Raw genomic sequence first — 55827 nt, forward strand, 5'->3', positions numbered from 1 at the left:
CCGACACCGGTGCCGTCGGAGAAGACGTGCTCGCCGTTGACGTACCAGTCGACGCAGCGCGCGCCGTAGCTGGTGCCGACGGTCACCCAACGGTCCGGGCCGATCGCGTCGGGGTCGGTGTGGCAGGCCGCGGCGTGCTGGACGTGGTTGGACAGCTCCAGCAGATGCGGGTTGTCCGGGTGGTACTCGAAGGAGTCGACCTCGTTCCCGCCGTCCTTCCAGGTCCACAGCGCCGGCCAGGCTCCGCTCCCGGAGGGCAGCCGGACGCCGGTCTCGACGTGGTCCCCGGTCCGCACCTGGAAGCCCTCGGCGGAGTACTCGGTGGTGAGCAGGCCGGTGCGCCAGGCCGGTCGGCCGTTCTCGAGGGTGCGGCAGGCCGGTACGGCGGTGAAGGTGGCCGTCCCGTCGGAGACGGTGACACAGCCGGGGTCGAGCCAGTCCAGCTTGTTGTCGTCCGGGTTGTGGTCGCAGTAGCGGTAGGCGCTCGATCTGTCGCCGACCCATCGGGCGCCCCAGTCGACCGGGGTGTCGAACTCCTCCGACCAGATGAGCGACCTGCCAGGGGGCGCGCTCCGGGGGGACGTGTCGCTGTAGGCGGTCATGGCGGCGAGGGTAAGCCGCGGGACGTCTCCGGCCGGCCCGGCTCGGCGACGGGGTGGGCCGACAATTCCGAAATTCATCTTTCAGGTCGCGCAGGCGGCCCAACCGGGCCGGGTGCACCATACGATCAATTGATTCGCCGACCAGATGTCAAATCCCGCGAAATCCCTCTGCGGATTCCATTCTTCACTCCACTGACTTTCATGCGTATGGAGTAACGCGTCGCTTTTGCAGCGCCCTTGGACTGCTATGTTCTCCAACCGTCGGATCAGAGGTACTTTCAAGCGAGGTGAATCATGAAGAAGGCAGTTTTCACCACTGCGGCGTTGGCCATCGGTGCGGGTCTTGTGGGTGGCTCCGCCGCCGCGGCTGTCGCCGCCGGGGGTTCTGGCGCTTCCACCAGCCCGATCGGCGGGCTCATGTCCCCGACCAAGGTGGCGCCTGCGGTCGTGCCTGCGGCCGACGTGGTGACGCGGCTGGCCCGGGACGGCGGTGTCACCAAGGGCAGCGCGTTCGACAAGACCAAGTCGGGAGGCATGTCCGGTGTCTACCTGGACGGCATGGACCCGAACGCCGCCAAGCGGCCCACCATTCCGGTGAAGAACCCGGCCGGAAGCGGCGAGGTCCAGATCCACCCGCTGCACGCGCCGACGGCCACCGGCCTCGGCACCCTGCTTCCCAACAAGTGACGACCCGGCAACCCTTTGAGTCGGCCGTACCGGCGTATGCCGGCCCCGGAATTCTGAGACTCTGATCCGGTTCTCGACAGCCGGAGACCGCGGACGGCCCGGATACCGAATCCGGACCCGCGACACGGTCTCCGTATACGGCGGGCCCGCACCCACTGGCCCCCGTGCTTCATCCGTCCGGCCCACCGGCCCGCATCCGCCGGCGGGCCGGACGCATGTCGGCGGGGTTCCGGCCGCTCAATTCGGACCGCCGCACCGCAGATTTCGCACGTTGCGCCATCCGAAGGAATCTGGCCGTGTTTGATTGTTCCCGCCGTGACTTATGCATGCATATACGGGTTTCCTTTTCGTAAGCGTGCGCAACCGTGAATTCAGGAAGGAACCGAGTTGAGCAAGAAGTTCGCGGTCATCACGGCCCTCGCCCTCAGCACCGTCGTCGGCACTGCCGGCCTTGCCTCCGCCGGCGAATACGACGGCAACGGCAAGACCACCACCGTCAAGGGCGGCAGCGGCTTCTCGTCGGCACCCGTCGTCGTGAACGCGCCCCAGCAGGGGGTTCTCGTCGTCAACGGCACCCTCGTCGACGGTCGCTGCCTCGCCCCGTGGTCCAACGGAGCCGTTCTCGCCGGCACCGTCGCACCGAACTCGCGCTACGCCGCCTGCAACACGGCCAAGATCGACCAGGCGCAGAACGCCGCGACGTCGGCCGGCCTGCTGATGTGACCTCTGCTGCGAACTCTTCGCAGCAGCACGTGAATTACCCCAACGCAGCCCCGAAAGGCGCAACTCATGCGTAAGAAGGTTACGGCCATCTCCGCGCTCGCGGCAGGCATCGCCCTCGCGACCGGCGGCACCGCCGCGGCCGACAGTGACACCACCACGGTCAAGGGCGGTAGCGACTTCTCGACGGCCCCGGTCGTCGTCAACGAGCCCCAGCAGGGCGTCGCCATCGTCAACGGCACGGTCGTCGACCTCCGCTGTGCCGTGCCGTGGTCCAACGGAGCCGTGCTCGCCGGCACCGTCGCACCGAACTCGCGCTACGCCGCCTGCAACACGGCCAAGGTCGACCAGGCGCAGAACGCCGCGTCGGCGAGTGGCCTGCTGATGTGACTCCTGCTCCGAGGAACTCGGAGCAGGTAAACCCCGAACGCAGTCCGGAAAGGCTCAACTCATGCGTAAGAAGGTTACGGCCATCTCCGCCATCGCCGCGGGCATCGTCATCGCGACCGGTGGCACCGCCACGGCCGACGGTGACACCACCACGGTCAAGGGCGGTAGCGACTTCTCGACGGCCCCGGTCGTCGTCAATGAACCCCAGCAGGGCATCGCCATCGTCAACGGCGCCCTCCTCGACGCTCGTTGCCTCGCCCCGTGGTCCAACGGAGCCGTCCTCGGCGGCGTCGCCGCACCGCGCTCGCGCTACGCCGCCTGCAACACGGAGAAGATCGACCAGGCGCAGAACGCCCCGTCGGCGGCTGGCCTGCTGATGTGACCAGTGCTTCACCCGATGGCGGTCCGCCGGATTTCCGGCGGACCGCCATCGGTGTTTGTGCGCCCCCCCACGAAAGGTGCGGCGCACACAAAGACCGGCGCACACAAAGACCGTGGGCCCTGTCCGCATCAGCGTGCGGACAGGGCCCACGGTCAAGGAGCGCCGGCAAGGAGGAAAGAGCGCCCATTCAGTGGGTTCAACGGAGTTCTTGTCCGCGTGGTCACCCCGATTCCTCCATTCGGCCCAACCTGAATACCAAAGGGCAATCGCACTCCCCCGTACATGCCGAAGGGCCGGCTCCGAGTGACACGGAGCCGGCCCTGGTCATCGAGCCGAAGGCCAACGACGCGGCAGAAAGGAACGAAGGGTCCCGCCGGACCGGCTACTTGATCGGAAGCCCGCCGAGCAGTCGCCCGTCGACGGGGTTCGGCAGGGTGCCGCCGAAGACGGGGGTCTTCACCATGCCCTGCGACTGCACGCCCTTCTTCACCTTGTCCGCGGTGCGCTTCACGTTGTTCCCCACGTAGCCCGTCGGCACCTTGGCGGCCGAGGGGAGGCTGCGGGCGACCGTCTTCCCGTTCTCGACGAGGCCCGACGACGGCATGTCCACCGCGGCGGCGCCGGGCACGGTGGCACCGGCGATGGCGAGGGAGCCGACGACGACGGCAGCAGCCTTGAGGTTCTTCATGATGTTCCTTTCCAGGAATACACGGTCTCGGTTCTCCTGGGCTAACGAGAGGGGATCCCCCGGGAAACCCCCGTGGCTCCGAATGGGTGGTCCCGTGAATGAAACAACTCCGAAAACACCACCGTTCCGACACACTTGACCGCTTCTCAGATAAGTATGGATAAGTGTCTTTCTTCGAAAGGGCGGCCTCGGTCATGCGCATTGCGCCGCATATCCTGCATGTCGCCCAGCCCGTCGAGGGCGGCGTCGCGCGGGTCGTGACGGACCTGGCGGCGGCTCAACTCGCCGCGGGGCTGAGGGTGTCCGTGGCCTGTCCGAAGGGCGGCACGCTGACGGACGACCTGCGGGCACTGGACTGCACGGTGGTCCGCTGGGACGCGACCCGCGCACCGGGGCACCGACTCCCGGTCGAGGTACGGCAGTTGGCGGGCTTGCTGCGCGGTGTGCGGCCGGACCTGGTGCACGCGCACAGCGCGAAGGCGGGGCTCGCGGCCCGGCTCGCGGTGCGCGGCAGTCTGCCGACCGTATTCCAGCCGCACGCCTGGTCGTTCGAGGCCGCGGACGGGATCGTGGCGCGGCTGGCGCTGGGCTGGGAGCGGTTCGGGGCCCGGTGGGCGACGCGGGTGCTGTGCGTGAGCGAGGCCGAGCGGCGCACCGGAGTGCGGTCCGGCATCGACGCCCCGTGGCGGGTGGTCCCCAACGGGGTCGACACCTTCCGGTTCCAGCCGGAGGGCGACCGCGCGCGCTGCGGGGCGGGCCCGCTCGTCGTGTGCGTGGGCCGGCTGTGCCGTCAGAAGGGGCAGGACGTGCTGCTGGCGGCCTGGCCCGGGGTGGTGCGGCAAGTGCCGGGCGCGAGGCTGGTGCTGGTCGGTGAAGGCCCGGACGCGGACGCCCTGCGCTCGGGTGCGCCCGGGTCGGTGGAGTTCGCCGGCGCGACGGCCGACACCGCGCGCTGGTACCGGGCCGCGGACGTCGTGGTGCTGCCGTCCCGCTGGGAGGGCATGGCGCTCGCCCCGCTGGAGGCCATGGCGTGCGGACGGCCGGTGGTCGTCACGGACGTGGGCGGGGCGGGCGAGAGCCTTCCGCCCGGCCATCCGCCGACCTGTCTGGTGCCGCCGGAGGACCCCGAGGCGCTGGCCCGGGCGCTGACGGCACTGCTGCTCGACGGGCCGCTGCGTGCGGCGCTGGGTGCTCAGGCCCGGGCACATGTGCTCGCCGGCCACGAGCTGCGGCACGCCACGGACGCGGTGACCGACGTCTACCGCGAGTTGCTCGGCCTCGCCACCACGCGGGTCGTCGAATCGAACGGGGGCAGGGAGTGCATCACCACATGACCGCGGAGAGCACCGTCGCCTCGCCCGGGCAGCAGCGGACAGCGCAGGACGCCGTCACCGTTGTCGACCCGCGCGGCCGGTCCGCCGGGCGCCGGGCGGCCTCCGGACGCCGGTCGCGTCACCCGCGGACGGTCTCCCGGGCGCCGCTGTGGCTGGTCGACGGCGCCGCCGCGCTGGCGGCCGCGGTGCTGGTCCTGCCCGCACCGCACCACTTCTCGCCGGTCATCGTGGTGCTCGTCCTCGTTGTGATCGGGATGAACCGCCGGGCCACGCTGTACGACACCCTCGTCGTCCCCGGCGTACTCGACGAACTCCCTGCCGTCTGCGGCCGGATCGCCGTCGGCTGGGCGGCGGTCGTGACGCTCTCCCCGCTGCGCTCGCTCCCGCCGGCCGTGCTGGTCGGCGCGGTCACCGTGCACTGTCTCGCGGCCTGTGCGGGCCGTGAAGCGGTGCACGGGCGGCGGCGCCGGGCGCTGCGGCGGCGGCCCTGTCCGGCCCTGGTGGTCGGTCCGGTCGCGATGGCCCGGCTGGTCGCGGCCGCGCTGCTGCGCCAACCGGGCTGCGGCGTACGGCCGGTGGGGCTGCTCTCCGACGACCCGGACGTCCTCGCCGACACCGACGACGAGGCCGGGCCGCCGGTGCTCACCACGGCGCAGGACGCGCGGCGGGCGGTGATCCAGAACGGGGTGGAGACGGTGCTCGTCGTGGGGGCCGCCACCCGGACGGAGAAGGCCGCCGTGCTGCGGGGGCTGGCCGCGCACGGCTGTGTGCTGTGGGAGCTGGACGCGGACCCGCCGTCGTACGGCCTCGGTGGGCGACGTCAGGGGGCGGGGCATCTGGCCGGGTTCTCGCGCAGGTTGCTGGGGCCGGGGGGCGGACGGCGGCGCGGGAGCGTGGGCAAGCGGGTGCTGGACGTGGTGATCTCGGGGCTGCTGCTGGTGCTGGCCGGGCCGGTGCTGCTGGTGTGCGCGGCCGTGTTGCGGGTCATGGACGGGCCGGGCGTGGTGTTCCGGCAGGAGCGGATCGGCAAGGACGGACGGCCGTTCACGATGCTGAAGCTGCGCACCCACCGGCCGGCCAGCGCGCATGAGGCGGCGACCCGCTGGAGTGTGGCGGGCGAGCAGGACATGAGCCCGTTCTGCCACTTTCTGCGGCGCACCTCGCTGGACGAGCTGCTCCAGCTGTGGAACGTCTTCCGCGGCGACATGAGCCTGGTCGGTCCACGGCCCGAACGGCCGTATTTCGTCGCGAAGTTCAGCCAGGCCCATCCGGGCTATCCGGCCCGCCACCGGATGCGGACCGGGATCACCGGGCTCGCGCAGATCCACGGGCTGCGCGGTGACACCTCGATCGAGGACCGGTGCCGTTACGACAACGCCTACATCGACAACTGGTCGCTGTGGCAGGACGTCTGCATCCTGCTGCGCACGGCGGCCCAGTTCGTCCGGCCGACAGGGAGCTGAGCACCGATGAGCACGTCCCCCAAGGCCCCTCCCCCGCTCGCGCCGCCCCGGCCGGAGCCGCGGCCCCCGCTGCGCCGGCCCGGCTCCATGCCGGCCGCCCTGTCCGCCCTGTCCGCCCTCTCCGTCCCGTCCCTGCTGTCCGTACTGCCCGTCCTCGCGGTCGTCGTCCTGCTGGGGCTGCCGGTCACACCGGGCAGCTCCGTCACACCCGCCGACGCCGCCTCCGGACTGGTCGTGCTGTGTGCGCTCGTCCAGGCCGTACGCGGGGCGCGGCGTCCGCTGAACCGGACGGCGGCGGTCCTGTTCGGGCTGCCCGTGGTGGGTATCACGGTCGCCGCTGCCGGAGCGCTGACCACCAGTGACGCGCTCTCGGGACTGGCCCGCCATCTCCAGGTGTTCGTGCTCGTCCCGGTCGCGGTGCTGCTGCTGGTGCGCGACCGGCGGGGCGCCCGGCTGGTGCTGTGGTCCCTGGTGGGCCTCGCGCTGTGGCAGGGGGCCATCGGGGTGCACCAGAACCTCACCCGGACCGGGGCCCTGTATCAGGGGGCCGACATCCGGGCGGTGGGCACGTTCGGGCCGTCCGACGTGATGGGGATGGCGACCGTCGTGGCGTTCGGAGTGGTGGCCGCGACCGGTCTCGCCCTCGGCACGCGGGCGCGGCGGCAGCAGGTCGTGGCGGCCGTGTGCGCGGTGGCCCTGCTCGTGCCGCTCGCGCTGTCGTTCAGCCGGGGCGCCTGGATCGCCACGGCGTTCGCCTGCGGGGCGCAGCTGCTGCTGGTCGGGGTGCGGCGGGCGGCGAAGGTGTTCGCGGCGGCGGCCGCTGTCGCGGTGGTGCTGGTCGGCGGGCTCGGCATGGGCGCGGCGACCTTGCAGGAGCGGTTGACCAGCATCACTCAGGTCACCGACGCGCCGGACCAGTCGGTCGTCGACCGGTACACGATGTGGGCCGCGGCGGGCGACATGTGGCGCGGGCATCCGATCACGGGCGTCGGGCTGAAGGCCTTCCCCGCGCACCGGGACGGCCATGCCTCGCTCGCGCTGTCGTCGGGCAGCGACACGGCCGGAGCCGGCCAGGCCTTCCGCCGTCAGCCGCTGCTCTCCCCGCACAACATGTACCTGCTGCTGCTCAGCGAGCAGGGCATGCTGGGCCTGCTCACGGTCGCGGGCAGCTGGCTCGCCCTGCTGGTGATCGCGCTGCGCCGGCTGCGGCGGAGCGGACGCGCCCTCCGGGACTGCGCGCTCCCCGCGTGCGGGCTGCTGCTGTGGCAGCTCGTCAACTTCCTGTACGCCGACATCGGCGGGCCCTCCACCATCCTCGCGGGGATCTGCCTGGGCCTCACCGCCTGGTGGGCCCTGGGCCGTGAGGCGAAAGTCCCCGCCCGGACGACGGCCCCGGCCGCGGAATCGGACCCGCGATGAGGCCCCGTCCGGCGACGACCGCGCGCGCCCCCGAGCAGGCGCCCGGCGGGGACGCCCCGCGCGTCGCCGAGGGCATCCGCCCTGCCCCGCCGACCGTCCGGCGGACCGGGGCGCCCTCGCGGCGCTTCCTCGCCAGGGCGACGCTGCTCTCCGCCGCGTTGTCGATGGCCGGGGCGGTCCTCGGACTCGGGCGGGACCAGACGCTCGCGCATCTGTTCGGGGCGGGGGTGGACAGCGACGCGTTCCTCGTCGCGTGGACGCTGCCCGAGATGGCGTCGACGCTGCTGATCGAGGACGGGATGGCGTTCGTGCTCGTGCCCGCGTTCAGCGTGGCGCTGGCACGACGGGCGCACGGCGTCGGCGCCCCCGACCCCGTACGCGCGCTGGTCACCTCCTCGCTGCCGCGCCTGTGCCTGGTCCTCGCCGGCTCGGCCGCCCTGCTCGCGGCCCTGGCGCCGCAGGTGGTCGCCGTGCTCGCGCCCGGCCTGCCCGACCCGGCCCTGGCCGTGTCCTGCACCCGGCTGACCGCGACCTGCGTCCTGAGCTTCGGGCTCGCCGGGTACTTCAGCGCGGCGCTACGGGCCCACCGTGACTATCTCGCGCCGGGTGCCATCTACATCGCCTACAACCTCGCGATCATCGCGACGATGTTCGTGCTCGCCGACCGCTGGGGCGTACGGGCCGCCGCCCTCGGTGTCGCGCTCGGCGGGTGCGTCATGGCCGCCGTACAGGCGCCGTTCCTGTGGCGGCGGATCGCCGGAGGCCGGGAGCCCGAACGCTTCTCGCCGGACTCCGGGTACGACGGGGACGGTGGCCGTACGCTCGCGCCGGCCCTGGTCTGCGCGGTCCTGCTGTTCACGCTGTGCCGGCAGTCGCAGGTCCTCATCGAACGCTACTTCGCCTCCGGGCTGCCCGCCGGTGCCATCTCGCACCTCAACTACGCCCAGAAGGTCGCCCAGTTTCCGATGTCGCTGGCGATGATGGTGTGTGTCGTCACCTTCCCGGTGGTGGCGCGGGCCATCGCCGAGGGCGACCTGCGGCGGGCCCGGGACCGGGTCGAGCGGGACCTGACGCTGATGGGCTGCCTCGTCCTGCTGGGTGCCGCCATGGTCGTGGCCTGCGCACCGCAGATCATTCAACTCCTGTTCCAGCGCGGCGCGTTCACCGCACAGGACACCGCCGCGACCGCCGCCGTCATGCGGGTGTACGCGGTGGGGCTGCTCGGACACACGCTGGTCGGGGCGCTGGTGCGGTCGTACTTCTCGACCGGCCGCACCACCTGGTTCCCGCTGCTCGCCATGGGTGCCGGCGCGCTCGCCACCGTCGTCATCGGCGCCTGGGCCGTGGACCCGTGGGGTACACGCGGCCTCGCCGCGGCCAACGCGGCCGGCATCACCCTCACGGCACTGCTCCTGCTGCACGGGCTGGGTCCGCGCAGCGTGCCCGTGCGCGTCCGCTCGGTCGTCGCCGAACTGTCCCGCCCCGTACGCGCGGCGCTGTGCGCCACCGGGGCCGGGCTGTTCTGCGCGAGGCCGTTCGAGTCTCCCGCGGCCGCCGTCGCCGTCGGCTGTACCTGCGTGACCGGCGTCTTCCTGCTGCTGGCCTGGATCCTCGACGCGGCGGGCGTCCGGGCCCTTCTGCTTCCCGTCACGCACTCCGTCCGTAGCTCCCTCACCCGAAAGCTTCGCCATGGTCGCTGACATCTCCGCCGCCCCACGCGCGGCCGAACCCGATCCCGACCCGGTCGCGGGGGGACGCCCGAGACAGGGTCCCGCCGCCTGGGTGGCCATGTACCACTCCGTCTCCGACTGCCGGGACGACCCGTACAACGTCACCGTCACGCCCGACCGCCTGGACCGGCAACTCGGCTGGCTCGCGGCCCGCGGACTGCGCGGGGTGAGCGTGCGGGAGCTGCTCGCGGCGCGGGCCCGGGGCGCCGAGCGCGGCCTGGTCGGGCTCACCTTCGACGACGGGTACACCGACTTCCTCACCCACGCGGTGCCCGTGCTGCACCGCTGGGGCTTCTCGGCCACGGTGTTCGTCCTGCCCGGGCGGCTCGGCGGCGAGAACTCCTGGGAGCAGGCCGGCCCGCGCAAACCGCTGTTCGACGTGGCCGACGTCCACCGGGCCGCGGCCGCGGGCATGGAGGTCGCCTCGCACGGTCTGACCCACCTCGACCTGACCAGGGCAACCGACGAGGTGCTGCACTGCGAGGTCGGCGAGAGCCGGCAGCGGCTCGCCGCCCTCACCGGAGGCGACGTCGACGGCTTCTGCTACCCGTACGGCTGTCTCGACGAGCGCGTCGTCGCCGCCGTGCGCCGGGCCGGGTACCGCTACGCCTGCTCGATCTCCCCCGGCCCGGCCGGCTCCGGCGACCTCGCGCTGCCCCGCATCCACCTCGGGCAGGCGGACATCTCGCTGCGGCTTGAGCTGAAGCGCCGCCTGGCCCGGTACTACGGCCGTGCCCTGGAGGCCGTGTGAAGGCCCTGCACGTCATCACCGGCCTCGGCGTCGGCGGCGCGGAACAGCAGCTGCGGCTGCTGTTGCGGCACCTGCCCGCGCAGTGCGACGTGGTGACACTGACCAACCCCGGCTCCGTCGCGGCCGGCCTGGCCGCCGACGGCGTCCGCGTCGCCCACCTCGGGATGAGCGGCAACCGCGACGTCGACGCGCTGCCCCGCCTCACCCGGCTGATCCGCGCCGGCCGCTACGACCTGGTCCACACCCACCTGTACCGGGCCTGTCTGTACGGCCGGATCGCGGCGCGGCTCGCGGGAGTCGGGGCCGTCGTCGCCACTGAGCACTCGATCGGCGCGAGCCGGCTGGAGGGCCGTCCCATGACCGCGGGTGTCCGCGCCCTCTACCTGGCCGGCGAGCGCCTCGGCCGCGCCACGGTCGCCGTGTCACCGACGGTGGCGCAGCGGCTGCGGCACTGGGGTGTGCCCGGGCCGCGCATCCGGGTCATCCCGAACGGCATCGACGCGCCCCGGTTCCGTTTCGACGAGGTGCGCCGCAAGGAGGCCCGGGCGTTCCACGGGCTGCCGCCGGACGCGTACGTGGTCGGCGGGGTGGGGCGCCTCACCCCGGGCAAGCGGTTCGACCTGCTCGTGCGGGCACTGCACCAACTGCCCGGCGACGTATGGCTGCTGCTGGTGGGTGCCGGCCCCGAGGAGGCGGCGCTGCGGCGCACCGCGCAGCGGCTCGGGGTCGCGGAGCGGATGGTGCTGACGGGCGAGCGCCCGTATCTGTCCCTCCCCGGCGACGACGCGCCGGGCCTTGCCGCCCTGCTGTCCGCGATGGACGTACTCGCCTCGCCGTCGCCGGAGGAGGCCTTCGGCCTGGCCGTGGTCGAGGCGCTGGCGGCCGGGCTCCCCGTGCTGTACGCGAGTTGCCCCGCCGTCGACGACATGCCGCCGGACGCGGCCCCGGGAGCCCGGCGGGTCCGGGGCGGGGCCGAGGCGTACGCGCGGGAACTGCTGCGGCTGCGGGTGCTGGGACGGGACGAGCGGACCGTCCCCGATGTCGTACGCCGCTATGACATCGCGCGTACCGCGCGGCAGTTGATGGATCTGTACACGGCCGCTCTGTCCGGCTCGAACCTGGAAGTGAGTTCCTCATGACCGACAACCCCACTGAGGGTGCCCGGGTGGCCGACCGTTCGCGCTTCCGCGTGACACGGCTGGCCTCATGGTGGTGGCTGCCGGCCGCCGCGCTGGTCGGTGCCGCGGCCGGTGGCGCCTACGGCCAGCTGAGACCCCCGCAGTACACGGCGACCAGCTCCGTCGTCGCCGTGCCGAACGGCACGACCGAGGCCGACTGCACCGACGCGCTCGGTTTCGCGCAGGCGTACGGCCGGGTGGCCACGCAGCTCGCGGTGCTCGGCGACGCCCAGGTGTGGGCGGGCGTACCGGTCTCCACGCTGCGCGAGAGCGTGGACGTGGCGACCTCGCCGGACGCGCCGATGGTGGCGGTGTCGGCGACCGCGTCGAAGCCCTCGCAGGCCGTCGACATCGCCAACGCCGTGTCCCGCGCGCTGATCACGGAGGCGGACCACACCCGCTCGCGCACCGGCATCCGGCTCGAACGCCTCTCCCGGGCCCTGAAACCCACCGAGCCGTCGTCCGCGTCCCCGGCGCTGGCCTCGCTCGTGGGCGCGAGCGCGGGCGGCCTGCTGGGCGGCCTCGCGCTGCTGGCACGGCCGCGGCGTACCCCGGAGGACGACGACGACCAGGGCCACGCCTCGGTCCCCGGCCCGGCAGGCGCCGCCGATGCCCGCGGGACGCTTGGGTGAGCGGGCACGGGCGCGCGCTGTCGGTGGAGGTGTGCACCGACGAGCGCGCCTTCGCGGAGCTGGCCGGCGACTGGGAACGCCTGCACGGTGCGTGCCCGTCCGCGACGGCGTTCCAGAGCCATGCCTGGCTGCACTCGTGGTGGCAGTCGTACGGCAGTCCGGGCGGGCTGCGGCTCGTGCTGGTGCGCAGGGGCGGTGCGCTGGTGGCGGCGGCGCCGCTGATGCGGGTGCGTCGGCCGCTGCCGGCGCTGGTGCCGATGGGCGGCGCCATCACCGACCTCTGCGATGTGCTCATCGACGACGAGGTGGCCGCGCCGGCCGCCGGGGCGCTGGCGGATGGCCTGGCCGAGCTGGCGCGCACCGCCCTGGTCGACTTCCGCGAGGTGCGGCCGGGCGGCGCGATGGAACGCGTCTACCTGTGCTGGCGCGGGCCGCGGCACCGGCTGCCCGACTCGGTGTGCCTGGAGTTGCCCGCCGTACCCATGGACGAGCTGGTCGGGCGGCTGTCCTCGCGACACGCCCAGCGGGTCCGCAACAAGGTGAACCGGCTCGCGCGGCTCGGCATCGAGTGGCGCCTCGTGCGCGACGACGAGACCGACGCCGCGCTGCGCCGGCTGCTCGCGCTGCACCGGCTGCAATGGCAGGGCCGAGGGATGTCGTCGGAGCACGCCCGGCCGCGGTTCCTGGAACACCTGGTCCGCTCGGCGGCGCCGATGACCCGGTCCGGGCAGGCGGCGGTGATGGAGTTCCTGCTCGACGGGACGGTGGTGGCGGTCAATCTGAACCTGCTGTCGGGACGGGCAGGAGGGCTGGCCGGCACCTATCTCTACGGCTTCCATCCGCAGCTGCGGGAGCAGAAGGTGGACGTGGCGGCGATGCTGCTGCACGCGTCCACCGAGCACCTCTCGTCGGTCGACGGACACCGGGTGCTGAGCCTGCTGCGCGGTGACGAGCCGTACAAGTACCGCTGGCATCCCAAGAGGGTCGTCAACCAGCGCCTGCTGCTGGCCCGCCGCCGCACCGCCCCGCTGCTGGCGGCCGCCGTCGCGGAGGCGGGTGCGCGACAGCGGGTCAAACGGGTGTTGCGCCGCGAGCCGGTTGAGACAGAGCAGACGGATCAGGCACAGCAGACGGATCAGCGGTAGCGCTCCTCCCCTCCCCCTTCAGCCGAGGGGGAGGAGTCGCCGCAATCCCGCCATACGCCGTCCTCTTTGACCAGGACCATCTCAAGGCTGTTCCCCGGGATCTCCTTGAGATGGGTGATGGCCACCGCTCTCGTGTCGCTCACCTGCGTGATCTCGTCGAGGACGAAGTGAAGGGCCCCTGGGAAATCCACGTCGGCGTCCGGCCCGGCATGCTCGCGGCGTTGGTCGGCACACGCATTCGCGTAGATGTCCGCGTAGGTGGAGTCCGGATCATTCATGACGTCGACGAACCGCCGGGCCGCTCCCTCCGGGGTGTTGTCGTACCCGTCGGGCCGGGTTACGAGCACAGCGACGGCGATCACGAGGCCGGTGGCTACGACCGCCCCCGAGATCACGGCCGGCCTCCGTCGCCTCCAGACCGACCGAAGCCGTTGCGCCGCCGGCGTGTCGTCGCTCCACTGCTCGGGCGTGCCCTCGCCGGCTGTCGGGTCATCGCTCATCGTCGCGGCCCTCCTCGGCTTGGTGAGCGAGGAGAGTTGTCTAGCAGGCCGGTCTCGGGAGGGGTCCCGGAGTAGCGCGTGCTTCTGCCGATTCTTGCGGGGAGCCCCAGGGCTTCAGCCCTGGGAGGCATCGCATCCTCGTGGCGGCGGCGCGGAGCGCCGCGGTATCTCTCGAGCGCCGTGTCCGGCGGAGCCGGTGCTGCTGCCATACCGAGGCGGCTTCACTCGGTCGGGTGAAGCATGGAGAACGTACGGTGGGCCGTCGTACGCGTGTACAGGTTGGTTGATCGTGAAGCTGGTGGTGCAGGTCAGGCTGCTGCCGACGCCCGTGCAGGCCGCCGGCGCTTGAGGCGACCCTGCGCGCCTGCAACGAAGCGGCGACCTGGGCAAGCGGCGTTGCGTTCGAGAAGGACGTGAGGAGTAATTTCACGCTGCGCGAGCACACCTACCGTCAGGTCAAGGCCCGCTGGGGGTTGGGGGCGCAGGCCGCCCAGCACGTCATCAAGAAGACCTGCGACGCATATGCCGTGCTGAAGGCCAACCTGGGGGGGGGCCGGGAAACTGGGCAGGCCGGGCTCGAAACGCTGCCGCAGGGCGATGGAGAAACCGGTCGCCTTCCGCCCGGACGGGGCGCAGCCCTTTGACGACCGGATGCTGTCCTGGCAGATCGACCGGCGCCGCATCTCCATCTGGACGACCGCCGGGCGGGTCAGGGATGTGGCGTTCACCGCCTCGCCGGAGCAGATGGCCACTCTGGCCCTGTACCGCAGGGGCGAGTCCGATCTGTTGTGGCGGGACGGCATGCGGTTCCTGAACGCCACCTGCGACCTGCCCGAGGCGCCGCCGAACACCGATCCGGTGGACTTCCTCGGGATCGACCTGAGCATCGTGAACATCGCCACCACGTCCGACGGCGAGATCATGGCGGGGCGCGAGCTCAACCGGACCCGGCTGCGGGAGCGCGCGCTACCCCGTCCGCCAAGCGCCGGCTGAGGAAACGGCGGCGCAAGGAGGCGCGGCGGGCGAAGGACATCGACCACAAGATCGCGAAGCATGTGGTGGCCGAGGCGGAACGCACCGGTCGCGGGATCGCCCTGGAGGACCTGACGGGCATCCGTGAACGGGTACGGCTTCGTAGGCCCCAACGGGCCACCCACTCCACGTGGAGCTTCGCCCAGCTCGGAGTTCATCGCGTACAAGGCCCGCCGGGCGGGGGTGCCGGCGGTGTACGTCGATCCGGCACACACCTCCCGCACCGCGCCGGGTGCGGCCACATCGACAGAGCGAACCGGGTCTCCCAGGCCTGGTTCGCGTGCCGGAACTGCGGCGTCGTTGCCCACGCAGACCGGAACGGCTCCCGCAACATCCGTGCCCGTGCGCGGGAGTTGTGGCGACGCGGGGCGCAGTCAACCGCCCCAGACCCACCACCGAACCGGAACGTGGGACAGGACGCAAACGCAGCATCACAGCCAGTGGCGCCCGTTGTGCGAGCCCGGGACTTCAGTCCCGGGTCGTTGACTCTCGGCCCTTACCATCCCGGTTATGACCGATGACCTGCTCGACCTCGACTACGCGCGGCCCGGCCCCTTCACGCGCCTGCGCTCGACACAAGTCCACCTGCTTGAGGGGCTGCCGGATGACCCCGTGGGCATCTGTGCCGCCGTGCAGAGCCTGGTCATCCAGCCTGCGGACGCCGCGGTGTTAGGGGTTTGCGAGGACCGTACGGCCGAGAAGAACATCAGGCCGGTCGACAAGCTGATCACCGCGCTGACCGCCCTTGATCCCGCGCCACTGCACCAGCCCCGGACACCCGAGACACGGGTGATCGGCACCTGCCGTCACTTCGCCACGATCGCCTGCGCGATCCTGCGGGCGCGGGGTATCGCCTCCCGAGCCCGGTGCGGTTTCGGCACCTACTTCCTCGAGGACCGCGGCGTCGATCACTGGATCACCGAGTACTGGGACCAGGACCACCACCGCTGGGTGCGTGTCGACACCGAGCACCTCGGCAAGGACTACGTCGACCGCCCGGACGATCTCGCTCCCGGCGAGTTCCTCACCGGCGGCGAAGCATGGGTCCGGTACCGCGACGGGTTGCTCGACCCGGACATGTTCGGGGTGGCCGGCACCGATCACGCCTGGGGTCCGGCCGAGATCAGCGGCAACGCCGTCCGCGACCTCGCCGCCCTCTGTAAGCGGGAGACACTCAACTGGGACGAGTGGGGCCGCATGACCGCGGCCTACGAGGGCAGGACCGGCCCCGATTACGACCAGTTGATCGACGTGGTCGCCGACGCCTGCGCCAAGGGCGATCCGGCAACCTTGACACGCTGGTTCGCCCACGAGGATCTGGCAGTTCCCCAGCACATGGTCGCTTGAGCAGGACCAATGTTTCTCTCTTCACCCAGGCGGGGACGGGCAAGCCCCAGCTTTGCGGCCGGGTGCTTGAGGCCCGGAGCGCGCGATGGAACCTCGGTCTGACCTGGCCGTGGACATTGCGCAGGCAGGCGAAACCAGCTTGCGCAGCGACCAGCGAGGGACCCGCAGCGGGCTCCAGGAATCCGTCCCGATCCCGTTCCCGCTGGGCATCGTCGCGGCCTTTGCAGTCTGCCGCACGACCGCGAGGGGCGACCGCGAACCACTGGGGGTGAAGGCGCTGGTGCTGTTGGCCGCGCCGCCGCCCTCGGCGCCATGATGACGGGCTGGTGGTCAAGCCCCGCAACTCGCCCGGGCTGCTCACACCCTGACGCTGTTCGGTTGATTCGGGGCCTCACGTGACGTCTGCGACCCGTGCTGTCAGTGGCGATGCGTTATGCGCGGTCAGGAATCGAAGCTGATGTCCAGCTCAGACGAATAGCCCGGACCGTCGTTCCCGTTTGCCGGATGGCGTACGTCGGCCTCGGGCCAGACACGTACGGCACGCCAGCGGTATTCATCCTGCTCAGCCTCCTCGGCCGAGAAGGAGACAAGCTGACCCGCCGTCAACTCTCGGAAGCCTTCCGTCTGGATGGCTGAGAAGTGTGCCCATGCCTGGTCCGGAAGGGCCTCGGAAAAGAGGACGCCCCATCCCTCTTCGCTGTGCCAACTGAGCACATGGCCGGCAAGCACCTCTTCGGGCCTGGTGTCAGACATGCTCCCCCTTCCTCCTCGCACCATCGTGGCATGGCCCTTCGGCACGCGCTCAGCTCCCGCACAACGCCTCGATCTCGCCCGTGTATGCCCCCGGTTCACGCAAAGTCCGGGCGGGTGCATCGGACGGCGCGTCTGCGTCGTCCGCCTCTGTACGTTGATGTACGACCGCCCCCCCACGGAAGGAACCCCCGTGCACTCCCCACGCCTCCGGTCCGCCCTGGCCGCCGTCTGCGCCACCGCAGCCATGTCCCTCACCGGCGCCGCGCCCGCCACCGCGGCAGCACACTCCGCGCCGCCGCCGGCGATACACGCCTCGGCCACCTCCGTTCGGGCGGCCTCCGTCTCCCCCGGACTCACCCCGCTGACCGACCTGTTCGCCGAGCGGCTGCTGCTCGCCGACAAGGTCGCCGCCGCCAAGTACGGCACCGACAAGCCGATCGACGACCCGGTGCGCGAACAGCAGATCCTGGACGACGTCGCCGCACGGGCGTCGGGGCTCGGTCTCGATCCTGACGGGGTGAAGGCCGTCTTCCGGGACCAGATCGAGGCCAACAAGCTGGTGCAGCGCGGGCTGTACGCACGCTGGGACACGCACCCCGAGGAGCGGCCCACCGAGCGTCCTGACCTGGTCAAGGAGGTCCGCCCGCAACTCGACCGCATCACCACGGAGTTGCTGGACGCGCTGAAGGACACCCGGCGGCTGCGGACGTCACCGTCGTGCACACCCCGGCTGGGGCTGGCCGCCGTCCGGTCGGCGTACGGCCATGAGCTGGACGCGCTGCATGTCGAGGGCCTCGTACGGGCGCTGCCCTCCGTCTGCGCGGACTCCTGAGGCGCCGACCGGTCGCACCGCCGCCTCAGTCCGTCAGCCGCTCCGCCCGGCCGATGGTCTCCGCCAGCTGCCGTACCTCCTCGTCCTCCGTCTCCTTCGCCAGGTCCTCGGCGTGGTCCGCGAGGTCCCGCAGGGACGGGGCGGCGGGCAGGGAGCTCCAGCGGGAGTCGCCGTCGCGCAGGGCGTCGGCGAAGTAGGCGGCGGTGGCCGTGACCTGGAACCTCGCGGACGTGTCGTCCAGGGAGTCGTGCAGGGAGCCGGTCTCCAGCTGGCCCGACTTCTCGTGCGGGGCGCGGGTCTTCGGGTCGAGCCAGCGGACGCTCGCGGTGGCGAGGTGGCCTTCGGTGCCGGGCCTGGTGCGGACGGCGTAGAGGGCGGTGACGGTGTGGCCGGGGCCGATCTCGCCGCCGTCGACGCTGTCGTCGCGGAAGTCGTCGTCGGCGACCTGGCGGTTGTCGTAGCCGATGAGCCGGAACTCCTTGACCGTCTCGGGGTCGAAGGCGACCTGGGCCTTGGCGTCGCGGGCGGTCAGGTCGATGTTCTGCGGGAGTTGGCGGCTGAAGAGCTTGTGGGCTTCCCTCTCGGTGGAGACGTACGACGTGTGGCCGTCTCCCTTGTCGGCCAGGCGTTCCATCAGGGCGTCGCCGTAGTCGCTGCCGACGCCGACGCCGAAGAGGGTGATGCCGTGTTCGCGGCGTTCGGAGGCGATGCGTTCGAGGATGGTGTCGGCGTCGGTGTCGCCCGTGTTGGCCAGGGCGTCGGAGACGAGGACGACCCGGTTGGTGGCGCCCTTGCGCAGGCCCTCGACCGCTGTCTCGTAGCCGGTCTCCATGCCCGCGCCGAGGTTGGTGGAGTCGGTGGGCTCCAGGCTGTCGATGGCGTCGTGGATCTCGTCGCGGTTGCCGTCGAGGCGGGTCATCGGCAGGACCGTCTCGGCCTCGTCGCTGAAGGTGACCAGGGCGACCGAGTCGTCGTCGCGCAGTTGGTCCGTCATGTGTCCGAGGGAGTCCTGCGCGAGGTCCAGGCGGCCCGGTTCGGCCATGGAGCCGGAGATGTCGATGACGAAGGTGAGGGCGGCCGGCGGTCGCTCGCCGGGGTCGGAGGCGGGGCGGGTGGCCAGGCCCACGCGGACCAGGGACCAGTCCTCGCGGTCGGTGCGGGCGCCGTCGACGGTGACCGTGAAGCCGTTGCCGTCGGGACGGTCGTAGTCCTGGCGGAAGCTGTTGACGAACTCCTCGGGGCGGACCGTCGACGGGTCGGGCAGCCGGCCCTCGGCGAGGGTGCGGCGGGCGTAACCGTAGGAGGCGGTGTCCACGTCCAGGGCGAAGGTGGAGAGGTAGTCGGGTTCGGGGGCGAAGTCGCGGGAGTCCTCGCCCTCGCCCTCTCCCTCGCGCTGGTCTCCCTGGCTGTACGCGGGGGCGGGGAAGCCCTTGCCGCCTCCCTTGCTGTCCTGCGCCGAGTCCCCGCTGCCGCCGCTGTCACCCGCGCCGCATCCCGTCAGCAGCAGGCCGCCCGCCGCGGTGAGTGCGAGCAGTGCTCGGTGCAGCCGTCGTGTGCGGTACCGCTCCATCGTCCGTGCCCCCTTGGTCCGTTGACGTCGACTTCTGTGACTGTGACGGGCCAGGGGGCCGGAACGTGCGCTACGGAACGTTGCGGATGAGTCTCGAAGAGGGCACGGTGGCGGGCCGTCGAGACCGGTGGGTGATCTTCCGTTGACCTACGACACCACGTCCTTGCGGGCGAAACCGCGGAAAGCCAGCGCGAACAGCACGAGGGCGTACGTTACCGACAGGGACGTGCCCTGGATCATGTCGGACCATTCGAGCTGGGGTCGTACGGCGTCCAGCCAGGCGTACTGCCAGTGGGCCGGCAGGAAGTCGCGCCAGTCGCCGAGGGCCGTCACCTCGTCGAGGACGTTGCCGATGATGGTCAGGCCGACCGCGCCGCCGACCGCGCCGAGCGGTGCGTCGGTCCTCGTGGACAGCCAGAACGCCAGGGCCGCGGTGACGAGTTGGGAGATGAAGATGTACGCCACCGTGATCAGCAGGCGCTGGGCGGCGGTTCCGGGGGCCAGCGAGTCGCCGGTGGGGAGCTGGAGCGGGCCCCAGCCGTAGGCCGCCGTGCCGACCGCGAGGGCCACCAGCGGGAGCAGGATCATCGCGGCCAGACTGAGGCTCAGGCCGACGACGAGCTTGGACCACAGCAGGCGGGCCCGGGGGACGGGCGCGGCCAGCAGATAGCGCAGGGAGGACCAGCTCGCCTCCGAGGCGACCGTGTCCCCGCAGAACAGCGCGACGGGGACGACGAGCAGGAAGCCGGCGGAGGCGAACAGGTTGACGGCGGCGAAGTTCGCCCCGGACAGCGTGGCCGTGTCCATCAGACCGACCTGGTTGTTGCCCGAGCCCGGGCCGCCGCCCACCTGGAAGGCGATCAGCAGGACGAACGGCAGGGCGAACAGGATGCCGCCCATGACCAGGGTGCGGCGCCGCTTCAGCTGCCGGACCAGCTCGACCCGGATCGGCAGCGTGCGGCCCGCGCGGTAGCCGTCGGCGACCTCCGCGCGGTCGGTCAGCGTGCTGCTCATGCGGAGTCTCCGATCAGGGTGAGGAAGGCGTCTTCGAGACGGCGGTGCGGGCCGACCGACTCGACGGGGACTTCCAGCCGGACGAGTTCGGCGACCAGACGCCGTGCGCTGCCGGACGCGTCGAGCCGTACGACCAGGCCGCCGTCGGCGCGCACGGCCGAGGCCACGCCCGGCAGGGCGGCGAGCTTCTCGACGAGGGGCTCGTTCACGGGCTCGGTCGTGCCCACGAGCAGCGTGTCGCCCGAGCCGACGATCTCCCCGACCGGGCCCGCCTGGACGAGTCGGCCGTGGTCCATCACCACGAGGTGGGTGCAGGACTGTTCGACCTCGGACAGGAGGTGGCTGGAGACGATGACCGTGCGCCCGGCGGCCGCATAGCGGATCATGACCTCGCGCATCTCGCGGATCTGGGGCGGGTCGAGTCCGTTCGTCGGCTCGTCGAGTATCAGCAGGTCCGGCAGGCCGAGCATGGCCTGGGCGATGGCGAGGCGCTGGCGCATGCCCTGGGAGTAGGTGCGCACGGCTCGCGCGAGTGCGTCGCCGAGTCCCGCGATCTCCAGGGCCTCGTCGAGGTGGGCGTCCGTGGGCGGTCGGCCGGTGGCCTGCCAGTACAGCTCCAGGTTCGCGCGGCCGGACAGATGCGGCAGGAAGCCCGCGCCCTCGACGAAGGCACCGACGCGGGAGAGCACGGGGGCGCCGGGGGCGATGGCGTGGCCGAAGACGCGGATCTCGCCGCCGTCCGGCTTGATCAGGCCCATCAGCATGCGCAGGGTCGTCGTCTTGCCCGCGCCGTTCGGGCCGAGCAGGCCGAGCACCTGGCCCTTCTCCACCCGGAAGGACAGGTCCTTGACCGCGTACCGGTCGGCGGACTTCGCGTAGCGCTTGCTCAAGTCCGTGATCTGGAGCGGCACTTCGGCCAGCGCGGGGTCGGGCGCGGCGGGTGCCGCGGTGCGGCGCCGTCCGGTCGCCAGCAGGGCCAGCGCGATCACTCCGCCGGCCAGCGGCAGCCACCACACCCAGGCGGGCAGCCCTGTCGGCCCGTTCGTGTCACCGAGCGCCGTCGGCACCGACAGGTCGCCCTTGAGGGAGACGGTGTACGTCGCCGGGGCCGTCGGGGAGGCGTAGCCGAGGTCGGTGGAGGCGAGGACCAGCCGCAGGCGGTGGCCGTCGTCGATCTCGTGGTCGATCGCCGGGAGGGTGAGGGTGACGTCCTTGCCGGCCTTCGCGCCCTCGACCTTGAGGGGCTCGACCAGCTGCGAGGGCAGCACCTGGCTGCCCTGACCGCCCGGGCCGACGTCGTACAGCTTGGCGAAGAGCACGGCGTCGTCGCTGGTGGACTTCACATGGACGGTGGCCGTCGGCGACCCGGTGATCTGGAGGTCCTCGCGGACGGGCGCCGACTCGAACGCGGCGAACTGGCCCGGGAAGTCGAGGGACACGCCGATGCCGAGCGAGGACAGCTGGGACAGGCCGCCGGCGCTGCCGAGCCCGGGCAGGGCGGATACGGCGGGCGGGTTGGCGCCGGCCGGGTTCTGGAAGCTCTGCTCCCGCCCGGTGAGGGCGATCGAGCGCCGGTCGCCCTCCAGGCCGGGGTACTTGTCGGCGCTCACGCCGCTCAGCCGGGTCTCGCCGTCTGCGCTGCCGGTGCCGAGGGTGCGGGTGACGCGGAAGGCGGGGCCGGTGTCGACGCCCTTGTCGTCCTTGAGGTAGCGGTCGAACCAGGTCCGCACCCGCTCCTGGACCCGGCCCGTCTCCATGTCGCCGCCGTCGTGGCCGCCCGCGATCCAGTCGACGTCCACGGGGGCGCCGCCCGCGCGGATCGCCTTCGCCGCGGCGTCGGCCTGGTCCAGCGGGAAGAGGGAGTCGGTCTGGCCCTGCATCAGCAGGGTGGGCACCTTGATGCGGTCGCCGACGGCGGACGGCGAGCGTTCCTGAAGCATCCGCTCGGCCCGCGCGTCCGGGGTGCCGGACTCCGCGACCCGCTCGTACATCTCGCAGATCCGCGTCTCGAACTTGTCGCAGCCGCCGGCCGAGTTGACGAAGATGCCCGCCCAGAGCTTCTTGAAGACGCCGTTCGGGAACAGCGCGTCCGAGAGGTTCCAGTACGTGATCGCCGGGGCGATGGCATCCACCCGGTCGTCGTGACCGGCGGCCAGCAGGGAGATCGCGCCGCCGTAGGAGGCGCCCGCCATGCCCACGCGCGGGTCGCCGGCCTTGTCGAGTTCGACCTGGGGCTGCTTCGCCAGCCAGTCGAGCAGCCTGGAGACGTCGGCGACCTCGCCCTTCGGGTCGTTCAGCCCGACCTTGCCGGTCGACTTCCCGAAGCCGCGGGCCGACCAGGTCAGCACGGCGTAGCCGTCCCGGGCGAGGTCCTCGGCCTGCTCGCGTACGTCGTTCTTGCTGCCGCCGAAGCCGTGCCCCAACAGGACGGCCGGCCGGCGTCCCGAGGGGCCCGAGGTGAAGAACGAGGTGTCGATGCGCACCCCGTCGCCCATGTTCATGACCCGTTCGGTGCTCTGCACCCGCGGCTCGTCCTCGCCGGCGACGGCCGTCCATGTCCCGGCACCCGCGAGTACGACGACGGAGGCCGCGGCGGCGATCCACCGTCGCGGCCTCCGGGCACGCCCTCGCAGCGCGGGCAGTCGAAGATCCATGGTTCAACGGTACGGGGCGAACCTGTCGGCGAGTTATCGACCGGAGACCGAACTACTCGACCTCCCCCAGGCGTACGGGGGCTCGGAGAGGTACTGCGTTCGTGGTACCCACCTGATCACCGGCGGGACGGTAGGTTCCCCGTCCGGCCTTGATCGGTTGCCGCGGGGGTGACCCCATGATCGTCTGATCAAGACCGTCCCGGTCGCATGCGGAACCCCCACCCCCACGCACAACGGGAGAATCACATGGAACTTGTCTCTGTCCTCGGCGCCGTCGGCGACCTGCTCAGCTCCGTCACCGGCCTCCTCGGCGGCCTCCTCAGCGGCCTCGGCATCGGCTGAGGGCGGAAAGTCCCAGCTGGAGGAGGTCCGGTGGATCGCGCAATCCGCCGACACCTCCCGGTCACCACACGGACGGGCCCGCCGCCAGCGGGCCCGTCCCGTTGTCAGTGGTTGCGCGGGAAGCCGAGGTCGACGCCGGACGGGGCGTCCGCCGGGTCGGGCCAGCGGGTGGTGACGACCTTGCCGCGGGTGTAGAAGTGCGTGCCGTCGTTGCCGTAGATGTGGTGGTCGCCGAAGAGCGAGTCCTTCCAGCCGCCGAAGCTGTGGTAGCCGACGGGGACCGGGATCGGGACGTTCACGCCGACCATGCCGGCCTCGATCTCCAGCTGGAAGCGGCGGGCGGCGCCGCCGTCCCGGGTGAAGATCGCGGTGCCGTTGCCGAACGGCGAGCTGTTGATCAGCGCCACGCCGTCCTCGTACGTCTCGGCGCGCAGCACGCACAGCACCGGGCCGAAGATCTCGTCCTGGTACGCCTTCGCGGACGTGGGCACCTTGTCGAGCAGCGAGATGCCGATCCAGTGGCCGTCCTCGAAGCCGTCGACCGTGTAGCCGGTGCCGTCGAGGACCACCTCGCAGCCCTCGGCCGCCGCGCCGGAGACGTAGGAGGCCACCTTGTCGCGGTGGACGGCGGTGATGAGCGGGCCCATCTCCGAGGTCGGGTCGTTGCCGGGGCCGATCTTGATCTTCTCGGCGCGCTCGCGGATCTTCTCCACCAGTTCGTCGCCGATCGAGCCGACCGCGACGACCGCGGAGATGGCCATGCAGCGCTCGCCCGCGGAGCCGTAGGCGGCCGACACGGCGGCGTCGGCGGCCGCGTCGAGGTCGGCGTCGGGCAGGACCAGCATGTGGTTCTTGGCGCCGCCGAGCGCCTGGACGCGCTTGTGGTTGGCGGAGGCGGTGGTGTGGATGTAGCGGGCGATCGGGGTCGAGCCGACGAACGACACGGCCTTGACGTCGGGGTGCTCCAGGAGGCGGTCGACGGCCACCTTGTCGCCGTGGACGACGTTGAACACGCCGTCCGGCAGACCGGCCTCCGACAGCAGCTCGGCGATCTTGATCGAGGCCGACGGGTCCTTCTCGCTCGGCTTGAGCACGAAGGTGTTCCCGCACGCGATGGCCATCGGGAACATCCACATCGGCACCATCGCCGGGAAGTTGAACGGCGTGATGCCCGCGACGACGCCGAGGGGCTGGCGGATCGACGAGACGTCCACCCGACTGGCGACCTGCGTCGACAGCTCGCCCTTCAGCTGCACGCTGATGCCGCACGCCAGGTCGACGATCTCCAGGCCCCGCGCGACCTCGCCGAGGGCGTCGGAGTGCACCTTGCCGTGCTCGGCGGTGATCAGCTCGGCGATCGCGTCCCGGTTGGCGTCCAGCAGCGCCCGGAACTTGAACAGGATCGAGGTGCGCTGGGCCAGCGACGACTGGCCCCAGGTCAGGTACGCCTCCTTGGCGGCCGCGACCGCTGCGTCCACCTCGTCGACCGAGGCGAACGCGACCTTCGTGGTGACCGCGCCGGTGGCCGGGTCGGTGACCGGCCCGAACGTGCCCGACACGCCTTCGGCGGTCTTGCCGCCGATCCAGTGGTTGACGATCTTCGTCATGCCCAGTAACTCCTTCACAGGTGGCGGCGCCGAGTGGAGACGTGCCGTTCGTACAGCTCACGGGCCTTGACCGCCGACGCTCGGGTCGCGGTCTCGGCCACGGGAACATCCCACCAGGCCTGCGCGGGCGGCGCGCCCGACACTGTGTCTGCCGTTTGGGTCTCGACGTAGACACAAGTGGGAGTGTCGGCCGTACGGGCCTCGGCGAGCGCCTCGCGCAGGTCGCTCACGGTCTTCGCGCGCAGCACCCGCATACCCAGGCTGGCGGCGTTGGCGGCCAGGTCGACGGGGAGCGGGGCGCCCGTGAAGGTGCCGTCCTCCGCGCGGTGGCGGTACGCCGTGCCGAAGCGTTCGGCGCCGGTCTCCTCCGACAGTCCGCCGATGGACGCGTACCCGTGGTTCTGCACGAGCAACACCTTGATCGCGATCCCCTCCTGCACGGCGGTCACGATCTCCGTCGGCATCATCAGATAGGTGCCGTCGCCGACCAGCGCCCACACGGGCCGGTCCGGGGCCGCCAGCTTCACGCCGATCGCGGCCGGGATCTCGTAGCCCATGCAGGAGTAGCCGTACTCCAGGTGGTACTGGTCGCGCGAGCGCGTCCGCCAGAGTTTGTGCAGGTCGCCAGGGAGGGAGCCGGCCGCGTTGATGATCACGTCCGTCTCGTCGACGATCCCGTCCAGCACGCCCAGCACCTGCGGCTGCGTCGGTCGTACGTCCGGCTCGTCGGCCTCGTAGCAGGCGTCGACGCGCTGCTCCCAGCGCTCCTTGTCCTCGGCGTACTCGGTGACGTAAGAGGCGGCGACGCGGTACGCGTGCATGTCCAGAGCCGCGGTCAGCTCCTGGAGCCCGCTGCGGGCGTCCGCGATCAGGGGCATCCCTGCGAGCTTGTGGCCGTCGTGGGGCGCGATGTTGAGGTTGAGGAAGCGGACGCCGTCGGCGGCGAAGAGGGTGCCGGAGGCGGTGGTGAAGTCGGTGTACCTCGTGCCGACGCCGATCACCAGGTCGGCGGTGCGGGCGAGTTCGTCGGCGGTGGCGGTGCCGGTGTGGCCCACTCCCCCGACGTCCTGGGGATGGTCGTGGCGCAGGGAGCCCTTGCCGGCCTGGGTGGAGGCGACGGGGATGCGGGTGACCTCCGCGAACTCGGCGAGTGCCTCCTCGGCGCGGCTGTGGTGGACGCCGCCGCCCGCGATGACCAGGGGCCTGCGGGCGGACCTGATCGCCCTGACGGCCTCGGCGAGTTCGGTCGGGTCGGCGCCCGGGCGGCGGACGGCCCAGATGCGCTCGGCGAAGAGCTCGTCGGGCCAGTCGTAGGCCTCGGCCTGTACGTCCTGGGGCAGCGCGAGCGTGACCGCGCCGGTCTCGACGGGGTCCGTGAGGACCCGTATGGCGTTCAGGGCGGAGGGGATCAGGGCTTCCGGGCGGGTGATCCGGTCGAAGTACTTCGAGACCGGCCGCAGACAGTCGTTGACCGACACATCGCCGGCGTACGGCACTTCGAGCTGCTGGAGGACCGGGTCGGCGGGGCGGGCGGCGAAGACGTCGCCGGGGAGGAGCAGGACCGGGAGGTGGTTGACGGTCGCGAGCGCGGCGCCGGTGACGAGGTTGGTCGCCCCGGGGCCGATGGAGGTGGTCACCGCGTGGGTGGAGAGGCGGCCCGACTGCCTGGCATAACCGACGGCCGCGTGCACCATCGCCTGCTCGTTGCGGCCCTGGTGGTACGGCATGGCGGGGGATGTGGGGGGTGTCCCCCCACTGGGCACAGTGCCGTACTCGACGAGTGCCTGGCCGATCCCCGCGACGTTCCCGTGGCCGAAGATGCCCCACGTGGCGCCGATCAGACGGTGCCGTACGCCGTCGCGCTCGGTGAACTGGGCGGACAGGAAACGGACGAGCGCCTGTGCGACCGTGAGCCTCGACGTTGAGGTCATCGGTTACCTCCGTGTGGTCCGGATGGAAGCAGATCCGCCACTTGCGTACGGCTCAGCGGCCCCGTTCGACTCGACGAACCGGGTCGGGGACCTCCGGCGCGGGGCCGTAGCGGGCGGGGAGTCTTCGCTCGCACTTCGCTCCTGCCAAAGCAAAGCGGCTACCCGCGCCGGAGGCGTTCTGGGGGTGGAACGTACGGCTCGTGGTCATGAGGACCTCACAGCAGTCCTACGGCAGTGTCCACCGCGGCGGCAACGTCCCCGTCGGCCGGGTAGAGCAGCGAACGGCCCACCACCAGGCCCTGCACGGTGGGCAGTTGGAGGGCGCCCCGCCACTTCTCGTATGCCCCGTCCTGGTCGTCTCCGACCTCTCCGCCGAGCAGGACGGCGGGCAGCGTGGAGGTCGCCATGACCTCGGCCATGTCGTCGGGGTTCTCGGTGACCGGCAGTTTCAGCCAGGTGTAGGCGGAGGTGCCGCCCAGGCCGGAGGCGATGGCGATGGACTTGGTGACGGCCTCGGCGGAGAGGTCGTTGACGACCTTGCCCTCGGGGGTGCGGCGGCTGAGGAACGGCTCGACGAAGACCGGGAGCCGGCGCGCTGCCATGTCGTCGACGGCACGGGCGGTGGACTCCAGGGTGGTGAGGGAGCCCGGGTCGTCGTAGTCGACGCGCAGGAGCAGCTTGCCGGCGTCGAAGCGGAGGCGCTCGATGTCCTCGGCGCGGTGGCCGGTGAATCGGTCGTCGAGCTCGAAGCTGGCGCCCTGGAGGCCGCCGCGGTTCATCGAGCCCATGACGACCTTGTCGTCGAGCGCGCCGAGCAGCAGCAGGTCGTCGAGGATGTCGGCGGTGGCGAGGACGCCGTCGACGCCGGGGCGGGACAGCGCGAGGCAGAGGCGTTCCAGCAGGTCGGCACGGTTGGCCATGGCCAGGCCGCGGCCGCCGACGCCGAGCGCGCCGCGGGCGGGGTGGTCGGCGGCGACGATCATCAGCCGGCCGCCGGCCCCGAGGAGGGGCCTGCGTACGCGCCGGGCGGCGGCTTCCGCTATCGCCTCGGGGTGCCGGGTGCGGGTGCGGACGAGTTCCGCGAGGTCGACGGTCACTTGACGGCCCCTGCGGCGATGGCGGCCTCGATCTCGTCCGGTGTCGGCATCGCGGAGGAGCACTCCAGACGGGAGGCGACGATGGCTCCGGCGGCGTTGGCGTGCCGCATGATCTTCTCCAGGTTCCAGCCTTCGAGCAGCCCGTGGCAGAGGGAGCCGCCGAAGGCGTCACCGGCGCCGAGGCCGTTGAGGACGTTCACGGGCAGCGGCGGGACCTCGGCCTGGTCGCCCTGGCTGTTGACGGCGAGGACGCCCTTGGGGCCCTGCTTGACGACCGCGATCTCGACACCGGCGTCGAGGAGCGCTCGGGCGGCGGCATGCGGCTCGCGAACGCCGGTGGCGACCTCCACCTCGTCGAGGTTGCCGACGGCGACGGTGGTGTGCTTGAGCGCTTCGGCGTAGAAGGGGCGGGCCACGTCGGGGTCGCTCCAGAACATGGGTCGCCAGTCGAGGTCGAAGACCGTCGTACCGGACTTGGCGCGGTGCGCGAGCGCCGCGAGCGTCGCCGTACGGCTGGGCTCCTCGCTCAGGCCGGTGCCGGTGATCCAGAAGATACGGGCGTCGCGGACGGCGTCGAGGTCGAGCTCGTGGGCGTCGATCTCCAGGTCCGGGGCCTTGGGCTGCCGGTAGAAGTACAGCGGGAAGTCGTCCGGCGGGAAGACCTCGCAGAAGGTGACCGGGGTGGGCAGGCCGGGGACCGGGGTGACCCAGCGGTCGTCCACGCCGAAGCCCTGGAGAGCCTCGTGGAGGTAGGTACCGAAGGGGTCGTCGCCGGTGCGGGTGATCACCGCGGTCCGCCGTCCCAGACGGGCGGCGGCCACCGCGACGTTCGTCGCCGAACCGCCGAGGAACTTGCCGAAGGACGTGACCTGCGGCAGCGGGACGCCGGTCTCCAGCGGGTAGAGGTCCACGCCGATCCGGCCCATGGTGATCAGGTCGTACGCCATCGGTGTCCCTCGGTCTCCCTTGTCGCGACTGCGGTGCCGACTTGGCGGGTCGGCCCTCCAGGGTTTTGTAGCCCTGCTGGGGGAGGCCTGTCAATGTTTTGTCCAGACATTCGAACCAACACCCTACGGGGAACGCCGGGCGCCCAAGGGGGTGGCGGGTGCCGTTCGGGGGCGGGTGCGGGTTGGTTCGTGGCTTGTCGCGCCCACGCGGCGGAGCCGCATATCAATACAGCCCCGCGCCCCTTAGGGAGCTGCGGCCCGCGTGTGCCTTTGTGGCGCCCGTGTCACAAAGGCGGCTCTTCTGTCACGCATGTCGCATGTTCGCGGGGCTCGCGTCACGTCCCCTCCACAGGGCCCGCCCGGGCTCACTCTGTGTCGTTGACCGGACACAGGCTTTGTGATCGCCAGCGCAGCGCACGGTACCCCCGACGACCGCCCCAGGGTCGCCGCCGCGGCGCGCGCAGGGAGGTGCAACCGATGACCGACCGAACTCTCTGGTCCTACAAGGAGATCGCCGCGCACATCAAGGTGCAGCCGGACACCGTGCGGTCGTACCGCAAGCACGGGTTGTTGCCGCCGCCGGACCATGTGGAGGGCGGCAAGCCCTTCTGGTACCCGGACACCGTGCGGGCCTGGGTGGAGTCCCGCCCGGGCAACCGGGGCCGAAGGGTGGACTGACCTCCCCGGCCTTGCGGAAAACCAGCTGTGCCCCATCCGGCCAGTGGGGCACAGTCCTCGCATGCGCAGCTTCTCCGTCAAACCCACGCTCACCGGCGACAAGGCCGTGCTCCGGCCGTTCACCGGGGCCGACGCCGACATCATGTGGGAGATCATCGAGGACCCCGAGGTCGAACGCTTCACCTTCTCCCCGAACAACGAACTCACTCCGGAGCGGGTGCGCTCCTGGTACGGCTCGCTGTCCGACCGGCCCGACCGTCTCGATCTCGCCGTCACCGACCGCGCCACCGGCGAACTCGTGGGCGAGGTCGTCCTGTACGAGTGGGATCCGCATGCCCGCAGCTGCACCTTCCGCACACTGATCGGCCCGCGTGGCCGCGACCGCGGCATCGGCACCGAGGCCACCCGGCTCATCGTCGGGTACGGCTTCGAACAACTCGGGCTGCACCGGATCGAGTTGGGGGCCTACCGCCACAACCACCGGGCCCTGCGCGTCTACGAGAAGGTCGGGTTCGTGACGGAGGGGATCCGCCGGGAAGCGCAGACGAGGAACGGGGAGTGGCTGGACGAGGTGCTCATGGCCGTCCTCGACCACGAGTGGGCCGCCCTCAACTCCACGGCTCGATGACGGTCACCCCCGCCCCCGGCGCCGTCCCGAGCGCCGTCAGCGCGGCCGGCACCGCGTCCAGCCCGATCGTCGACGTCACCAGCAGATCCGGCCGCAGCACACCCGCCCGGACCAGCTCCAGCATGGGCGGGTAGGTATGTGCCGCCATGCCGTGGCTGCCCAGCAGTTCGAGTTCCAGGGCGATGGCGCGGGCCATGGGGACCGGTGTCGTGCCGGACGTCGACGGCAGCAGGCCCACCTGGATGTGCCGGCCCCGGCGGCGCAGGCCGTTGACGGAGGCGGCGCAGGTGGTGGGCGAGCCGAGGGCGTCCAGGGAGAGGTGGGCGCCGCCGCCGGTCAGGGCGAGGACGGCGGCGGCTGTGTCGGGGGTGCTCGACGCGTCCACGCACTCCGTCGCCCCGAACTTCCGCGCCAGCTCCAGGGCCTGCGGTGAGACGTCCACCGCGACGACCCGCGCGCCCGAGGCCGCCGCGATCATCACCGCCGACAGGCCGACCCCGCCGCAGCCGTGCACGGCGACCCACTCCCCCGCCGCCACCCGGCCCTGCTGCACGACGGCCCGGAACGCGGTGGCGAACCGGCAGCCCAGCGACGCCGCCGTCGCGAAGGACATCTCCTCGGGGACGGCGACGAGGTTGACGTCGGCGTGGTCCAGCGCCACGTACTGGGCGAAGGAGCCCCAGTGGGTGAAGCCTGGCTGGGTCTGGCGCTCACACACCTGCTGGTCGCCCGCCGCACACGCGGCGCAGCTGCCGCAGGCGCACACGAAGGGCACGGTGACCCGGTCGCCGGGGCGCCAGTTGCTCACGCCGGCGCCGGCTGCCTCGACCACACCGGCGAGTTCATGGCCGGGCACGTGAGGGAGCGTGATGTCCGGGTCGTGGCCCTGCCAGCCGTGCCAGTCGCTGCGGCAGAGGCCGGTGGCCTCGACGCGGACGGTCACTCCGTGGGGGGCGGGGTGCGGGTCGGGCACGTCACGTACCTCGGCCTGCTCCCCGAACTGCTCGAACACCACTGCCCGCATCCCTGGGTCTCCTTTCCGCCGACACGCTTCGCGGGATCAGCCGCGTTGTGTCGTCGATTGTCTGCGAGAACATCGTGGCTGGTCGCGCCCACGCGGCGGAGCCGCATATCGATACAACCCCGCGCCCCTTGGGGCGCGGGGCCCCCCGAGGTTCCGCCGGCGAAGTCAGCCCGGTGTGCTCACCTTGTCCCGTTCCCGGGCCGGCTCGGTTGTCGGGGGCGCCGTCGACTCGCCCTCGCTGAAACCGAAGCGGGTGTGGAATCGCCGCAACGGCCCCGGCGCCCACCAGGTCGCCCGCCCCGTCAGGCGCATGACCGCCGGGACCAGGAGGCTGCGGACGACCATCGCGTCCATCAGCACCGCCAGGGCGATCCCGAGGCCGAGCATCTTGGTGTTGGTGACCCGGGAAGTGCCTATCGCGACCATCACCACCGCGAGGATGACGGCGGCCGCGGTGATCAGTCCGCCCGTGCGCTGAAGGCCGTGCCGGACCGCCTGGTCGTGGTCGCCGGTCGTGTCGTACTCCTCTTTGATGCGGGACAGCAGGAACACGCCGTAGTCCATCGACAGGCCGAAGGCGACGCAGAACATCAGCACCGGGAGGGTCGTCTCGATCGAGCCGGGGCTGGTGAAGCCGAGCAGGCCGGACAGATGGCCGTCCTGGAAGACCCAGACCACCGCGCCGAACATCGCCGTCAGGCTGAGCGCGTTGAGCACCACCGCCTGGATCGGGATCAGCACACTGCCGGTCAGCAGGAACACCAGCAGCAGGGTGACGGTCGCGATGAAGGCGGCCGCGAGCGGCAGGCGTTCGGCTATCGCGTCCTTGGAGTCGACCAGGACGGCTGCCGCGCCGGTCACCCTGGTGTCGAACGGGGCCTGGGTGGCGCGCAGTTCGTCGACCAGACGCTGGGCCGGGTCGTCGACCGCTTCGCCCTTGGGCAGCACCGTGAAGTACGCCGACTCGCCCTTCACCAGGGGTCCGTCGACCCGCAGCACTTCCGGGAGCGCGGCGATCCGCTCCTTGTACGCGGCGTACTGCGCCGGCGTCGCACGGCCCTCGGCGAGCACCTCAAGGCCGCCCCCGGGGCTGCCCGGGAAGCCGTCGCGGATGTGCTGCTGTACGACGTGGGACTCGGCGCTCGCCGGCAGCTGGCGGTCGTCGGCGGTGCCGAACTTCACGCCCAGGAAGGGCAGTCCGAGCAGGACCAGGACGGCGGTGGTGCCCAGAGCGAAGAAGGGGGCGCGGCGCATGACGAGGTTCGCGGTGCGGGTCCAGGCCCTGCCCTGCGTCGCACCGGCCGTCGAGGCGGGATACTTCGGCTGCCCGCGCCGGAACAGGCGGCGCAGGTCCAGGGCGTTGACCCGGTGGCCGAGCAGGACCAGTGCCGCCGGGAGCAGGATCAGCGCGGCCGCGGCGGCCAGCAGCACCACCGCGATCCCGGCGTAGGCGAAGGACCGCAGGAAGTACTGCGGGAAGAGCAGCATCGCCGCGAGGGACACCGCGACCGTGAGGGCGGAGAAGAGGACGGTGCGGCCGGCCGTGCGCAGGGTCGTGCCGACGGCTGGGAGCGGGTCGGCGCCGGTGGCGAGTTCCTCGCGGAAGCGGCGGACGATGAACAGGGCGTAGTCGACGGCGAGGCCCAGGCCGAGGGCCGTGGTGAGGTTCATCGCGAAGACCGACACGTCGGTGACCTCGGTCAGGCCGCGCAGCACCGCGTTCGTGCCGAGGATGGCGACGATGCCGATGCCCAGCGGCAGCAGGGCGGCGACCGCGCTGCCGAAGACCATCACCAGCAGCACCAGGGTGACCGGCAGGGCGATCACCTCGGCGCGGACCAGGTCCTCCTGGATGGTCGTCTGCATCTCGTGCCGCACCGCGACCGGACCGCCGACGCTCACCTCCACCGGGCCGTGCGTGCCCCGGAACTCGGGTGCGATGCGGTCCAGGGTCTCCCCCGCCTGTTTCTCCTCGCCGGTGATGCGGGCGGCGATCAGCGCCTCATGGCCGTCCTCGGCACGCAGGGCGGGAGCCGCCGAGGCGTCCGCCTGCCAGTAGGAGCCGACCCCGGTGACGCCCTTCTCCGCGGCCAGGCGCGCGGTGATGCGCCGGGCCTCGGCGGCGACCGCGGGGTCGTCCACGGTGGCCTCGCCCGCGTCCACGAGGAGCAGGAGGTTGGGCTGGGAGGCGGGGAACTCGCGCTCCAGAGCCCTGGTCGCGTACGTCGACTCGGCCTCCGGGTCCTCCCAGCCGCCGCTGCCCAGCCGGTCGGCGACGCCGCTGCCGGCCAGCACGGCGAGCGCGGTGATCACCAGAGCCACGAGCAGCGACAGCCGCGGCCGGGCCGTCACGAAGCGGGTCCAGCCTCCGAGGCGGGGTGACCCTCCGTCACCGGGTGGCTTGTTGACTTCGGTCATTGTGCGGTGTCCCCTCACCCTGATCCGTGCTGTGCGGTCGGTGCTGTGCGATCCGTGCCGTTCACAACCAGGCAGCATGGAGCTGTCACTGCCATAGAGTGGCAAACACGAGACATCGCTCGCGTTTCTCAAGAATGCGAGCGGTCGCTCGCGTTTGTCAATCGCGTTCGGAGAACTGGGGATAACGCGTGTCCGCCAACCAGGAGAAGGAGCAGCCGCGCCGCCGCCAGGCCCGCGGTGAGCGCCGTATCGCCCAGCTGCTCGAGGCGGCGGCCGCCGTCTTCACCGCCTCCGGCTACACGGCTGCCAGCACCAACGCCATCGCCCGCGAGGCAGGCGTCTCACCGGGCACGCTGTACCAGTTCTTCCCGAACAAGGAAGCCATCGCGATCGAGCTGGGCGAGCGGCTCATGCGCGAGATGCGTGAGACGTTCGGCGAGGCACTCGCCCCGGTCGACCCCACGACCCCGCTGGAGGAGGCCGTCGGCGCGGCCGTCGACCGGTTCATCGCCTTCAACTGCGAGCACCCGGCGTTCTTCGCCCTGATGCACGGCCCCGACATCCCCGGCCGCATCGCCGAGGAGCACGACGCCCTGCACGCGACCCTGCTGTCCCGGATCGAGGGCCTGCTCTCCTCGTTCCTGCCCGACGCCGCCCCGGCCGACCTCACCCGGACCGCCCACATGTGCCTGGGCCTGTACAAGGCGGGCCTGGAGCTGATCCTGGCCCACGAGGGCGCCGAGCGTGACGCCTACGTCCAGGAGCTCAAGCACGCCCTGACCCGCTACCTCGTACCGCTGGTGGCGACCGACTCCTCTTGGAGAAATACCCCGTAGGGGTATACCGTGGCAGTGGAGGGACCCCGCGGGTCCCGTCAACCCCACATGCCTCGACGAGGAGAACGACATGACCGCGCAGACCGACACCCCGGGATCCGTCACCGCCGTCTACAAGGTGAGCGGCATGAGCTGCGGGCACTGCGAGGGAGCCGTCTCCGGTGAGATCTCCGACCTCCCCGGTGTCAGCTCGGTGAAGGCCGTCGCCTCCACCGGCGAGGTCACCGTCGTCTCCGCGGCCGCGCTGGACGAGGAGGCCGTACGCGCGGCCGTGGACGAGGCGGGCTTCGAACTGATCGCCAAGATCTGAGCCTGAAATGCCCCGCACCACCGACCAACCTCCGATAGCCGGGGCGGCCGAAGTCGAGCTGCTCATCGGCGGAATGACCTGCGCGTCCTGCGCCGCCCGCGTCGAGAAGAAGCTCAACCGCATGGACGGCGTCACCGCCACGGTGAACTACGCGACGGAGAAGGCGAGGGTCAGCTGTCCCGCGGGCATCCAGGTCGCCGACCTGATCGCCACGGTGGAGAAGACGGGGTACACAGCCGAGGAACCGACTCCCCCACAGCCCGAGCCGCGGCAGCCGCAGGAGGCTCCGGAAGACCCCGAACTGGCCTCCTACCGGCACCGCTTCACCGTCTCCGCCCTGCTCGCCGGACCCGTCATCCTGCTGTCGATGATCCCGGCCCTCCAGTTCGACAACTGGCAGTGGCTCGCGCTCACCCTCGCCTCGCCGGTCGTCGTCTGGGGCGGGCTGCCCTTCCACCGGGCCGCGTTCACCCATGCCCGGCACGGCGCGGCGACCATGGACACGCTGATCTCGATGGGCACGCTGGCGGCGTACGGCTGGTCGCTGTGGGCGCTGTTCCTCGGCGACGCGGGCATGAGCGGCATGCGCGACGACTTCGAGTTCACGGTCTCGCGCGTGGACGGCGCCTCGCAGATCTACCTCGAAGTGGCCTCCGGGGTCGTCACCTTCCTCCTCCTCGGCCGGTATCTGGAAGCGCGGGCCAAGCGCCGCGCGGGAGCCGCGCTGCGGGCGCTGATGGAGCTGGGCGCGAAGGACGTGGCGGTGCTGAGAGACGGCCGTGAGGTCCGTGTCCCGGTGGACCGGCTGGCCGTCGGCGACCGGTTCGTCGTACGGCCGGGCGAGAAGATCGCCACCGACGGCACCGTCGTCGAGGGCGCCTCGGCGGTGGACGCCGCCCTGCTGACCGGTGAGTCGGTGCCGGTGGACGTGACCGTCGGGGACGCGGTGACCGGCGCGACCGTCAACGCCGGGGGCCGGCTGGTAGTCGAGGCGACCCGGGTCGGCGCCGACACACAGCTCGCGCGGATGGCGAAGCTGGTGGAGGACGCACAGAACGGCAAGGCCGAGGTGCAGCGGCTCGCCGACCGGATCTCCTCGGTCTTCGTGCCGGCGGTCGTCCTCCTCGCGGTCGCCACTTTCGGGGCGTGGCTCGCCGTCACCGACGACACGGTCGCCGCGTTCACCGCGGCCGTCGCGGTGCTGATCATCGCCTGTCCGTGCGCGCTGGGCCTGGCCACGCCGACGGCCCTCATGGTCGGCACGGGACGCGGAGCGCAGCTCGGCATCCTCATCAAGGGGCCCGAGGTGCTGGAGTCCACGCGCCGGGTCGACACCGTCGTCCTGGACAAGACCGGCACGGTGACCACGGGCCGGATGACCCTTCAGAAGGTGTACGTCGCGGAGGGCACCGACGAGGAGGAGGTGCTGCGGCTCGCGGGCGCCGTGGAGCACGCCTCGGAGCACCCGGTCGCGCGGGCCGTCGCCGCGGGCGCGCAGGAGCGAAGCGAGATGGGGGTCCCCCCGGCCGAAGGCTGGGGGAGGGTCGGGAGCCTGCCGGAGGTCGAGGACTTCGAGAACGTGCCCGGGCGGGGCGTACGCGCACGCGTGGAGGGCCGTGACGTGGCCGTGGGGCGCCTTTTCGACACGCTGCCCACCGAGCTGGCCCGCGCCAGGGAAGAGGCCGAGAGGGGCGGTCGTACGGCCGTCGTGGTCGGCTGGGACGGAACCGCGCGGGGCGTGATCGCCGTCGCGGACGCGGTGAAGGAGACCAGCGCCGAGGCAGTGCGCGAACTGCGGGCGCTGGGGCTGACCCCGGTGCTGCTGACCGGGGACAACCGGGCGGTCGCCGAGGCGGTGGCCGACGCGGTCGGCATCGATGCCGATCAGGTGATCGCGGAGGTCCTGCCCGAGGAGAAGGTCGAGGCGGTACGGCGGCTGCGGCGCGAAGGGCGGTGCGTGGCCATGGTCGGCGACGGCGTCAACGACGCGGCCGCGCTTGCCACCGCCGATCTGGGTCTCGCCATGGGGACGGGGACGGACGCGGCGATCGAAGCGAGCGATCTGACGCTGGTGCGGGGTGATCTACGGGTGGCGGCGGACGCGATCCGGCTGTCGCGGCGGACGCTGGGCACGATCAAGGGCAACCTCGTGTGGGCCTTCGGGTACAACGTCGCCGCGCTGCCGCTGGCCGCGGCGGGGTTGTTGAACCCGATGATCGCGGGGGCCGCGATGGCGTTCTCGTCGGTGTTCGTGGTGTCGAACAGCCTGCGGCTGCGGACGTTCCGGTGAATTCGTAGTAAGAACCCCACTGGGTCCCTCTGGAGTCCGGCGCCCGGCTCACATAAGCTCTTCACAAGGCTCACGCATCATCCTTACGCTTGAGTCCCGACCGCCATATCAGGGCTCTTGCGCATCTAACGGACATATGCAAGAGACGCAGATCACAGTGATGTGAACGTAACCATCGAAGGGGTTCGAAGGTCTAAGTTGACGATGTCAGGCAGCGTCTTGGGGGGCGCTTACTGGCATCTGAGGATGTCTTGGGGGACTTCCTCAGAGTTGCGTTGCCGGGGCACGTACTTCGGGAAGCTTTGAGCGGCCCTCCCGAGCGTGCGCTGTCCCGGCAGACCGCATCGACCCATGAGTACGACGAGTTCTGCTCGTTCTGCTCAATGGCAGCACAAGAAAGACAGCGAATTCAGGCGCTGGTCTCTCAGACGCCCGGCCGGATCCCGTGGGGGGAATCCGCACCGGGACATGGGAAGGCGCCCTGGACGTCGGCCCGTGGGGGGACCGCCGCCAGGGCGCCTTCTGTTTTCTGCCTACGGAGGTGCAGCGCCCCGAAGGTGCCGCAGGCCCTGAAGGTGCCGCAGGCCCTGAAGGGGCGCGGGGAACTGCGCGACCAGCCCCAACGAACCCGCAAGCCGACCGACAACCCCCACGCACCCCAAGCGGAGCGCTACCGCTGCTCCACGGGAACGAAGTCGCGCTCCACGACACCCGTGTAGATCTGGCGCGGGCGGCCGATGCGGGAGCCCGGCTCCTTGATCATCTCGTGCCACTGGGCGATCCAGCCCGGGAGGCGGCCGAGGGCGAAGAGGACCGTGAACATCTCGGTCGGGAAGCCCATGGCGCGGTAGATCAGGCCGGTGTAGAAGTCGACGTTCGGGTAGAGGTTGCGCGAGACGAAGTACTCGTCGGAGAGCGCGTGCTCCTCCAGCTTCAGGGCGATGTCCAGCAGCTCGTCGGACTTGCCGAGGGCGGAGAGGACATCGTGCGCCGCCGCCTTGATGATCTTCGCGCGCGGGTCGAAGGACTTGTACACCCGGTGGCCGAAGCCCATCAGGCGGACGCCGTCCTCCTTGTTCTTCACCTTGTTGATGAAGGAGTCGACGTCGCCGCCGTTCGCCTGGATGCCTTCCAGCATCTCCAGCACGGACTGGTTGGCGCCGCCGTGCAGCGGGCCCCAGAGGGCGGAGATGCCGGCCGAGATCGACGCGAACATGTTGGCCTGCGACGAGCCGACGAGGCGGACCGTCGACGTCGAACAGTTCTGCTCGTGGTCGGCGTGCAGGATCAGCAGCTTGTCCAGCGCCGAGACGACGACCGGGTCGAGCTCGAACTCCTGCGCCGGCACCGAGAAGGTCATCCGCAGGAAGTTCTCGACGTAACCGAGGTCGTTGCGCGGGTAGACGAACGGGTGACCGATCGACTTCTTGTACGCGTACGCAGCGATCGTCGGAAGCTTGGCGAGCAGCCGGATCGTCGAGAGGTTGCGCTGCGTCTCGTCGAACGGGTTGTGGCTGTCCTGGTAGAACGTGGACAGCGCGGAGACGACCGACGACAGCATGGCCATCGGGTGGGCGTCGCGCGGGAAGCCCTTGTAGAAGTTCTTGACGTCCTCGTGCAGCAGGGTGTGCTGCGTGATGTCGTTCTTGAAGGTCGAGAGCTCGTCGACGGTGGGCAGCTCACCGTTGATCAGCAGGTAGGCCACCTCCAGGAAGGTGGAGCGCTCGGCCAGCTGCTCGATCGGGTAGCCGCGGTAGCGCAGGATGCCCGCCTCGCCGTCGAGGTAGGTGACGGCGGATTTATAGGCGGCGGTGTTGCCGTAACCGCTGTCCAGCGTCACCAGACCGGTCTGGGCGCGGAGCTTGCCGATGTCGAAGCCCTTGTCGCCGACGGTGCTGTCAATCACCGGGTAGGTGTACTCGCCGTCGCCGTACCGCAGTACTACAGAGTTGTCGCTCACGTCTTCCCTCACCGACGTTGTGCCTCATCTTCGAGGTTGCCCTGACTGTCTCTACCCTCCCCCATTCGGCTCAGGAGAGTGCACTCGGGGTCGACCATTGGGCCTATTGGCGGCACTGAGTGCCGCCAACTTGTCATCCTGCCCCCTGTTTTCCCCATCCGGAAGTGCTGTGTGACCTTCACGACTCGTTTGATCGATCATTTTTCTCGCTGCCTCACGAAGCGGCAGGTCAGAAAGGTGACCTCCGGCGATCCCGGAACAAGATCAGAAACCCGCGAGCCGGAAGTCGAGCGCCGTGCAGCGCCGCCCGGCCGACACCGTGCGCACCGCCTGGCCGATCGCCTTGCGCGACCCCACGAGAACGACGAGTTGCTTCGCGCGGGTCACGGCGGTGTACAGCAGGTTCCGCTGGAGCATCATCCATGCCCCGGTCGTGACGGGGATCACCACGGCGGGATATTCACTTCCCTGTGAACGGTGGATCGTCACCGCGTACGCGTGGGCCAGTTCGTCCAGTTCGTCGAATTCATACGGAACCTCCTCGTCCTCGTCCGTCAGGACCGTGAGGCGCTGGTCGACCGGGTCGAGCGAGGTGACCACGCCCACGGTGCCGTTGAAGACGCCGTTCTTCCCCTTGTCGTAATTGTTGCGAATCTGGGTGACCTTGTCGCCGACGCGGAACACCCGGCCGCCGAACCGCTTCTCCGCCAGGTCGGGCCGCCCGGGGGTGACGGCCTGCTGGAGCAGCCCGTTCAGCGTGCCCGCACCGGCCGGGCCGCGGTGCATGGGGGCCAGGACCTGGACGTCCCGGCGCGGGTCTAGGCCGAACTTGGCCGGAATGCGCCGGGCCGCCACGTCGACGGTGAGCCGGCCGGCCGCCTCCGTGTCGTCCTCGACGAAGAGGAAGAAGTCCTTCATGCCGTCGGTGACGGGATGCTGCCCGGCATTGATGCGGTGCGCGTTGGTCACCACGCCGGACTGCTGGGCCTGGCGGAACACGCGCGTGAGGCGCACGGCCGGGATGGGGCTGCCGTCGGCGAGCAGGTCCCTGAGGACCTCCCCCGCGCCGACGCTGGGCAACTGGTCCACGTCCCCGACGAAGAGCAGATGGGCGCCCGGCGGTACGGCCTTGACCAGCTTGTTGGCGAGCAGCAGGTCCAGCATGGACGCCTCGTCGACCACCACCAGGTCGGCCTGGAGCGGGCGGTCCCTGTCGTACGCCGCGTCGCCGCCGGGCTTGAGCTCCAGGAGCCGGTGGACGGTGGAGGCCTCGGCTCCGGTCAGCTCGGCGAGGCGCTTGGCGGCGCGGCCGGTGGGGGCGGCCAGCACGACCCTGGCCTTCTTCGCACGGGCCAGCTCCACGATCGAGCGGACCGTGAAGGACTTGCCGCAGCCGGGGCCGCCCGTCAGAACGGCGACCTTCTGCGTCAGCGCCAGCTTGACGGCGGCCTCCTGCTCGGGGGCCAGATCCACACCCGTGCGGCCCTTGAGCCAGCCCAGCGCCTTGTCCCAGGCCACGTCGCCAAAGCCCGGCATCCGGTCCTCGTCGGCGCGCAGAAGGCGCAACAGCTGGGCGCAGAGGGAGAGTTCGGCCCGGTGGAAGGGGACGAGGTAGACGGCCGTCACCGGCTCCGAGGCGCCGTCGGGGCCGGGGACCTTCTCCCGTACGACACCGGGGTCGCCGCCGTCCTCGGGGACCTGGGCCAGCTCCGCGAGGCACTCGATGACGAGCCCCGTGTCGACCTGGAGCAGCTTCACCGCGTCCGCGATCAGCCGCTCCTCGGGCAGGTAGCAGTTGCCCTGGTCGGTGGCCTGCGACAGCGCGTACTGCAGGCCCGCCTTCACGCGCTCCGGGCTGTCGTGCGGGATGCCGACGGACTGGGCGATCTTGTCGGCGGTGAGGAAGCCGATGCCCCAGACGTCGGCCGCCAGCCGGTACGGCTGGTTCTTCACGACGGAGATCGAGGCGTCGCCGTACTTCTTGTAGATGCGGACCGCGATCGACGTCGAGACCTCGACCGTCTGGAGGAAGAGCATGACCTCCTTGATCGCCTTCTGCTCCTCCCAGGCGTCGGCGATCTTCTTGGTGCGCTTGGGGCCGAGGCCCGGGACCTCGATGAGCCGCTTGGGCTCCTCCTCGATGACCGTCAGGGTGTCCAGCCCGAAGTGCTGGGTGATGCGGTCGGCGAAGACCGGGCCGATGCCCTTGACCAGGCCGGAGCCGAGATAGCGGCGGATGCCCTGGACGGTGGCCGGGAGGACGGTCGTGTAGTTCTCCACCGTGAACTGCTTGCCGTACTGCGGGTGGGAGCCCCAACGGCCCTCCATCCGCAGGGACTCGCCGACCTGGGCGCCGAGCAGCGCGCCGACGACCGTGAGGAGGTCCCCCGCACCTCTGCCGGTGTCGACCCGGGCGACCGTGTAGCCGTTCTCCTCGTTGGCGTACGTGATCCGCTCCAGGACGCCTTCGAGTACCGCCAGTCGCCGCTCGCCCGTGGAGTTCCCCGCCTGGCTCCCCGCCTGATTGGACATGATCCGACGGTACCGCCCGGGTGTGACAGCGGCGGGGCGTGCGGGTCAGCAGTGGGGGTTCTCCTTGAGGGCTTCGATGAAGACGGCGAAGGTTTCGGCGGGGAAGGAGAGGGTGCCGTAGGCCGGGGCCTTCGAGTCGCGTACTGCCAAGCGCGCGGGGTGGTGGGCGATCTCCACACAGGCGTTGCCGTCGCCGCTGCCGGAGTAGGAAGACTTCCGCCAGTTGTCGGAGGTGGTCACCGTGCGCCTCACAGTTCCTTGGCCAGCCTGAGGATCAAGTCACGCGACCCTGCGGGGTCGAGTGACGCCGCCTCCACTCTACGGAAGAGTGTTCGGAAGACACCAAGCTGGGCTTCGGAGTCAATGAAGACGCTGCCATGGGGACCGTCACGCAGCACGGTATCCAGCTTCGGAACGGCGCCGCCGGCGTACACCATGGCAGCTGTGATGTCGGCGAAATCCTCCAGCTCGAAGGGGATGACACGAACCGTGACGTGGTCCGCCTCGGAGAGTTCCAGGATTCGGTTGAGCTGAGCACGTGAGACGGCGCGCCCGCCGACGCGGATCCGCAGCGCCGCCTCGTGGACCAGCGCTTCGTAGGGAACAGCCCGCTCCGCCCCGATGATGACGCGCCGGTGCATGCGATGGCGGACGCGCAACTCAAGCTCATTTTCGGTGAGTTGTGGGACACGGCGAGAAAAGAGCGCTCGCGCATAGCCCTCGGTCTGAAGGAGGCCTGGGATGTGCAGGAAGTCCACATCCCAGCGATACGCGGCGTGGTGCTCCAGTTCGGACAGGTCCAGGAACGCTGCGGGCAGGAGGCCCCGGTACTCCTCCCACCAGCCGCGAGTCCGATCGGTGGCCACGGCGACCAGTGCGTCGATGAACTCGCCGTCTGTGCAGGCGTAGTGGGACGCCAGGCGCCGCAGCCGGTCCTCACTCACGCCCGAGAGGCCGGACTCGATATGGCTGATCTGGACGTGACTCACGCCAAGCTGCGCCGCCGATTCCTTGGCGCTGAAGCCCGACGCGTCGCGAAGTCTCCGCAACTCGGCCGCCAGGCGCATCTGGCGTGCCGTCGGTTCGCGCCTCGTCGTCATTCACCGCTCCTTGGTGCAACACGCTTGTGAGCACGACTCGTTCGGAGGTCAGATTACGCGATCGGCTTGCGCCACCGAAAATGTAACCCCTACCGTCAGTGATGCGACGCACACGCTGCGGATTGCCGGGGCTCTGGAATCGCACCACTCCGTCGTGCCTTCGCAGCTCTCCGAAATCCCCGCCACCGAAACGGAGTTGCCGCATGCCCGAAAACGAGCCCGAGCCCTGGGAGTACTGGCTCTACCTCCCGAACGACCCACGCGCCGTCACCATCAGCCGCCGCACCCTCCGCCTGATCCTCACCATGCACGGCCTCATCGGCCTCGTGGACGTGGCCGAACTCCTCGCAACGGAGCTGGTCAGCAACGCCGTACGGCACACGAAGGGGCCTGCCGCACTGCGCGTGCGCTGGTCGGCGGGCGCGTTGCGGATCGGCGCGTGGGACGCGGACCCGGAACCGCCCGAGCCGCCAGGGCCCCTGGAGGAAGTTCCTGACGCGGAGGACGGCCGCGGTCTCGCACTCGTCCGCGCCTGCGCCGATCTCTGGGGCTGGCAACCGCTGACCAGGAACGGGGACCGAGGGAAGTACGTGTGGTGTGAGCTCGCCGCAGCCTGAAACGTTTAGGCAGGTGCGCCCAGGAAGCGAGATGCAGACCGACATGCGCACACCGTCATGACCGCTCCTGCGGCGATTCCGGCTCCTTCTGACGATGGCCAGGCAAGGGGAGCCCCGGGAGCGCCGCGACGCAGGGAAAGGCACGGGCCAGGCCCCCGGCTCTCAGTGAGAGCCAGGGGCGGTCAACGGCTTCGCGTCCGTCGGGCACGCCATCGTCGACACGAGTCAGGTGAACGGCGATGGCTGAATGCGGCCCACGCCCTTGCTCTGAATACTGCGCTCGCATCACGGTCCAAGCCGGGAAACTCCGTGATCACCTTGCGATACGCGCCGCGCTGTACCACATCGATCAGACGGGCGGCCCCGGCCCATCATCGGTGGACCCCGGAACTGTGGTCGCGGATCTCGGTGGCGTGGCGCGCAGCCTGCGTAATGTCCCCGGCGTCCTTGGCCGCGTTCAGTTGCTTCCAGTTCGATGCGCAGACCTTGCAGCCGGGGACGGGCACACAGTCCAACAGCCAGGCGTTGAGCCCTACAGGGAGTTCAACGGGCGGTTCCTGGGTGGCCTTGTGTCGCGTAGCTGCCATGGGATGCTCCCGACTCTCCGTGAATCCGGTGACGACGGTAGGAAGCCGCGAACGGGCCGGTCCACGAGGTTGCACGTGGTTGCACATGATCCGTGGCGCCCTTGACGTCCATTGCAGCTCAGCGTGAGGCTCTGCAACCGACGGCAACCGGCTCGAGACGGGGAGAGGAAATGAACCTACGGTTCGTCGGGAAGGATCCTGAGTCCGGGGATCACGGCTGCCCGGCGGTATGGGTGGACGAGGAGTCCCACGATCTTGTCATCCAGGGCACCAGGGCAGATGCCGGCACTTTGGCCCGGACTGTCCAGGACAGCCCGCTGCCGGACCATGAGAGTGTGATCCGGCTACCGCAGCGCATGATCCCACTGCTGAGGGAGGCGCTTGATGGCGCAAAGCCTCAGTAGCTTTGCCGACCTGATCCGGTCCGTGGAACGCTCCGCCGTCCACCTGGAGACAAGAGACATGTACGCGATCTCTACCGAAGACGAGGGGTTCGCGGCCTGGAAGCGGGGTCACCGGCTCGACCCGGAGGACCAGGAATCGTGGTGGCGTCCCTGGCTCGACCTGGTCCAAGAGGTCACCGCCAAGGGCGTTGTCATGCGCCGCGCCCGGATCGTAGGCGAGCCGCCGAGCGAGTACATCCGCTACGAGCACTCGTTCACGTTCACCAACGTCGCCGCGGGCGAGGAGATCCGTTGGTTGCCGAGGCGGCAGGCTTCCGATCTCGCGCTTCCCGGAAACGACTTCTGGCTCTTCGATGACCGTATCGTTCAGTTCAACGTCTTTGACGGTGACGGGCGCTGGGTCAACACCGACCAGACCGACGCGCCGGCTGTCGTCCAGTTGTGCTCGACAGCCTTCAACGCCGTCTGGGAAAAGGCCATCCCGCACGACAAGTACGTCATCTGAGAAGACCGGTACGCCAGTTCATGTCCGCGTCCCCGCTGTCCACCGCCCAGGCTGCCCGTGCGGCCATCGCGACGCGCCTGGACGAGATCCGGAAGGACGCCGGGATCACAGGGCACGAGCTGGCGCAACGGTGTGGCTGGCACAAGTCGAAAGCGTCTCGAATCGCACGCGCCAGAACCACCCCGTCCGACGACGACATACGGGCATGGTGCCGGGCCTGCGATGCCGAAGAGCTGGCAGCGGATCTGATCGCCGCCTCCCGAACCGCCGAGTCCATGTACCTGCAGTGGCGGCAGATCCACCGCGACGGCATGCGGCGCGTCCACGAAAGGACCGTCCCGCTGTATGAACGCACGACCCACTTCCGCGTCTACGCCTCGAACGTGGTCCCCGGCATGGTCCAGACCGGCGACTACGCGACGGGGCTCCTGCGGTCCATCACGGACTTCCAGGGCACCCCCGACGACGTGGCCGCCGCCGTCCAGGCGCGCCTGAACCGCTCCCGCGTGGTCCATGAGGGCAACCACCGGTTCGCCCTGCTGCTGGAAGAGACCGTGCTTTACTACCGGGTCTGCGACAACGCAGCGATGGCCGGGCAGCTCCGGTACCTGCTGCAAGTCATGTCGCGGCCGAACGTGTCCCTCGGGATCATCCCCTTCACGGCCTGTCGCACCGTGTGGCCCCTGGAAGCCTTCTACGCCTTCGATCGCGCTCAAGTAGCGGTCGAGACCCTGACAGCAGAGGTCAATATCACAGCTCCCGGCGAGATCCAGACGTACTTCAAGGCGTTCGCCGAGCTGTCCCGGATCGCAGTGCACGGCACGGACGCGAGAGCCTGCATCACCAAGGCCCTCGACGCCTTCTGCTGAGCCCGACGTCATCGGCCCAGGCAACCGAGGCCCGGGACCTCGATGAGCCGCTTGGGCTCCTCCTCGATGACCGTCAGTGTGTCCAGCCCGAAGTGCTGGGTGATGCGGTCGGCGAAGACCGGGCCGATGCCCTTGACCAGGCCGGAGCCGAGATAGCGGCGGATGCCCTGGACGGTGGCCGGGAGGACGGTCGTGTAGTTCTCCACCGTGAACTGCTTGCCGTACTGCGGGTGGGAGCCCCAACGGCCCTCCATCCGCAGGGACTCGCCGACCTGGGCGCCGAGCAGCGCGCCGACGACCGTGAGGAGGTCCCCCGCACCTCTGCCGGTGTCGACCCGGGCGACCGTGTAGCCGTTCTCCTCGTTGGCGTACGTGATCCGCTCCAGCACGCCTTCCAACGTCGCCAATCGGCGGTCCGCTTCTGCCTCTTGCCTGGACATGATCCGACGGTACCGGCCAGGTCCGACAGCGGGAGCAGCTCCCGCCCTTCAGCCCGATCACCGACTTGTCAAAACCATGTGATCCGCTCCAGGACGCCTTCGAGTACCGCCAGTCGCCGCTCGCCCGTGGAGTTCCCCGCCTGGCTCCCCGCCTGATTGGACATGATCCGACGCTACCGCCCGGCACCGACAACGGGTCGCTCGTCGGTGCCGGGAGGCGGGATCAGGTCTCGTTCGTGAGCACGCAGGTCCCGACCACGTAGCCGGTGACACCGCTCCTCGTGACCTTCACCCAGCGCTTGCTGACGATGCCGCACTTCTCGTACGAGGAGGTGCCGTAGTACATCGTGCAGGACGCCGGCGCGCTCTCGCCCTTGTTGAGTTGGGCGAGGGCCGTGCCGCTGGTGCTCGTCGTGGATCGGATGACCACGGTCTCCAGGGCCTTCGCCGTACAACCGGCCGCGGCCGCCGGACCGGCGACGACGAACGACGTTCCGACCAGGGCCGCGGCCCCCATGGCCGCACCGAGCATCCGAGCTGCGCGCATTGTCTGTTTCTCCCCGTTTCATTGGCGCGGGCATGCCACCCGCACGGAACGGAGGCAGCCTAGCCTGCGTCCGCCGATGACCTGACGGAATTTCACGAGCACTCCCCAAGCGGCGCCCGTCCGCGACGCCGACCGCCGTCAGGTCTCCTCCGGGGGCGCGCCGAGCGCCACGACCGGCTGCCACCGCAGCGCCGCGCCCCACGCCCCCTGTCTCACGCCTTCCGCGCCTCACCCCACCTGCGACATCACGTGGTCGATGACCGCCTGGAAGTCCTCGGTCGGCGAGAACTCCACGAACTCGCAGTCCTCCAGGGCCACGGGGACATGACCGGGCCCCCAGTAGTAGGCCTGGCCCGCCTCGTAGAACTCCTCGCCCTCGGCCGTCAGCATCCGCAGTCGGCCCTTGAGCAGATAGCCCCAGTGCGGGCAGGGGCAGGCGTCGCCTTCGAGGCCCTTGAGGGCGGGGCCCATGTCCGTGCCCTCGGGCAGGCTGATGTAGCCGACGGACATGCCGCCGCCGATGGGCTCGGTGCGCACCTCCACACCGTCGCCGCCGAGGGCGACGGGTACGTCGTCGCGCGTCGCTGCCGTCATGACTCCTCCGCTCCGGCCCCCGAGGACGAGGGCTCTGCCTTGAGGAACGACCCCCTGCCCTTCCAGCGTGGACCCGACCGGGACCGCACCGCGACATCACGATCCGGTCTCGGGATGTGGTTGAGGGGTTGATTAACCTCCGTGTAATCGATTCCAATCCTCCATACACGTCGATGTAATCGATTCCACGAGGATCGGCCATCGACTCCCTGAACGATCCACGAGGAGGTGGAGCGGCGATGGCGAGCATCAAGGACGTCGCTGCCGAGGCGGGCGTCTCCGTCGCCACGGTCTCGCGCGTCCTGAACGACCATCCGTCGGTCAGCGCCGAGGCACGCGCACGCGTGCTGGCCGCCGTCGAGACCCTGGGCTACCGCCCGAACGCCGTCGCACGCTCCCTGCGCACCGACCAGACCCACACCCTCGGCCTGGTCATCAGCGACGTGATGAACCCCTACTTCACCGAGCTGGCCCGCTCCGTGGAGGAGGAGGCACGCGCGCTCGGCTACAGCGTCATCATCGGCAACGCCGACGAGCGGCCCGACCTCCAGGACCACCACGTACGGAACCTGCTCGACCGCCGTATCGACGGGCTCCTCGTCTCCCCCACCGACGGCGGCTCGCCGCTGATGCTGGACGCCGTGCGCGCGGGGACGCCGATGGTCTTCGTGGACCGGTGGATCCCGGGCGTGGACGTGCCGGTGGTGCGGGCGGACGGGCGGGATGCCGTACGGGATCTCGTGGCGCATCTGCACGGGCTGGGGCACCGCAGGCTCGCGATCATCGCGGGACCGGCGGCGACCACCACAGGGCGGGAGCGTGTGGAGGCCTTCCGGGAGGCGCTCGGCGCGTACGGTCTCGAACTCCCCGACGCCTACATAGGGCAGGGCGACTTCCAGGCCGAGAGCGGGCGGCGGGTCACCGAGGGCTTCCTCGACCTGCCCGAGCCGCCCGAGGTCGTGTTCGCGGCCGACAACCTGATGGCGCTCGGCGCGCTGGACGCCGTACGCGCGCGTGGGCTGCGCGTGCCGGACGACCTCGCGCTCGCGGCGTTCGACGACATCCGGTGGTTCGTGCACACCGATCCGCCGGTCACCGCCATCGCCCAGCCCACGGGCGAGCTGGGCCGGGCCGCCGTACGGGCCCTGGTCGACCGCATCGAGGGACGGCCCGGCGAGTCCGTCACCCTCCCCGCCCGTCTCGTCGTACGCCGCTCCTGCGGCGAACCACCGGCTCCCCCGGAGCCGTCCCCCGTAACGAACAGGAGCCAGTCGTGAGCAACGCGGACGAGTTGCTGCGCATCGAGGGCATACGGAAGACCTTCCCGGGCGTGGTCGCGCTGGACGGCGTCGACTTCGATCTGCGCCGGGGCGAGGTGCATGTGCTGCTCGGTGAGAACGGCGCCGGCAAGAGCACCCTCATCAAGATGCTCTCCGGCGCCTACACGCCCGACGCCGGGCGGATCCTGGTCGGCGGCGAGGAGACGCGCATCCATGGTGCGCAGGACTCCGAGCGCCTCGGGATCGCCACCATCTACCAGGAGTTCAACCTCGTTCCCGATCTGACGGTCGCCGAGAACATCTTCCTGGGGCGCCAGCCGCGCCGCTTCGGGATGATCGACCGGAAGAGGATGGAGGTCGACGCCGAGGTGCTCCTCGCGCGCGTGGGCGTGAACGTGTCACCACGCGCGCGTGTGCGCGAACTCGGCATCGCACGCCTTCAGATGGTCGAGATCGCGAAGGCGCTCAGCCTGAACGCGCGCGTGCTGATCATGGACGAGCCGACCGCCGTGCTCACCTCGGAAGAGGTGGACAAGCTCTTCTCCATCGTGCGCAAGCTGCGCGAGGACGGCGTCGGGATCGTCTTCATCACGCATCACCTGGAGGAGATCGCCGCCCTGGGCGACCGGGTGACGGTCATCCGGGACGGCAGGAGCGTCGGGCAGGTCCCCGCCTCCACACCCGAGGACGAACTCGTACGGCTCATGGTGGGCCGCTCCATCGAGCAGCAGTACCCGCGTGAACGGACCGGCCGCGGTGCCGCGTTGCTCTCGGTCGAGGGACTGACCCGCGACGGTGTCTTCCACGACGTCGGCTTCGAGGTGCACGCCGGGGAAGTGGTCGGCATCGCGGGGCTGGTCGGCGCCGGACGTACCGAGGTCGTGCGGGCCGTGTTCGGGGCCGACCCGTACGACAAGGGGGCCGTGAAGGTCGGCGGTTCCTCGCTCCCCAAGTACGACGTCAACGCGGCGATGACCGCGGGCATCGGGCTGATCCCCGAGGACCGCAAGGGCCAGGGCCTGGTGCTGGACGCGTCCGTCGAGGAGAACCTCGGCCTGGTGACGCTGCGTTCGGCCACGCGCGCGGGGCTCGTCGATCTCAAGAAGCAGCGGGAGGCCGCGGCACGCATCGCGGGGCAGCTCGGCGTGCGGATGGCGGGCCTCGGGCAGCATGTGCGCACGCTCTCCGGCGGCAACCAGCAGAAGGTCGTCATCGGCAAGTGGCTGCTCGCCGACACCAAGGTGCTGATCCTCGACGAGCCGACGCGCGGCATCGACGTCGGCGCCAAGGTCGAGATCTACCAGCTCATCAACGAACTGACCGCGGCCGGCGCCGCCGTACTGATGATCTCCAGCGATCTGCCCGAGGTGCTCGGCATGAGCGACCGGGTCCTGGTCATGGCGCAGGGCCGGATCGCGGGCGAACTCTCCGCCGACGAGGCCACGCAGGACTCCGTGATGGCACTCGCCGTCAGCAACCCCACCACCGACCCCACCACCGACAAGACCGGAACGGAGGCCCCCCGTGGCCACTGACACGCTCAAGAGCCCGGCGGGCGCGAGTGGCGCCCCGGGCGGCCTGCGCCGCCTCCTCCTCGACAACGGCGCGCTGACCGCGCTGATCGCCCTCGTCATCGCGATGTCGGCGCTGTCCGGCGACTTCCTGACGGCGGACAACCTGCTCAACGTCGGCGTCCAGGCGGCCGTGACCGCCATCCTCGCGTTCGGCGTGACCTTCGTGATCGTCTCGGCGGGCATCGACCTGTCGGTCGGCTCCGTCGCCGCCCTGTCGGCCACCGTCCTGGCCTGGAGCGCGACCTCGCAGGGCGTGCCGGTCGTCCTGGCGGTCGTCCTCGCCGTCGCGACCGGCATAGCGTGCGGCCTGGTCAACGGCATCCTGATCTCGTACGGCAAGCTGCCGCCGTTCATCGCGACGCTCGCCATGCTGTCGGTGGCCCGCGGCCTGTCCCTGGTGATCTCGCAGGGCTCCCCCATCGCCTTCCCCGACTCGGTCTCGCACCTCGGCGACACCCTCGGCGGCTGGCTGCCGGTGCCGGTGCTCGTGATGGTCGCCATGGGCCTGATCACGGCGTTCGTGCTGGGACGCACGTACATCGGCCGCTCGATGTACGCGATCGGCGGCAACGAGGAGGCGGCCCGGCTCTCCGGTCTGCGGGTGAAGAAGCAGAAGCTCGCGATCTACGCCTTCTCCGGTCTGTTCGCCGCCGCCGCGGGCGTCGTGCTCGCCGCCCGTCTGTCCTCCGCGCAGCCGCAGGCCGCGCAGGGCTACGAGCTCGACGCCATCGCGGCGGTCGTCATCGGCGGCGCCTCGCTGGCCGGTGGCACGGGCAAGGCGTCCGGCACGCTGATCGGCGCGCTGATCCTCGCGGTGCTGCGCAACGGCCTCAACCTCCTTTCGGTGTCCGCCTTCTGGCAGCAGGTCGTCATCGGTGTCGTCATCGCGCTCGCCGTCCTGCTGGACACCGTGCGGCGCAAGGCCGGGGCCACTCCGGCGGCGGCTGGTACCGGCTCGCCGAGCAGCCGGGGCAAGCAGGCGGCGACCTACGTCCTCGCGGCCGTGGTCGCGGCGGCGATCGTGGGCGGCACGTCCCTGCTGCACGGCGGCTCGTCGGCGGCGACGACGCAGAAGGTCGGCCTGTCGCTGTCGACGCTCAACAACCCGTTCTTCGTGCAGATCCGGGCCGGTGCCGAGGCGGAGGCGAAGAAGCTGGGCGTCGACCTGACGGTCACCGACGCGCAGAACGACGCCTCCCAGCAGGCCAACCAGCTCCAGAACTTCACCTCCGAGGGCGTCGACTCGATCGTCGTCAACCCGGTGGACTCGGACGCGGCGGGCCCCTCCGTACGGGCCGCGAACAAGGCCGGCATCCCCGTCGTGGGCGTCGACCGGGGCGTGAACAAGGCCGACACGGCGGCGCTGGTCGCCTCCGACAACGTCGAGGGCGGCGCGCTGGGCGCCAAGGCGCTCGCCGAGAAGCTGGGCGGCAAGGGGACCATCGTGATCCTCCAGGGCCAGGCCGGCACGTCCGCCAGCCGTGAGCGCGGCGCGGGCTTCGCCGAGGGCCTCAAGGACTACCCGGGCATCAAGGTCGTCGCCAAGCAGCCGGCCGACTTCGACCGCACCAAGGGCCTGGACGTCATGACCAACCTCCTCCAGGCCCACCCGGACGTCGACGGCGTCTTCGCCGAGAACGACGAGATGGCGCTGGGCGCGATCAAGGCGCTCGGCGACCGGGCCGGGAAGGACGTCCAAGTCGTCGGCTTCGACGGCACTCCTGACGGCCTGAAGGCGGTCGAGGCGGGCACGCTGTACGCCTCCGTCGCCCAGCAGCCCAAGCAGCTGGGGAAGATCGCCGTGGACAACGCGGTGCGGGCGGCCGAGGGCAAGGAGGTCGCGGAGACGGTCAAGGTGCCGGTGAAGGTGGTCACGAAGGAGAACGTGGCCGGCTTCGGCGGCTGACACAGGGGAACGGCGAGCGGGCGGGCGGCCGTTGCACGAGTACGGGGCCGCCCGCCTCGGCTCACCACGGGGACCTAGCAGGGGAGCAACCTCATGTATGACTACGACCTCCTGGTCGTAGGGTCGGCCAACGCCGACCTGGTGATCGGCGTCGAGCGCCGGCCGGGCGCCGGCGAGACCGTGCTCGGCTCCGATCTGGCCGTCCACCCGGGCGGCAAGGGCGCCAACCAGGCGGTCGCGGCGGCCCGGCTCGGGGCCCGTACGGTCCTGCTGGCCCGGGTCGGCGACGACGCGCACGGCCGGCTGCTGCTCGACTCGCAGCGGGCGGCCGGCGTCGACCCGGTCGGTGTCCTGGTCGGCGGCGCGCCGACCGGCGTCGCGCTGATCACGGTGGACCCGTCCGGGGACAACAGCATCGTGGTCTCGCCGGGCGCCAACGGACGGCTCACCCCGCAGGACGTACGGGCCGCCGCAAGCCTGTTCCAGGCATCGAAGGTGGTGTCGGTCCAGCTGGAGATCCCGCTGGAGACGGTCGTGGAGGTGGTGCGCAGTCTCGCGGACGGCAGCCGCTTCGTCCTGAACCCCTCTCCGCCGCGCCCGCTGCCGGCCGAGGTGCTGGCGGCCTGCGATCCGCTGATCGTGAACGAGCACGAGGCGAAGGTGATCCTCGGCGACTCCGCGGTCGGCGAGACACCGGAGGACTGGGCGCGGATCCTGCTCGCCAAGGGCCCTCGCTCGGTGGTCGTGACCTTGGGCGCCGAGGGTGCGCTGGTGGCCTCCGCGCAGGGTGTGACGCGGGTCGCGTCCGTGAAGGTGGACGCGGTGGACACGACGGGCGCGGGCGACGCGTTCACGGCCGCGCTGGCCTGGAAGCTCGGGACGGGCGCTGCCCTGGCCGATGCGGCGGCCTACGCGGCGCGGGTCGGGGCGGTGGCCGTGACCCGGGAGGGCGCCCAGGTGTCGTTCCCGACCGCGGCGGAGGTCGAGGCACTGTGCTGTGCCATTCCGGGGGACGCTGCGTCCGATAGCGGCTCCGCCGCGGGCCGGCCCCCCGGCAGAGGGTTGGACGGCGCACCCGGCATTGGCTTGCAAGGTGGTTCGCGGTGAAGAAGGCCGGAATCCTGAACCGTCATCTCTCCGGCGCCCTCGCCGAGCTGGGCCACGGCGACGGGGTGCTGGTGTGCGACGCGGGCATGCCGATACCCGACGGGCCCCGGGTCGTGGACCTGGCCTTCCGGGCCGGAGTGCCGTCCTTCGCCGAGGTGCTGGACGGTCTGCTGGCCGAGCTGGTGGTGGAGGGCGCGACGGCGGCGCGGGAGATCCGCGAGGCGAACCCTTCCGCGGCCGCGCTGCTGGCCGGGGAGTTTCCCGAGCTGGAGCTGGTCACGCACGAGCGGCTCAAGGAACTGTCGGCCGGGGCGCGGCTGGTGGTGCGGACCGGGGAGGCACGGCCGTACGCGAATGTGCTGCTGCGGTGCGGGGTCTTCTTCTGAGCAAGGCGTTCTGCATCCGGGAGTGCCCGGAACGTTTCGAGGGGCCCGGTCCGTCGACCGAGCCCCTCGGGGTTTCCCCTCCCCGTCAGAACCCCCGCGATCCCCCCAGATCCCCCTCCAAGAGTCCTGACTCAAAGTACGACCCGCCAGGGACGGGAAGGGTTGTACGGTCCCCGCGGATTTTTCTCGACGTGCCCTGGAATCCGGACAGACGTAGCGTTTCAGATATGCAGGAGCTGGACGAAAACCCCCTGACGTCCCTCCAGGACGACGTGCTCGACGAGCTCGGCGACGAGCGGATCGCGGATATCGCGGTGCTGCTGGACACGGACGAGGCAGGGGCCCGACAGATGGTCGGTACGACGGTGGCGGCGCTGTCCGGCGAGGCGGAGACGGTGGCGACGCCGCACGACGCCCCGCTCACCGGCGTGGCCACGCTGGGCGGCTTCGCGACCGGCGGCCTGATGGCCGGGCTGCTGGCCGAGGAGGCCAGGCCGGTCGCGGTCGCGGTGGCCCGCAGGACGGGACTGGCGCCGGGTGCCGTGTCCCGGGTGGTGGAGACGGTGATTCCGGTGGTACTGGCGGTGCTCACGAAACGGGCGGCCGGGAAGTAGCAGAGTGGCGTGGGCTCCGTGTGAGTCCGAAGAATGCGGGGTACACCGAGAGGGTGATTGATCACGAGTGATCGTGAGCCGCGCAAGGCTCGGTCCTCATCACGGCAGGAGTCCGCCGGAGAGCGGGTGTCCGCCGCCGATGCGATGCGGTCCGCGATCGAACAACTCAGTGAGCTGCTGGGGAGGGCTCCCGAGTCGGTCTCCTCGCTGAGGCCGACGGACCAGGGCTGGGAAGCCGATGTCGAGGTCGTGGAACTGGAACGCATTCCCGAGACGACCAGTGTGATGGCCAGTTACCAGGTGGTTCTGGACCCGGAGGGGAAGCTGCTGGCGTACGAGCGCGGGCGTCGTTACACCCGCGCTCAGGTGGACAGGAAGGACGGCCGCTAGGGGAAGACACCCCATAGGTCGCTCGCCCTTTCGCCGGGAAGTCGGGCCGGAAGGGAAGTCACCGTGACGGTGGTGCCACAGGGCAACGGTGGTGGTGTGCCCGCCGCAGCAGGAGGCGGCGGTTCGGGAAATCTGTACGACGTGCTCGAGCTCGTCCTGGACCGGGGTCTGGTCATCGACGCGTTCGTACGGGTCTCCCTGGTGGGCATCGAGCTGGTGAAGATCGACGCGCGGGTGGTCGTCGCCAGCGTCGACACGTATCTGCGCTTCGCCGAGGCGGCCAACAGGCTGGATCTGGAGTCGGGCAAGAAGGCGCCGGCCCAGCTGACCGACATCGTCGAGGGCTCCGTCGAGAGCGGGGCGCACGGCAAGAGCAAAGGCGCGCTGTCGGGCGCGGTCGAGGCGGTCACCGAGTCGCTCAAGGGCGGCGGTGACGAGGCCGAGGACGAGGACGCCGAGCGTGAGCGCAGGCCGGCGCGCGAGAAGCGGCAGGAGCGCGGCGAACGCCGCTCGGAACGCCGTTCCACACGGGACCGGGAGGAGTGAGCGAGCCCATGTCCGTGTATGTGTACGCGATCACCAAGGACTCGCATCCGCTGGACCTGGGCGACGCCAAGGGCGTGGGCGACCCTCCCGGCGAGGTGCGGGTGGTGCGCGGCGGCGCCCTGTGCGCGGTCGTCAGCGAGAGCCCGGACGACCTGTCGGTGGCCCGCCGGGACCTCCAGGCGCACCACGACGTCCAGGAGCGGTTGTGGGCCGAGGGCCCCACCCTGCCGCTCAGTTTCGGGTTCGTCGCCGCCGACGACGAGGCGGTGCGCGGCGTCCTTGAGGAGCGGGCGCAGCTGTTCGCCCAGCGTCTCGACGAGCTCGCCGGAAGGGCGGAGTTCAACGTCAAGGGCGTTCTGGACGAGGACACGGTGATACGTGCCGTCCTCGAGGAGAACGCACAGGCCCGTGAGCTGAACCGGCGGACCCTCGAAGGCGGCGGGACGTACGACGACCGGCTGGCCCTCGGCCAGTTGGTGGCCCAGGAGGTGCAGGACCGCCAGGACGCCCTCGCCGAGGAGGTCCTCGCCGGGCTGCGGCCGCTCGCCGAGGCGGAGAAGGTCGCGCCGCCGTCGCAGCAGTACTTCGTGAGCGCGTCCTTCCTCGTGGAGGACGCCAGGTCCGAGGAGTTCGGCCGGGCCGGGCAGGAGCTGGCCGAACGCTATGGCGAGGGCGTGGAGTTGCGGATGCGGGGGCCCCTGCCGCCGTACAGCTTCGTCTGAGGTTCGGGGTCCTGTGGGAGAGGAGTGGGAGAGGAGGCGCCGTGGGACTGGTCACCGGGATCCTGACGTTGCCGTTCGCTCCGGTGCGGGGCATCGGCTGGGTCCTCGACAAGGTGGTCAAGGCCGCCGAGGACGAGTACTACGACCCGGCTCCCGTACAGGAGGCGCTCGTGAACCTGGAGCGGGCGCGGGACGAGGGCCGTGTCGACGACGAGG

The 55827-nt window shown here is 70.8% G+C and carries 52 protein-coding genes and 3 pseudogenes (2 of these 55 only partly in view); 33 read left to right on the forward strand and 22 right to left on the reverse strand.

Annotated elements, in window-relative coordinates:
* On the reverse strand, nt 1–602 hold the 5' portion of the coding sequence (locus KUM44_RS14245) for a beta-glucanase (protein WP_217208227.1). Its footprint begins 121 nt before the window's first position; the window shows 602 of its 723 coding nt (coding positions 1–602); its start codon is at nt 600–602; the stop codon falls past the left edge of the window.
* A gap of 294 nt (nt 603–896) precedes the next feature.
* Between KUM44_RS14245 and KUM44_RS14250 the strand changes: the two genes are divergently transcribed.
* The 4 genes from KUM44_RS14250 (at nt 897) to KUM44_RS14265 (ending at nt 2781) form a co-directional block, all read left to right on the forward strand.
* On the forward strand, nt 897–1289 hold the full coding sequence (locus tag KUM44_RS14250; protein WP_254389508.1) for a hypothetical protein: 393 nt from the start codon (nt 897–899) through the stop codon (nt 1287–1289).
* A 387-nt stretch (nt 1290–1676) separates the two neighbouring features.
* On the forward strand, nt 1677–2012 hold the full coding sequence (locus KUM44_RS14255) for a hypothetical protein (RefSeq protein WP_217208228.1): 336 nt from the start codon (nt 1677–1679) through the stop codon (nt 2010–2012).
* Nucleotides 2013–2078: 66 nt separating this feature from the next.
* Nucleotides 2079–2399 carry a hypothetical protein gene (locus tag KUM44_RS14260; protein WP_217208229.1) on the forward strand — a complete coding sequence of 107 codons (321 nt, stop codon included), beginning with the start codon at nt 2079–2081 and terminating at the stop codon, nt 2397–2399.
* A 61-nt stretch (nt 2400–2460) separates the two neighbouring features.
* Nucleotides 2461–2781, forward strand: coding sequence for a hypothetical protein (locus KUM44_RS14265; protein WP_217208230.1), 321 nt, complete (start codon nt 2461–2463; stop codon nt 2779–2781).
* 382 nt (nt 2782–3163) lie between these two features.
* On the opposite strand, the gene KUM44_RS14270 is transcribed toward KUM44_RS14265, so the two are convergent.
* On the reverse strand, nt 3164–3469 hold the full coding sequence (locus KUM44_RS14270) for a hypothetical protein (RefSeq protein ID WP_217208231.1): 306 nt from the start codon (nt 3467–3469) through the stop codon (nt 3164–3166).
* A 194-nt stretch (nt 3470–3663) separates the two neighbouring features.
* Between KUM44_RS14270 and KUM44_RS14275 the strand changes: the two genes are divergently transcribed.
* From KUM44_RS14275 to KUM44_RS14310, 8 genes are all read left to right on the forward strand, one after another.
* Entirely contained in the window at nt 3664–4803 is a 1140-nt protein-coding gene (locus tag KUM44_RS14275; protein ID WP_217208232.1) for a glycosyltransferase, read from the forward strand.
* On the forward strand, nt 4800–6266 hold the full coding sequence (locus KUM44_RS14280; protein WP_217208233.1) for a sugar transferase: 1467 nt from the start codon (nt 4800–4802) through the stop codon (nt 6264–6266). The genes KUM44_RS14275 and KUM44_RS14280 overlap by 4 nt, the downstream gene beginning before the upstream one ends.
* A gap of 87 nt (nt 6267–6353) precedes the next feature.
* Nucleotides 6354–7685 carry an O-antigen ligase gene (locus KUM44_RS14285; RefSeq protein ID WP_217208368.1) on the forward strand — a complete coding sequence of 444 codons (1332 nt, stop codon included), beginning with the start codon at nt 6354–6356 and terminating at the stop codon, nt 7683–7685.
* On the forward strand, nt 7682–9385 hold the full coding sequence (gene murJ / locus KUM44_RS14290) for a murein biosynthesis integral membrane protein MurJ (RefSeq protein WP_217208234.1): 1704 nt from the start codon (nt 7682–7684) through the stop codon (nt 9383–9385). The genes KUM44_RS14285 and murJ overlap by 4 nt, the downstream gene beginning before the upstream one ends.
* Nucleotides 9375–10166 carry a polysaccharide deacetylase family protein gene (locus KUM44_RS14295; RefSeq protein ID WP_217208235.1) on the forward strand — a complete coding sequence of 264 codons (792 nt, stop codon included), beginning with the start codon at nt 9375–9377 and terminating at the stop codon, nt 10164–10166. The genes murJ and KUM44_RS14295 overlap by 11 nt, the downstream gene beginning before the upstream one ends.
* Nucleotides 10163–11305: a glycosyltransferase gene (locus KUM44_RS14300; protein ID WP_217208236.1), complete on the forward strand. Its 1143-nt coding sequence runs from the start codon at nt 10163–10165 to the stop codon at nt 11303–11305. The genes KUM44_RS14295 and KUM44_RS14300 overlap by 4 nt, the downstream gene beginning before the upstream one ends.
* The gene (locus tag KUM44_RS14305) at nt 11302–11976 is read left to right on the forward strand and encodes a lipopolysaccharide biosynthesis protein (protein ID WP_217208237.1); all 675 of its coding nucleotides are present in this window, start codon (nt 11302–11304) and stop codon (nt 11974–11976) included. The genes KUM44_RS14300 and KUM44_RS14305 overlap by 4 nt, the downstream gene beginning before the upstream one ends.
* Nucleotides 11973–13121, forward strand: coding sequence for a GNAT family N-acetyltransferase (locus KUM44_RS14310; RefSeq protein WP_217208238.1), 1149 nt, complete (start codon nt 11973–11975; stop codon nt 13119–13121). Before KUM44_RS14305 ends, KUM44_RS14310 begins: the two co-directional genes overlap by 4 nt.
* Here KUM44_RS14310 and KUM44_RS14315 read toward each other — a convergent pair.
* On the reverse strand, nt 13112–13621 hold the full coding sequence (locus KUM44_RS14315) for a hypothetical protein (RefSeq protein WP_217208239.1): 510 nt from the start codon (nt 13619–13621) through the stop codon (nt 13112–13114). The genes KUM44_RS14310 and KUM44_RS14315 overlap by 10 nt on opposite strands.
* Nucleotides 13622–13910: 289 nt before the next feature.
* On the opposite strand from KUM44_RS14315, the pseudogene KUM44_RS14320 reads away from it, so the two are divergent.
* Nucleotides 13911–15167, forward strand: a pseudogene (locus KUM44_RS14320) (RNA-guided endonuclease InsQ/TnpB family protein).
* Nucleotides 15164–16000 (forward strand): transglutaminase-like domain-containing protein, encoded by an 837-nt coding sequence (locus tag KUM44_RS14325; RefSeq protein WP_217208240.1) that lies wholly within the window; start codon nt 15164–15166, stop codon nt 15998–16000. Before KUM44_RS14320 ends, KUM44_RS14325 begins: the two are co-directional and overlap by 4 nt.
* A 441-nt stretch (nt 16001–16441) precedes the next feature.
* Here the strand turns inward: KUM44_RS14325 and KUM44_RS14330 are convergent, their stop codons facing one another.
* Nucleotides 16442–16753 (reverse strand): cold-shock protein, encoded by a 312-nt coding sequence (locus KUM44_RS14330; protein ID WP_254389509.1) that lies wholly within the window; start codon nt 16751–16753, stop codon nt 16442–16444.
* Between the two features lie 190 nt (nt 16754–16943).
* Here KUM44_RS14330 and KUM44_RS14335 point away from each other — a divergent pair, with 190 nt between their 5' ends.
* On the forward strand, nt 16944–17585 hold the full coding sequence (locus tag KUM44_RS14335) for a chorismate mutase (RefSeq protein ID WP_308402609.1): 642 nt from the start codon (nt 16944–16946) through the stop codon (nt 17583–17585).
* 25 nt (nt 17586–17610) lie between these two features.
* Here the strand turns inward: KUM44_RS14335 and KUM44_RS14340 are convergent, their stop codons facing one another.
* From KUM44_RS14340 to iolC, 8 genes and pseudogenes are all read right to left on the reverse strand, one after another.
* Nucleotides 17611–19155: a VWA domain-containing protein gene (locus KUM44_RS14340; protein ID WP_217208241.1), complete on the reverse strand. Its 1545-nt coding sequence runs from the start codon at nt 19153–19155 to the stop codon at nt 17611–17613.
* A gap of 147 nt (nt 19156–19302) precedes the next feature.
* Complete coding sequence (locus KUM44_RS14345) at nt 19303–20169, reverse strand: ABC transporter permease (RefSeq protein WP_217208242.1); 867 nt, start codon at nt 20167–20169, stop codon at nt 19303–19305.
* A complete protein-coding gene (locus KUM44_RS14350) occupies nt 20166–22823 on the reverse strand; it encodes a CocE/NonD family hydrolase (RefSeq protein ID WP_217208243.1) in 2658 nt (885 codons plus the stop codon). Before KUM44_RS14350 ends, KUM44_RS14345 begins: the two co-directional genes overlap by 4 nt.
* A 446-nt stretch (nt 22824–23269) precedes the next feature.
* Nucleotides 23270–24772, reverse strand: a complete 1503-nt coding sequence (gene mmsA / locus KUM44_RS14355) for a CoA-acylating methylmalonate-semialdehyde dehydrogenase (RefSeq protein ID WP_217208244.1) — start codon at nt 24770–24772, stop codon at nt 23270–23272.
* Between the two features lie 14 nt (nt 24773–24786).
* The gene (iolD, locus tag KUM44_RS14360) at nt 24787–26703 is read right to left on the reverse strand and encodes a 3D-(3,5/4)-trihydroxycyclohexane-1,2-dione acylhydrolase (decyclizing) (RefSeq protein ID WP_217208245.1); all 1917 of its coding nucleotides are present in this window, start codon (nt 26701–26703) and stop codon (nt 24787–24789) included.
* 73 nt (nt 26704–26776) lie between these two features.
* Nucleotides 26777–26884: pseudogene (locus tag KUM44_RS45370) on the reverse strand (5-deoxy-glucuronate isomerase); the annotation flags it as partial.
* 34 nt (nt 26885–26918) lie between these two features.
* Nucleotides 26919–27800 carry a deoxyribose-phosphate aldolase gene (locus KUM44_RS14365; protein ID WP_217208246.1) on the reverse strand — a complete coding sequence of 294 codons (882 nt, stop codon included), beginning with the start codon at nt 27798–27800 and terminating at the stop codon, nt 26919–26921.
* Nucleotides 27797–28747, reverse strand: coding sequence for a 5-dehydro-2-deoxygluconokinase (iolC, locus tag KUM44_RS14370; RefSeq protein ID WP_217208247.1), 951 nt, complete (start codon nt 28745–28747; stop codon nt 27797–27799). The genes KUM44_RS14365 and iolC overlap by 4 nt, the downstream gene beginning before the upstream one ends.
* 477 nt (nt 28748–29224) lie before the next feature.
* Here iolC and KUM44_RS14375 point away from each other — a divergent pair, with 477 nt between their 5' ends.
* Both KUM44_RS14375 and KUM44_RS14380 read left to right on the forward strand, forming a co-directional pair.
* Nucleotides 29225–29425 (forward strand): AlpA family transcriptional regulator, encoded by a 201-nt coding sequence (locus tag KUM44_RS14375; protein WP_217208248.1) that lies wholly within the window; start codon nt 29225–29227, stop codon nt 29423–29425.
* Nucleotides 29426–29486: 61 nt separating this feature from the next.
* Nucleotides 29487–30053, forward strand: a complete 567-nt coding sequence (locus KUM44_RS14380; protein WP_217208249.1) for a GNAT family N-acetyltransferase — start codon at nt 29487–29489, stop codon at nt 30051–30053.
* Here the strand turns inward: KUM44_RS14380 and KUM44_RS14385 are convergent.
* Both KUM44_RS14385 and KUM44_RS14390 read right to left on the reverse strand, forming a co-directional pair.
* A complete protein-coding gene (locus tag KUM44_RS14385; protein WP_217208250.1) occupies nt 30034–31077 on the reverse strand; it encodes a zinc-dependent alcohol dehydrogenase family protein in 1044 nt (347 codons plus the stop codon). The genes KUM44_RS14380 and KUM44_RS14385 overlap by 20 nt on opposite strands.
* Before the next feature lie 165 nt (nt 31078–31242).
* Complete coding sequence (locus KUM44_RS14390; protein WP_217208251.1) at nt 31243–33495, reverse strand: MMPL family transporter; 2253 nt, start codon at nt 33493–33495, stop codon at nt 31243–31245.
* A 188-nt stretch (nt 33496–33683) separates the two neighbouring features.
* Between KUM44_RS14390 and KUM44_RS14395 the strand changes: the two genes are divergently transcribed.
* The 3 genes from KUM44_RS14395 (at nt 33684) to KUM44_RS14405 (ending at nt 36931) form a co-directional block, all read left to right on the forward strand.
* On the forward strand, nt 33684–34331 hold the full coding sequence (locus KUM44_RS14395; RefSeq protein ID WP_217208252.1) for a TetR family transcriptional regulator: 648 nt from the start codon (nt 33684–33686) through the stop codon (nt 34329–34331).
* A 70-nt stretch (nt 34332–34401) separates the two neighbouring features.
* A complete protein-coding gene (locus KUM44_RS14400) occupies nt 34402–34641 on the forward strand; it encodes a heavy-metal-associated domain-containing protein (RefSeq protein WP_217208253.1) in 240 nt (79 codons plus the stop codon).
* A 7-nt stretch (nt 34642–34648) separates the two neighbouring features.
* Nucleotides 34649–36931 (forward strand): cation-translocating P-type ATPase, encoded by a 2283-nt coding sequence (locus KUM44_RS14405; RefSeq protein ID WP_217208254.1) that lies wholly within the window; start codon nt 34649–34651, stop codon nt 36929–36931.
* Nucleotides 36932–37601: 670 nt separating this feature from the next.
* Here the strand turns inward: KUM44_RS14405 and KUM44_RS14410 are convergent.
* From KUM44_RS14410 to KUM44_RS14425, 4 genes are all read right to left on the reverse strand, one after another.
* Entirely contained in the window at nt 37602–38891 is a 1290-nt protein-coding gene (locus KUM44_RS14410; protein WP_217208255.1) for a citrate synthase, read from the reverse strand.
* Nucleotides 38892–39155: 264 nt separating this feature from the next.
* Nucleotides 39156–41423, reverse strand: a complete 2268-nt coding sequence (locus KUM44_RS14415) for an ATP-dependent RecD-like DNA helicase (RefSeq protein ID WP_217208256.1) — start codon at nt 41421–41423, stop codon at nt 39156–39158.
* 45 nt (nt 41424–41468) lie between these two features.
* Nucleotides 41469–41663: a DUF397 domain-containing protein gene (locus KUM44_RS14420; RefSeq protein WP_217208257.1), complete on the reverse strand. Its 195-nt coding sequence runs from the start codon at nt 41661–41663 to the stop codon at nt 41469–41471.
* A gap of 8 nt (nt 41664–41671) precedes the next feature.
* Nucleotides 41672–42523, reverse strand: a complete 852-nt coding sequence (locus KUM44_RS14425) for a helix-turn-helix transcriptional regulator (protein ID WP_217208258.1) — start codon at nt 42521–42523, stop codon at nt 41672–41674.
* Between the two features lie 203 nt (nt 42524–42726).
* Between KUM44_RS14425 and KUM44_RS14430 the strand changes: the two genes are divergently transcribed.
* Entirely contained in the window at nt 42727–43140 is a 414-nt protein-coding gene (locus KUM44_RS14430) for an ATP-binding protein (RefSeq protein ID WP_217208259.1), read from the forward strand.
* A 371-nt stretch (nt 43141–43511) separates the two neighbouring features.
* Here the strand turns inward: KUM44_RS14430 and KUM44_RS14435 are convergent, their stop codons facing one another.
* Nucleotides 43512–43727, reverse strand: coding sequence for a hypothetical protein (locus KUM44_RS14435; RefSeq protein ID WP_079052426.1), 216 nt, complete (start codon nt 43725–43727; stop codon nt 43512–43514).
* A gap of 384 nt (nt 43728–44111) precedes the next feature.
* Between KUM44_RS14435 and KUM44_RS14440 the strand changes: the two genes are divergently transcribed.
* Together KUM44_RS14440 and KUM44_RS14445 are read left to right on the forward strand one after the other, a co-directional pair.
* The gene (locus KUM44_RS14440; RefSeq protein WP_217208260.1) at nt 44112–44636 is read left to right on the forward strand and encodes a DUF6879 family protein; all 525 of its coding nucleotides are present in this window, start codon (nt 44112–44114) and stop codon (nt 44634–44636) included.
* Nucleotides 44637–44656: 20 nt separating this feature from the next.
* Nucleotides 44657–45505 (forward strand): helix-turn-helix transcriptional regulator, encoded by an 849-nt coding sequence (locus KUM44_RS14445; protein ID WP_217208261.1) that lies wholly within the window; start codon nt 44657–44659, stop codon nt 45503–45505.
* Between the two features lie 23 nt (nt 45506–45528).
* On the opposite strand, the pseudogene KUM44_RS14450 reads toward KUM44_RS14445, so the two are convergent.
* The 3 genes and pseudogenes from KUM44_RS14450 to KUM44_RS14460 all read right to left on the reverse strand — a co-directional run.
* A pseudogene (locus KUM44_RS14450) lies at nt 45529–45945 on the reverse strand (ATP-dependent RecD-like DNA helicase); the annotation flags it as partial.
* A 223-nt stretch (nt 45946–46168) separates the two neighbouring features.
* The gene (locus KUM44_RS14455; RefSeq protein ID WP_217208262.1) at nt 46169–46492 is read right to left on the reverse strand and encodes a hypothetical protein; all 324 of its coding nucleotides are present in this window, start codon (nt 46490–46492) and stop codon (nt 46169–46171) included.
* 228 nt (nt 46493–46720) lie between these two features.
* Entirely contained in the window at nt 46721–47086 is a 366-nt protein-coding gene (locus KUM44_RS14460; RefSeq protein WP_217208263.1) for a hypothetical protein, read from the reverse strand.
* 239 nt (nt 47087–47325) lie between these two features.
* On the opposite strand from KUM44_RS14460, the gene KUM44_RS14465 reads away from it, so the two are divergent.
* From KUM44_RS14465 to KUM44_RS14510, 10 genes are all read left to right on the forward strand, one after another.
* Nucleotides 47326–48363, forward strand: coding sequence for a LacI family DNA-binding transcriptional regulator (locus tag KUM44_RS14465; protein WP_217208264.1), 1038 nt, complete (start codon nt 47326–47328; stop codon nt 48361–48363).
* A complete protein-coding gene (locus tag KUM44_RS14470) occupies nt 48360–49901 on the forward strand; it encodes a sugar ABC transporter ATP-binding protein (protein WP_217208265.1) in 1542 nt (513 codons plus the stop codon). The genes KUM44_RS14465 and KUM44_RS14470 overlap by 4 nt, the downstream gene beginning before the upstream one ends.
* Entirely contained in the window at nt 49891–51846 is a 1956-nt protein-coding gene (locus KUM44_RS14475) for a substrate-binding domain-containing protein (RefSeq protein ID WP_217208266.1), read from the forward strand. The genes KUM44_RS14470 and KUM44_RS14475 overlap by 11 nt, the downstream gene beginning before the upstream one ends.
* 93 nt (nt 51847–51939) lie before the next feature.
* On the forward strand, nt 51940–52953 hold the full coding sequence (locus KUM44_RS14480) for a ribokinase (protein WP_254389511.1): 1014 nt from the start codon (nt 51940–51942) through the stop codon (nt 52951–52953).
* A complete protein-coding gene (rbsD, locus tag KUM44_RS14485) occupies nt 52950–53339 on the forward strand; it encodes a D-ribose pyranase (RefSeq protein WP_217208267.1) in 390 nt (129 codons plus the stop codon). Before KUM44_RS14480 ends, rbsD begins: the two co-directional genes overlap by 4 nt.
* A gap of 227 nt (nt 53340–53566) precedes the next feature.
* Nucleotides 53567–53953 carry a DUF937 domain-containing protein gene (locus KUM44_RS14490; RefSeq protein WP_217208268.1) on the forward strand — a complete coding sequence of 129 codons (387 nt, stop codon included), beginning with the start codon at nt 53567–53569 and terminating at the stop codon, nt 53951–53953.
* Between the two features lie 60 nt (nt 53954–54013).
* On the forward strand, nt 54014–54343 hold the full coding sequence (locus tag KUM44_RS14495) for a gas vesicle protein (RefSeq protein WP_217208371.1): 330 nt from the start codon (nt 54014–54016) through the stop codon (nt 54341–54343).
* Nucleotides 54344–54406: 63 nt separating this feature from the next.
* Nucleotides 54407–54889 carry a gas vesicle protein GvpJ gene (gvpJ, locus tag KUM44_RS14500; protein ID WP_374202037.1) on the forward strand — a complete coding sequence of 161 codons (483 nt, stop codon included), beginning with the start codon at nt 54407–54409 and terminating at the stop codon, nt 54887–54889.
* A gap of 8 nt (nt 54890–54897) precedes the next feature.
* Complete coding sequence (locus KUM44_RS14505) at nt 54898–55611, forward strand: GvpL/GvpF family gas vesicle protein (protein WP_217208269.1); 714 nt, start codon at nt 54898–54900, stop codon at nt 55609–55611.
* Nucleotides 55612–55652: 41 nt separating this feature from the next.
* Nucleotides 55653–55827: the 5' portion of a gas vesicle protein GvpG gene (locus tag KUM44_RS14510; RefSeq protein WP_217208270.1), read on the forward strand. It continues 98 nt past the right edge of the window; only the first 175 of its 273 coding nucleotides appear in the window; the start codon lies at nt 55653–55655; its stop codon lies beyond the right edge, outside the window.

The organism is Streptomyces sp. AC550_RSS872, from assembly GCF_019049285.1.
Classification (GTDB): domain Bacteria; phylum Actinomycetota; class Actinomycetes; order Streptomycetales; family Streptomycetaceae; genus Streptomyces.

Excerpts from the sequence above, each read along its gene's own strand:
- KUM44_RS14250 (WP_254389508.1), top strand. The coding sequence starts at position 897 with ATGAAGAAGGCAGTTTTCACCACTGCGGCGTTGGCCATCGGTGCGGGT.
- KUM44_RS14325 (WP_217208240.1), top strand. The coding sequence starts at position 15,164 with ATGACCGATGACCTGCTCGACCTCGACTACGCGCGGCCCGGCCCCTTC.
- KUM44_RS14400 (WP_217208253.1), top strand. The coding sequence starts at position 34,402 with ATGACCGCGCAGACCGACACCCCGGGATCCGTCACCGCCGTCTACAAG.
- KUM44_RS14465 (WP_217208264.1), top strand. The coding sequence starts at position 47,326 with ATGGCGAGCATCAAGGACGTCGCTGCCGAGGCGGGCGTCTCCGTCGCC.
- KUM44_RS14385 (WP_217208250.1), bottom strand. The coding sequence starts at position 31,077 with ATGCGGGCAGTGGTGTTCGAGCAGTTCGGGGAGCAGGCCGAGGTACGT.
- KUM44_RS14285 (WP_217208368.1), top strand. The coding sequence starts at position 6,354 with ATGCCGGCCGCCCTGTCCGCCCTGTCCGCCCTCTCCGTCCCGTCCCTG.
- KUM44_RS14280 (WP_217208233.1), top strand. The coding sequence starts at position 4,800 with ATGACCGCGGAGAGCACCGTCGCCTCGCCCGGGCAGCAGCGGACAGCG.
- KUM44_RS14270 (WP_217208231.1), bottom strand. The coding sequence starts at position 3,469 with ATGAAGAACCTCAAGGCTGCTGCCGTCGTCGTCGGCTCCCTCGCCATC.
- KUM44_RS14265 (WP_217208230.1), top strand. The coding sequence starts at position 2,461 with ATGCGTAAGAAGGTTACGGCCATCTCCGCCATCGCCGCGGGCATCGTC.
- KUM44_RS14430 (WP_217208259.1), top strand. The coding sequence starts at position 42,727 with ATGCCCGAAAACGAGCCCGAGCCCTGGGAGTACTGGCTCTACCTCCCG.
- mmsA (WP_217208244.1), bottom strand. The coding sequence starts at position 24,772 with ATGACGAAGATCGTCAACCACTGGATCGGCGGCAAGACCGCCGAAGGC.
- iolC (WP_217208247.1), bottom strand. The coding sequence starts at position 28,747 with ATGGCGTACGACCTGATCACCATGGGCCGGATCGGCGTGGACCTCTAC.
- murJ (WP_217208234.1), top strand. The coding sequence starts at position 7,682 with ATGAGGCCCCGTCCGGCGACGACCGCGCGCGCCCCCGAGCAGGCGCCC.
- KUM44_RS14435 (WP_079052426.1), bottom strand. The coding sequence starts at position 43,727 with ATGGCAGCTACGCGACACAAGGCCACCCAGGAACCGCCCGTTGAACTC.
- KUM44_RS14425 (WP_217208258.1), bottom strand. The coding sequence starts at position 42,523 with ATGACGACGAGGCGCGAACCGACGGCACGCCAGATGCGCCTGGCGGCC.
- KUM44_RS14480 (WP_254389511.1), top strand. The coding sequence starts at position 51,940 with ATGTATGACTACGACCTCCTGGTCGTAGGGTCGGCCAACGCCGACCTG.
- KUM44_RS14415 (WP_217208256.1), bottom strand. The coding sequence starts at position 41,423 with ATGTCCAATCAGGCGGGGAGCCAGGCGGGGAACTCCACGGGCGAGCGG.
- KUM44_RS14315 (WP_217208239.1), bottom strand. The coding sequence starts at position 13,621 with ATGAGCGATGACCCGACAGCCGGCGAGGGCACGCCCGAGCAGTGGAGC.
- KUM44_RS14375 (WP_217208248.1), top strand. The coding sequence starts at position 29,225 with ATGACCGACCGAACTCTCTGGTCCTACAAGGAGATCGCCGCGCACATC.
- KUM44_RS14260 (WP_217208229.1), top strand. The coding sequence starts at position 2,079 with ATGCGTAAGAAGGTTACGGCCATCTCCGCGCTCGCGGCAGGCATCGCC.
- KUM44_RS14275 (WP_217208232.1), top strand. The coding sequence starts at position 3,664 with ATGCGCATTGCGCCGCATATCCTGCATGTCGCCCAGCCCGTCGAGGGC.
- KUM44_RS14330 (WP_254389509.1), bottom strand. The coding sequence starts at position 16,753 with ATGTCTGACACCAGGCCCGAAGAGGTGCTTGCCGGCCATGTGCTCAGT.
- KUM44_RS14405 (WP_217208254.1), top strand. The coding sequence starts at position 34,649 with ATGCCCCGCACCACCGACCAACCTCCGATAGCCGGGGCGGCCGAAGTC.
- KUM44_RS14340 (WP_217208241.1), bottom strand. The coding sequence starts at position 19,155 with ATGGAGCGGTACCGCACACGACGGCTGCACCGAGCACTGCTCGCACTC.
- KUM44_RS14390 (WP_217208251.1), bottom strand. The coding sequence starts at position 33,495 with ATGACCGAAGTCAACAAGCCACCCGGTGACGGAGGGTCACCCCGCCTC.
- KUM44_RS14445 (WP_217208261.1), top strand. The coding sequence starts at position 44,657 with ATGTCCGCGTCCCCGCTGTCCACCGCCCAGGCTGCCCGTGCGGCCATC.
- KUM44_RS14440 (WP_217208260.1), top strand. The coding sequence starts at position 44,112 with ATGGCGCAAAGCCTCAGTAGCTTTGCCGACCTGATCCGGTCCGTGGAA.
- KUM44_RS14305 (WP_217208237.1), top strand. The coding sequence starts at position 11,302 with ATGACCGACAACCCCACTGAGGGTGCCCGGGTGGCCGACCGTTCGCGC.
- iolD (WP_217208245.1), bottom strand. The coding sequence starts at position 26,703 with ATGACCTCAACGTCGAGGCTCACGGTCGCACAGGCGCTCGTCCGTTTC.
- KUM44_RS14295 (WP_217208235.1), top strand. The coding sequence starts at position 9,375 with ATGGTCGCTGACATCTCCGCCGCCCCACGCGCGGCCGAACCCGATCCC.
- KUM44_RS14455 (WP_217208262.1), bottom strand. The coding sequence starts at position 46,492 with ATGCGCGCAGCTCGGATGCTCGGTGCGGCCATGGGGGCCGCGGCCCTG.
- KUM44_RS14505 (WP_217208269.1), top strand. The coding sequence starts at position 54,898 with ATGTCCGTGTATGTGTACGCGATCACCAAGGACTCGCATCCGCTGGAC.
- KUM44_RS14380 (WP_217208249.1), top strand. The coding sequence starts at position 29,487 with ATGCGCAGCTTCTCCGTCAAACCCACGCTCACCGGCGACAAGGCCGTG.
- KUM44_RS14490 (WP_217208268.1), top strand. The coding sequence starts at position 53,567 with ATGCAGGAGCTGGACGAAAACCCCCTGACGTCCCTCCAGGACGACGTG.
- KUM44_RS14460 (WP_217208263.1), bottom strand. The coding sequence starts at position 47,086 with ATGACGGCAGCGACGCGCGACGACGTACCCGTCGCCCTCGGCGGCGAC.
- KUM44_RS14350 (WP_217208243.1), bottom strand. The coding sequence starts at position 22,823 with ATGGATCTTCGACTGCCCGCGCTGCGAGGGCGTGCCCGGAGGCCGCGA.
- KUM44_RS14345 (WP_217208242.1), bottom strand. The coding sequence starts at position 20,169 with ATGAGCAGCACGCTGACCGACCGCGCGGAGGTCGCCGACGGCTACCGC.